Origin of the sequence: Streptomyces sp. NPDC002669, assembly GCF_042889165.1 — a bacterium.
Classification (GTDB): Bacteria; Actinomycetota; Actinomycetes; order Streptomycetales; family Streptomycetaceae; genus Streptomyces.
On sequence record NZ_JBIAQQ010000020.1, the window covers coordinates 115,344 to 170,607 of the forward strand.

Annotated in this window: 46 protein-coding genes and 1 tRNA gene (1 of these 47 running past the window's edge); 18 read left to right on the forward strand and 29 right to left on the reverse strand. The window is 71.3% G+C overall.

Features of this window, described 5'->3' with window-relative positions; all coding sequences use genetic code 11:
- The 5 genes from ACFYW1_RS26785 to miaA all read right to left on the reverse strand — a co-directional run.
- Positions 1 to 1,192, reverse strand: the 5' portion of a protein-coding gene (locus tag ACFYW1_RS26785) for a M1 family metallopeptidase (protein WP_388998270.1). It extends 263 nt beyond the left edge of the window; the window shows 1,192 of its 1,455 coding nt (coding positions 1–1,192); its start codon is at positions 1,190 to 1,192; its stop codon lies off the left edge, out of view.
- Between the two features lie 153 nt (positions 1,193 to 1,345).
- Positions 1,346 to 3,529, reverse strand: a complete 2,184-nt coding sequence (locus ACFYW1_RS26790) for a RelA/SpoT family protein (RefSeq protein WP_388998273.1) — start codon at positions 3,527 to 3,529, stop codon at positions 1,346 to 1,348.
- A 265-nt stretch (positions 3,530 to 3,794) separates the two neighbouring features.
- Positions 3,795 to 4,667, reverse strand: coding sequence for a diaminopimelate epimerase (dapF, locus tag ACFYW1_RS26795; protein ID WP_388998276.1), 873 nt, complete (start codon positions 4,665 to 4,667; stop codon positions 3,795 to 3,797).
- Positions 4,668 to 4,773: 106 nt separating this feature from the next.
- Entirely contained in the window at positions 4,774 to 5,214 is a 441-nt protein-coding gene (locus tag ACFYW1_RS26800) for a hypothetical protein (RefSeq protein ID WP_388998403.1), read from the reverse strand.
- A gap of 106 nt (positions 5,215 to 5,320) precedes the next feature.
- Positions 5,321 to 6,259, reverse strand: a complete 939-nt coding sequence (gene miaA, locus ACFYW1_RS26805; protein WP_388998280.1) for a tRNA (adenosine(37)-N6)-dimethylallyltransferase MiaA — start codon at positions 6,257 to 6,259, stop codon at positions 5,321 to 5,323.
- Positions 6,260 to 6,446: 187 nt separating this feature from the next.
- On the opposite strand from miaA, the gene ACFYW1_RS26810 reads away from it, so the two are divergent.
- Positions 6,447 to 6,683 carry an antitoxin gene (locus ACFYW1_RS26810; protein ID WP_148839779.1) on the forward strand — a complete coding sequence of 79 codons (237 nt, stop codon included), beginning with the start codon at positions 6,447 to 6,449 and terminating at the stop codon, positions 6,681 to 6,683.
- 137 nt (positions 6,684 to 6,820) lie between these two features.
- Here ACFYW1_RS26810 and ACFYW1_RS26815 read toward each other — a convergent pair whose 3' ends face one another.
- From ACFYW1_RS26815 to ACFYW1_RS26830, 4 genes are all read right to left on the reverse strand, one after another.
- Positions 6,821 to 7,534, reverse strand: coding sequence for a class III extradiol dioxygenase subunit B-like domain-containing protein (locus ACFYW1_RS26815; protein WP_388998283.1), 714 nt, complete (start codon positions 7,532 to 7,534; stop codon positions 6,821 to 6,823).
- Positions 7,535 to 7,608: 74 nt separating this feature from the next.
- On the reverse strand, positions 7,609 to 9,138 hold the full coding sequence (gene miaB / locus ACFYW1_RS26820; protein ID WP_388998286.1) for a tRNA (N6-isopentenyl adenosine(37)-C2)-methylthiotransferase MiaB: 1,530 nt from the start codon (positions 9,136 to 9,138) through the stop codon (positions 7,609 to 7,611).
- A 122-nt stretch (positions 9,139 to 9,260) separates the two neighbouring features.
- The gene (locus ACFYW1_RS26825; RefSeq protein ID WP_388998289.1) at positions 9,261 to 9,614 is read right to left on the reverse strand and encodes a hypothetical protein; all 354 of its coding nucleotides are present in this window, start codon (positions 9,612 to 9,614) and stop codon (positions 9,261 to 9,263) included.
- A gap of 147 nt (positions 9,615 to 9,761) precedes the next feature.
- Positions 9,762 to 10,187: a DUF4345 domain-containing protein gene (locus tag ACFYW1_RS26830; protein ID WP_388998292.1), complete on the reverse strand. Its 426-nt coding sequence runs from the start codon at positions 10,185 to 10,187 to the stop codon at positions 9,762 to 9,764.
- 99 nt (positions 10,188 to 10,286) lie between these two features.
- On the opposite strand from ACFYW1_RS26830, the gene ACFYW1_RS26835 reads away from it, so the two are divergent.
- Positions 10,287 to 10,895: a TetR/AcrR family transcriptional regulator gene (locus ACFYW1_RS26835; RefSeq protein WP_388998295.1), complete on the forward strand. Its 609-nt coding sequence runs from the start codon at positions 10,287 to 10,289 to the stop codon at positions 10,893 to 10,895.
- Positions 10,896 to 10,997: 102 nt separating this feature from the next.
- Positions 10,998 to 11,996 carry a TAXI family TRAP transporter solute-binding subunit gene (locus ACFYW1_RS26840; RefSeq protein ID WP_388998298.1) on the forward strand — a complete coding sequence of 333 codons (999 nt, stop codon included), beginning with the start codon at positions 10,998 to 11,000 and terminating at the stop codon, positions 11,994 to 11,996.
- A 152-nt stretch (positions 11,997 to 12,148) separates the two neighbouring features.
- Here the strand turns inward: ACFYW1_RS26840 and ACFYW1_RS26845 are convergent, their stop codons facing one another.
- Both ACFYW1_RS26845 and ACFYW1_RS26850 read right to left on the reverse strand, forming a co-directional pair.
- On the reverse strand, positions 12,149 to 13,543 hold the full coding sequence (locus tag ACFYW1_RS26845) for a sensor histidine kinase (RefSeq protein ID WP_388998301.1): 1,395 nt from the start codon (positions 13,541 to 13,543) through the stop codon (positions 12,149 to 12,151).
- Positions 13,544 to 13,558: 15 nt separating this feature from the next.
- Positions 13,559 to 14,251: a response regulator transcription factor gene (locus tag ACFYW1_RS26850; protein WP_384217358.1), complete on the reverse strand. Its 693-nt coding sequence runs from the start codon at positions 14,249 to 14,251 to the stop codon at positions 13,559 to 13,561.
- Between the two features lie 378 nt (positions 14,252 to 14,629).
- Here ACFYW1_RS26850 and ACFYW1_RS26855 point away from each other — a divergent pair, with 378 nt between their 5' ends.
- The 9 genes from ACFYW1_RS26855 to ACFYW1_RS26895 all read left to right on the forward strand — a co-directional run bounded on the left by ACFYW1_RS26855 (position 14,630) and on the right by ACFYW1_RS26895 (position 22,112).
- On the forward strand, positions 14,630 to 15,415 hold the full coding sequence (locus ACFYW1_RS26855; protein ID WP_388998305.1) for an amino acid ABC transporter ATP-binding protein: 786 nt from the start codon (positions 14,630 to 14,632) through the stop codon (positions 15,413 to 15,415).
- Between the two features lie 97 nt (positions 15,416 to 15,512).
- Positions 15,513 to 16,349, forward strand: a complete 837-nt coding sequence (locus tag ACFYW1_RS26860) for a glutamate ABC transporter substrate-binding protein (protein WP_388998308.1) — start codon at positions 15,513 to 15,515, stop codon at positions 16,347 to 16,349.
- Positions 16,350 to 16,424: 75 nt separating this feature from the next.
- Positions 16,425 to 17,090 carry an amino acid ABC transporter permease gene (locus ACFYW1_RS26865; protein ID WP_388998311.1) on the forward strand — a complete coding sequence of 222 codons (666 nt, stop codon included), beginning with the start codon at positions 16,425 to 16,427 and terminating at the stop codon, positions 17,088 to 17,090.
- Positions 17,087 to 17,986 carry an amino acid ABC transporter permease gene (locus ACFYW1_RS26870; protein ID WP_388998314.1) on the forward strand — a complete coding sequence of 300 codons (900 nt, stop codon included), beginning with the start codon at positions 17,087 to 17,089 and terminating at the stop codon, positions 17,984 to 17,986. The genes ACFYW1_RS26865 and ACFYW1_RS26870 overlap by 4 nt, the downstream gene beginning before the upstream one ends.
- 250 nt (positions 17,987 to 18,236) lie before the next feature.
- Positions 18,237 to 19,856 carry an FAD-dependent monooxygenase gene (locus ACFYW1_RS26875; protein ID WP_388998317.1) on the forward strand — a complete coding sequence of 540 codons (1,620 nt, stop codon included), beginning with the start codon at positions 18,237 to 18,239 and terminating at the stop codon, positions 19,854 to 19,856.
- Positions 19,857 to 19,888: 32 nt separating this feature from the next.
- On the forward strand, positions 19,889 to 19,975 hold the full coding sequence (locus ACFYW1_RS26880; protein ID WP_356936238.1) for a putative leader peptide: 87 nt from the start codon (positions 19,889 to 19,891) through the stop codon (positions 19,973 to 19,975).
- A 73-nt stretch (positions 19,976 to 20,048) separates the two neighbouring features.
- A complete protein-coding gene (locus ACFYW1_RS26885; RefSeq protein ID WP_388998320.1) occupies positions 20,049 to 20,651 on the forward strand; it encodes a cysteine dioxygenase in 603 nt (200 codons plus the stop codon).
- Positions 20,648 to 21,055 (forward strand): rhodanese-like domain-containing protein, encoded by a 408-nt coding sequence (locus ACFYW1_RS26890; RefSeq protein WP_388998323.1) that lies wholly within the window; start codon positions 20,648 to 20,650, stop codon positions 21,053 to 21,055. The genes ACFYW1_RS26885 and ACFYW1_RS26890 overlap by 4 nt, the downstream gene beginning before the upstream one ends.
- 412 nt (positions 21,056 to 21,467) lie before the next feature.
- A complete protein-coding gene (locus ACFYW1_RS26895; RefSeq protein ID WP_388998326.1) occupies positions 21,468 to 22,112 on the forward strand; it encodes a hypothetical protein in 645 nt (214 codons plus the stop codon).
- A gap of 77 nt (positions 22,113 to 22,189) precedes the next feature.
- On the opposite strand, the gene recX is transcribed toward ACFYW1_RS26895, so the two are convergent.
- Both recX and recA read right to left on the reverse strand, forming a co-directional pair.
- Positions 22,190 to 22,921: a recombination regulator RecX gene (gene recX / locus ACFYW1_RS26900; protein WP_388998329.1), complete on the reverse strand. Its 732-nt coding sequence runs from the start codon at positions 22,919 to 22,921 to the stop codon at positions 22,190 to 22,192.
- A gap of 3 nt (positions 22,922 to 22,924) precedes the next feature.
- Positions 22,925 to 24,046, reverse strand: a complete 1,122-nt coding sequence (recA, locus tag ACFYW1_RS26905; RefSeq protein ID WP_388998332.1) for a recombinase RecA — start codon at positions 24,044 to 24,046, stop codon at positions 22,925 to 22,927.
- Between the two features lie 332 nt (positions 24,047 to 24,378).
- Here recA and ACFYW1_RS26910 point away from each other — a divergent pair, with 332 nt between their 5' ends.
- A complete protein-coding gene (locus ACFYW1_RS26910) occupies positions 24,379 to 25,335 on the forward strand; it encodes an ankyrin repeat domain-containing protein (protein ID WP_388998335.1) in 957 nt (318 codons plus the stop codon).
- A 36-nt stretch (positions 25,336 to 25,371) separates the two neighbouring features.
- Here ACFYW1_RS26910 and ACFYW1_RS26915 read toward each other — a convergent pair whose 3' ends face one another.
- Positions 25,372 to 26,541 (reverse strand): AI-2E family transporter, encoded by a 1,170-nt coding sequence (locus tag ACFYW1_RS26915; protein WP_388998338.1) that lies wholly within the window; start codon positions 26,539 to 26,541, stop codon positions 25,372 to 25,374.
- A gap of 260 nt (positions 26,542 to 26,801) precedes the next feature.
- A complete protein-coding gene (locus tag ACFYW1_RS26920) occupies positions 26,802 to 26,996 on the reverse strand; it encodes a DUF3046 domain-containing protein (RefSeq protein ID WP_388998341.1) in 195 nt (64 codons plus the stop codon).
- Positions 26,997 to 27,075: 79 nt separating this feature from the next.
- Between ACFYW1_RS26920 and ACFYW1_RS26925 the strand changes: the two genes are divergently transcribed.
- Positions 27,076 to 27,990 carry a hypothetical protein gene (locus ACFYW1_RS26925; RefSeq protein WP_388998344.1) on the forward strand — a complete coding sequence of 305 codons (915 nt, stop codon included), beginning with the start codon at positions 27,076 to 27,078 and terminating at the stop codon, positions 27,988 to 27,990.
- A gap of 145 nt (positions 27,991 to 28,135) precedes the next feature.
- Here the strand turns inward: ACFYW1_RS26925 and ACFYW1_RS26930 are convergent, their stop codons facing one another.
- The 3 genes from ACFYW1_RS26930 to ACFYW1_RS26940 are packed head-to-tail and all read right to left on the reverse strand — an operon-like array spanning position 28,136 to position 30,157.
- Entirely contained in the window at positions 28,136 to 28,447 is a 312-nt protein-coding gene (locus ACFYW1_RS26930; RefSeq protein WP_388998347.1) for an AzlD domain-containing protein, read from the reverse strand.
- The gene (locus tag ACFYW1_RS26935) at positions 28,444 to 29,277 is read right to left on the reverse strand and encodes an AzlC family ABC transporter permease (protein ID WP_388998350.1); all 834 of its coding nucleotides are present in this window, start codon (positions 29,275 to 29,277) and stop codon (positions 28,444 to 28,446) included. Before ACFYW1_RS26935 ends, ACFYW1_RS26930 begins: the two co-directional genes overlap by 4 nt.
- A 10-nt stretch (positions 29,278 to 29,287) precedes the next feature.
- Positions 29,288 to 30,157: an AraC family transcriptional regulator gene (locus tag ACFYW1_RS26940; RefSeq protein ID WP_388998353.1), complete on the reverse strand. Its 870-nt coding sequence runs from the start codon at positions 30,155 to 30,157 to the stop codon at positions 29,288 to 29,290.
- Positions 30,158 to 30,249: 92 nt separating this feature from the next.
- Here ACFYW1_RS26940 and ACFYW1_RS26945 point away from each other — a divergent pair, with 92 nt between their 5' ends.
- The 3 genes from ACFYW1_RS26945 (at position 30,250) to ACFYW1_RS26955 (ending at position 36,598) form a co-directional block, all read left to right on the forward strand.
- Positions 30,250 to 34,899, forward strand: a complete 4,650-nt coding sequence (locus tag ACFYW1_RS26945; RefSeq protein ID WP_388998356.1) for a DEAD/DEAH box helicase — start codon at positions 30,250 to 30,252, stop codon at positions 34,897 to 34,899.
- A gap of 63 nt (positions 34,900 to 34,962) precedes the next feature.
- Positions 34,963 to 35,769 (forward strand): DNA-formamidopyrimidine glycosylase family protein, encoded by an 807-nt coding sequence (locus tag ACFYW1_RS26950; RefSeq protein ID WP_388998359.1) that lies wholly within the window; start codon positions 34,963 to 34,965, stop codon positions 35,767 to 35,769.
- A 64-nt stretch (positions 35,770 to 35,833) separates the two neighbouring features.
- Positions 35,834 to 36,598, forward strand: coding sequence for an SDR family NAD(P)-dependent oxidoreductase (locus ACFYW1_RS26955; RefSeq protein WP_388998362.1), 765 nt, complete (start codon positions 35,834 to 35,836; stop codon positions 36,596 to 36,598).
- Here the strand turns inward: ACFYW1_RS26955 and ACFYW1_RS26960 are convergent.
- From ACFYW1_RS26960 to ACFYW1_RS27005, 10 genes are all read right to left on the reverse strand, one after another.
- Positions 36,546 to 36,920: a hypothetical protein gene (locus ACFYW1_RS26960; protein WP_388998365.1), complete on the reverse strand. Its 375-nt coding sequence runs from the start codon at positions 36,918 to 36,920 to the stop codon at positions 36,546 to 36,548. The genes ACFYW1_RS26955 and ACFYW1_RS26960 overlap by 53 nt on opposite strands.
- A gap of 458 nt (positions 36,921 to 37,378) precedes the next feature.
- Positions 37,379 to 37,570, reverse strand: a complete 192-nt coding sequence (locus ACFYW1_RS26965; RefSeq protein ID WP_356936211.1) for a CsbD family protein — start codon at positions 37,568 to 37,570, stop codon at positions 37,379 to 37,381.
- Between the two features lie 384 nt (positions 37,571 to 37,954).
- Entirely contained in the window at positions 37,955 to 38,338 is a 384-nt protein-coding gene (locus tag ACFYW1_RS26970) for a helix-turn-helix domain-containing protein (RefSeq protein ID WP_018105285.1), read from the reverse strand.
- Between the two features lie 109 nt (positions 38,339 to 38,447).
- Complete coding sequence (locus tag ACFYW1_RS26975; protein WP_388998370.1) at positions 38,448 to 38,957, reverse strand: CinA family protein; 510 nt, start codon at positions 38,955 to 38,957, stop codon at positions 38,448 to 38,450.
- Entirely contained in the window at positions 38,954 to 39,661 is a 708-nt protein-coding gene (pgsA, locus tag ACFYW1_RS26980; RefSeq protein ID WP_388998373.1) for a CDP-diacylglycerol--glycerol-3-phosphate 3-phosphatidyltransferase, read from the reverse strand. Before pgsA ends, ACFYW1_RS26975 begins: the two co-directional genes overlap by 4 nt.
- On the reverse strand, positions 39,658 to 41,127 hold the full coding sequence (gene rimO / locus ACFYW1_RS26985) for a 30S ribosomal protein S12 methylthiotransferase RimO (RefSeq protein WP_388998376.1): 1,470 nt from the start codon (positions 41,125 to 41,127) through the stop codon (positions 39,658 to 39,660). The genes pgsA and rimO overlap by 4 nt, the downstream gene beginning before the upstream one ends.
- Positions 41,128 to 41,271: 144 nt before the next feature.
- Positions 41,272 to 42,072 carry a helix-turn-helix domain-containing protein gene (locus ACFYW1_RS26990; protein ID WP_388998379.1) on the reverse strand — a complete coding sequence of 267 codons (801 nt, stop codon included), beginning with the start codon at positions 42,070 to 42,072 and terminating at the stop codon, positions 41,272 to 41,274.
- Between the two features lie 206 nt (positions 42,073 to 42,278).
- Entirely contained in the window at positions 42,279 to 45,074 is a 2,796-nt protein-coding gene (locus ACFYW1_RS26995; RefSeq protein ID WP_388998382.1) for a DNA translocase FtsK, read from the reverse strand.
- A gap of 289 nt (positions 45,075 to 45,363) precedes the next feature.
- Positions 45,364 to 46,035 carry a two-component system response regulator gene (locus ACFYW1_RS27000; RefSeq protein ID WP_148839729.1) on the reverse strand — a complete coding sequence of 224 codons (672 nt, stop codon included), beginning with the start codon at positions 46,033 to 46,035 and terminating at the stop codon, positions 45,364 to 45,366.
- 244 nt (positions 46,036 to 46,279) lie between these two features.
- The gene (locus ACFYW1_RS27005; RefSeq protein WP_388998385.1) at positions 46,280 to 51,709 is read right to left on the reverse strand and encodes a HAMP domain-containing protein; all 5,430 of its coding nucleotides are present in this window, start codon (positions 51,707 to 51,709) and stop codon (positions 46,280 to 46,282) included.
- A 413-nt stretch (positions 51,710 to 52,122) separates the two neighbouring features.
- Here ACFYW1_RS27005 and ACFYW1_RS27010 point away from each other — a divergent pair, with 413 nt between their 5' ends.
- Complete coding sequence (locus tag ACFYW1_RS27010) at positions 52,123 to 54,756, forward strand: SpoIIE family protein phosphatase (RefSeq protein ID WP_388998388.1); 2,634 nt, start codon at positions 52,123 to 52,125, stop codon at positions 54,754 to 54,756.
- Positions 54,757 to 54,867: 111 nt separating this feature from the next.
- Here the strand turns inward: ACFYW1_RS27010 and ACFYW1_RS27015 are convergent.
- A tRNA-Thr gene (locus ACFYW1_RS27015) sits at positions 54,868 to 54,940 on the reverse strand.
- Positions 54,941 to 55,264: the final 324 nt, after the last annotated feature.

Below are 55,264 nucleotides of genomic sequence, written 5' to 3' on the forward strand. Positions count from 1 at the left end.
GCCGGAACAGGCTGATCTTCTGTCCGGGTGCCGGGGGGTAGGGACGGGCCGGCGGGCCGCCCGCGGCGCGCCAGCCGTCGGACCTGGTGTACGCCGCGCGCATCCGGTTCTCCAGCGGCCGGTCGGCGTGCTCCTCGGCATAGCGGGCCTCGTACCAGGTGGCGTGTCCCTCGTTGAGCCACAGGTCGGACCACATCTGCGGAGAGACGCTGTCGCCGAACCACTGGTGGGCGAGCTCGTGCACCATCACCGAGTCGACGTACCACTCGGGGTAGCCGGGCCCGGTGAACAGGGAGCGCTCGAAGAGCGAGAGCGTCTGGGTCTCCAGCTCGAAGCCGGTCTCGGTGTCGGCGACCAGCAGCCCGTACGTCTCGAAGGGGTAGCGGCCGACCTGCCGCTCCATCCATTCCAGGTGGGCGGGCGTCTTGCGGAGCCAGGGTTCGAGCCGCTCGCGGTCGGCGCTCGGCACCACGTCGCGCACCGGCAGTCCGTGCGGTCCGGTCCGGTGCAGGACGGTGGAGCGCCCGATCGTGACCTGGGCCAGTTCGGTGGCCATGGGGTGTTCGGTGCGGTAGGTCCAGGTGGTGTCGCCGCCGTGCCGGACCGTGCCGGCGGGCAGTCCGTTGGCCACCGCGGTGAGGTTGTCGGGGGCGGTGATCCGGAAGGTGAAGTACGCCTTGTCGGAGGGGTGGTCGTTGCTCGGGAAGACCCGGTGCCCGGCGTCGGCCTGGTTCGCCATGGCCAGGCCGTCGGCGGTGCGCACCCAGCCCCCGGCACCCTTGTCGTCGTCGGGGGCGCTGGTGTGCCGGACGGTGATGCGCAGCGGCACCCCGGCCGGGATCCGGCCCAGGGGCTGGATGACCAGGTCCTGGTCCTCGACGGCGAAGTCGGCGCGCAGGCCGTTCACTTCGACCGCGTGGACGGTTCCCCTGGCGAAGTCGAGGTTGATCCGGTCCAGTTGTTCGGTGGTCCGCGCGTCGATCCTGGTGACGGCGTCCAACGGCTTCTTGTTGTCGCCGTGGTAGGTCAGTCCGATGTCGTAGGAGAGGACGTCGTACCCGGGGTTGCCCAGGTTGGGGAAGAGCGGGTCCCCGATGCCGAGCGGCCGGGGCGAGGGAAGGGTGGCGGCGACGAGGGCGGCCGATGCGGTGACCAGCAGGGCGGCCCGCAGGCGGCGGGAGATGAACGGCATGGACTACCGCTACCAGCGACTTCCCTCGGCGCCGGGGCGGCGCGCGCCGCGCCACCCGAACGGGGCTCCGGGCCGGTCCCTCGCACTGCCGTCTGCCGCATGGGAGCGGTTCGACCGGCCCGGCCCGGCGGTGAACGGCGCCCCGCCGCGGGGTCAGACGGTGGCCGCGGGCTGCTGGGCGCGGCTCACGTCGTACACGCCCGGGACGTCGCGCATCGCGCGCATCAGGGCCGGCAGCCCGGCGGCGTCGGGGAGTTGCAGGGTGTAGGTGTGCCGGACACGCTGCTCGCTGGGGGGTTCGACGGTGGCCGAGACGATCGCCGCGTCCGCCGTCGCGATCGCCTCGGTGAGGTCGGCGAGCAGCCGGGGGCGGCCGAAGGACTCGGCGACCAGCGTGACCCGGCATTCGGCGGCGTCGCCCCAGCTCACGCCGACCGGTGCCCGGCCGACGGACCGCATCCGGACCGCGGCGGGGCATTCCAGCCGGTGCACGGTGACGGCGCCGCCGCGCACCACGAAGCCGGTGACGGCGTCGGGGGGCACGGGGGTGCAGCAGCCCGCGAGGCGCACGGTGGCGTCCGGCCGGTCCACCACGGCGTTCGCCGTGCGGCCGTCGGCCTCCCGGGGCCGGGGCCCGTGCCCGGGTTCCGCGGCTCCGCCGGGGTGCGCGGCCCGGGGGCGCGGCGCGGGGGCGGGACGTGCGGGCCGGTCGTGGTGCGGGTCCTCGGCGCTCTCGGGGTGGGTGTCGAACCAGCCGGTGATCGCGATGCGGGCGGCGGGGGTCCGGGCGTGGTCGAGCCAGTCGGGCGAGGGGCCGGACGCGGCGTCCTCGGCGAGCAGCAGCTGCACGGTGTCGCCGTCGCTCAGCACGGTGCCCAGGGTGGCCAGTCTGCCGTTGACCCGGGCGCCGATGCAGCCGTGCGCGTCGTCCCCGTACTGCGCGTAGGCGGCGTCGACGCAGCTGGCCCCGGCGGGCAGTCCGAGCGTGCCGCCGTCGGTCCGGAAGACCGTGATCTCCCGGTCCTGGGCCAGGTCGGCGCGGAGCGTGGTCCAGAAGGTGTCGGAGTCCGGGGCGGACTGCTGCCATTCGAGGAGCCGGGAGAGCCAGCCGGGGCGGGTGGGGTCGGCGCGCTCCCCGTCCGCCGGTTCGGCGGCCTGGGGCGCGGTGCCGTTCTCCGCGGCGTACGGATTGCCGAGGGCGACGACCCCGGCCTCGGCGACCTTGTGCATCCGGTGGGTGCGGATGAGGACTTCGGCGACCGCGCCGTCCGGGCCCACGACGGCGGTGTGCAGCGACTGGTACAGGTTGAACTTGGGAGCGGCGATGAAGTCCTTGAACTCGGAGATCACCGGGGTGAAACAGGTGTGCAGCTCGCCGAGGACGGCGTAGCAGTCGGCATCCTCGCCGACGAGCACCAGCAGCCGGCCGAAGTCGGTGCCGCGCAGTTCGCCGCGCTTGATGCCGACCCGGTACACGGAGACGAAGTGCCGCGGCCTGATGAGGACTTCCGCGGTGATGTCCGCTTCCCTCAGCACCGTCGAGACGTTCTCGGCGATGGCCGCGAGCGGGTCCTGGGGGGACGTTCCGTCAATGCCGGCCGCCCGCTCGGAGGCGGCGGCGATCAGTGCGCGGGTGTGCTCGTACTCCTCGGGGTGGAGGATCGCGAAGACGAGGTCCTCCAGCTCGGTCTTGAGCGCCTGCACGCCGAGCCGTTCGGCGAGCGGGATCAGTACGTCGCGGGTGACCCTGGCGGTCCTGGCCTGCTTCTCGGGGCGCATCACGCCGAGGGTGCGCATGTTGTGCAGCCGGTCGGCGAGTTTGATCGACATGACCCGGACGTCGTCGCCGGTGGCTACCAGCATCTTGCGGAAGGTCTCGGGTTCGGCGGCCGCCCCGTAGTCGACCTTCTCGAGTTTGGTGACGCCGTCGACGAGGTAGCAGACCTCCTTGCCGAACTGCTCCCGCACCTGATCGAGGGTCACATCGGTGTCCTCGACGGTGTCGTGGAGCAGCGAGGCGGTGAGGGTCGTGGTCTCGGCGCCGAGCTGGGCGAGGATCAGCGTGACGGCGAGCGGGTGCGTGATGTACGGCTCGCCGCTCTTGCGCGTCTGTCCGCGGTGCGAGGACTCCGCGAGCACGTAGGCCCGGTGCAGGATGGAGAGGTCCGCGTCGGGATGGTGGGCGCGGTGGGCCTCCGCGACGTGACTGATCGCGTCGGGCAGCCGGTCGCGGGACGTGGGGCCGAGCAGCGCGACCCGGCCGAGCCTGCGCAGATCGATCCGGGGGCGGCCCCGTCTGCGGATGGGGGCATCTGGGCTGGTGGCCTCTGCGCTCATGGGGGCACCTCCGGCGACGTCGACCGGCGGTGGGGAGGCGCGGTCGCGCCTCCGGGCCGGTGCTTGATGCTACCGAGCCCACCACGTGGCGGAGACCCGCTCTCGCCCAGCGTGAAACGGATCACCCATTCGAGCGAAGCTCCGAGGGCTTCTGTCGGGGCCATGGAGCGCTTTTGACCGCGTTCGACCAATACTTCGGGCCCTTCGCCCGGAACGGGACGGGCCGGTTCCACGAGAATCCGGCCCGCCCCGGGCGGGGCAACTGCTAGCCGAGCGCCGCTTCGAGCCAGGCGGGGTCGATGAGGCCCTCGGCGACGATCGTGGCCGGTCCGGTCATCTCGACCTCGCCGTCCGGCCGTTCGGTGATCACGAGGGTGCCGCCGGGCAGATCGACCGTGTACGTGACGGGGGTTCCGGTCTCGGCGGGGTCCATGCCGTCCCGGCGGGCGGCGGCGACGGCCACGGCGCAGGCGCCGGTGCCGCAGGAGCGCGTCTCGCCCGAGCCGCGCTCGTGGACCCGCATCGCGACGTGGCGCGGGCCGCGGTCCACGACGAACTCGATGTTGACGCCGTCGGGGTAGACGGCGGCGGGACTGTAGGGCGGCACCGAGGTCAGCGGGCCGGCGTGTGCCAGGTCCTCGACGAAGGCCACCGCATGGGGGTTGCCCATGTTCACGTTGCGGGCGGGCCAGCTGCGGCCGTCCAGGCTGACCGTCACGCCTTCCCCGGGAAGGCGGGCGCGCCCCATGGAGACCGTGACGTCACCGTTCTTGGCGAGGTGCACCCGCTTCACGCCGCCCCTGGTCGCGATGGCGAGGTCGCCCTCCTCGACGTGTCCGGCACGCTGCAGGAAACGGGCGAAGACCCGCACCCCGTTGCCGCACATCTCGGCGACCGAACCGTCGGCGTTGCGGTAGTCCATGAACCACTCGGCCTCGGCCGCCATGGCCCGCGCCTCGGGGTGCGCGGAGGACCGTACGGCGTGCAGCAGGCCGTCGCCGCCGATGCCGGCCCGGCGGTCGCAGAGGCGGGCGACGAGGTCCGGGGGCAGGTCGACGGCGTTGTCCGGGTCGGGCACGATCACGAAGTCGTTCTCGGTGCCGTGACCCTTGAGGAAGGCGATCTGGGAGGTGCTCACGGATCAACTGTACGAAACGGGCCGGACGGCTGCCGGGGTCGTCCGGCCCCCGGACGCGGGGGCCGGTGTCCCGGTGAGGAGCGGGGGCCGGTCCGCGGCCCGGGCCTCAGTGGCGGAGCCTCGCCACACGCCAGACGGCCAGGGCGACCAGCGAGACGCCCACGAGCACGTACAGCGCGATCATCCGCCAGTCGGCCCGCTCGCCCGAGCCCTTCTTGGGCAGGCCGGGCCAGGTGTATCCCACCCGGCGGGCGGCCATCATGCCCCAGCCCGCGGCGCAGCAGCTGATCAGCAGGCCGAGCATGGCCACCACCGCGCCGCCGTCGCCGAACTCGAAGGCCAGCGGGAAGGCGAACATCAGCGATCCCACCGCGGCGAGCATGACGATCGGCGCGAGCTGCCAGATCCGCATTCGGCGCGCGGGGCGCAGCTCGACCTCGACCTCGGGGGTCGCTTCGAGCTCATCGGGCCCGTCGGGGCTCAGTCCCGGTGCCCCGTGCAGGGTGTCCGGTGTGTCCTGTTCAGTGTCGCGAGGGCCGGCCTCCATCGCCACGCGCCCTCCCAACTCGGACCTCACTGTCGATCGATGCTCGATGATGGCACGCTCCGGGGCACCGAAATGACGGGCAGGGCTTCCCGATGCCATCACGTGATCAGGCTGTAACCGCTCGTTCGATCAACGCCAGCGCCAGGTGCGGGAGTTCCCCCCGGTCCCGGGCGGCACCGCTCAGCCACCGGACCCGCGGGTCCCGGCGGAACCACGAGTCCTGACGGCGGGCGAACCGTTTGGTGGCGCGGACGGTCTCGGCGCGCGCCTCGTCCTCGGTGCATTCCCCGGCCAGCGCGGCCAGCACCTGCTGGTAGCCCAGCGCCCGGGCGGCGGTCCGGCCCTCGCGCAGCCCGCGCGCCTCCAGGGCGCGCACCTCGTCCACGAGCCCGGCCTCCCACATCCGGTCGACCCGCCGGGCGATGCGTTCGTCGAGTTCGGGGCGGGCCACGTCGACACCGATCTGGACGGTGTCGTACACCGCGTCGTCGCCGGGGAGATTGGCGGTGAAGGGCTTGCCCGTGATCTCGATGACCTCCAGGGCCCGGACGATCCGGCGGCCGTTGCTCGGCAGGATGGCCCGGCCCGCTTCGGGGTCGGCGGCGGTGAGCCGGGCGTGCAGGACCCCGGAGCCGCGCTCCACCAGCTCCTCCTCCAGCCTGGCCCGCACCTCGGGATCGGTGCCGGGGAACTCCAGGGCGTCGATGGCGCCCTTCACGTAGAGCCCGGAGCCGCCGACCAGGACGGGGGTGCGGCCCGCGGCGAGCAGCCGGTCGATCTCGGCGCGGGCCAGCCGCTGGTACTCGGCCACGCTCGCGGTCTCGGTGACGTCCCAGATGTCCAGCAGGTGGTGCGGAACCGACCCGCGTTCCGGAAGCGTCAGCTTCGCGGTGCCGATGTCCATCCCCCGGTAGAGCTGCATGGAGTCGGCATTGACCACCTCGCCGTCGAGCTGCCGAGCAAGAAATACCCCCAGATCGGACTTTCCGGCCGCAGTGGGGCCGACGACGGTGATGACCCGCAGTGCGGGAGCTGAGCTACTCACCGCCCCAGTCTCGCAAACCCTGGCACCTGATCCCAACGAGTGAGGGAGGAGCGACACTGCGCGACGCCCGAGCCCCTGCCGGACGAAACGCTTCCACTTTCGCCCCAGTAGAATTCGAAGTGAATGTGGGCGTTTTTCCCCTTTGGGGAAGCGCCCGACCCCAGTTCCCCAGCAGGGAAGGTGCCCGATGGGCTTCCTGGACAATCTGAAGGCCAAGCTGAGCCCCGCCAAGGACAAGGTCGGCGAACTCGCGCATCAGCACGGGGACAAGATCGACCAAGGGCTCGACAAGGCCGCACGGGCGGTCGATCAAAAGACCAAGGGCAAGTACAGCGACAAGATCGAGTCCGGTACGCGGAAGGCCAAGGACGCGGTCGAGCGCCTGTCCCACAAGGACGAGGGTGGTACGCCGCCCGCTTCCTGATCATGCACTGAATCAAGCCGGAGGGCGGCCGTACGGCGATACCGTGCGGCCGCCCGCCGCGGTTCGGAGCCGCCGGGCCGGGGCCGCGCCCGTTCGGGGTCGAGGGCCGGGGGCAGCGTCCGTTCGGGGCGGGTGGCTCAGGACCACGCCGCGACGAGGTACCCCACGCCGTACGGGGCGTCGTCGTACAGCAGCCGTCCGCCCAGGCCCGCGCCTTGCGCCGCCCCCGCGAGCACCTGCCAGGGGGCCCGGCCCGCCGCCTTCAGCTCGTACGCCAGCCCCTCGTCCAGCGCGAGCAGCGCGTCGGGGTCCGCCGCGCCCAGTGCACGGGCGGCGGCCGCGTCGAACACCTCGGCCCGTTCGTCCAGGTAGCCCGGGGCCTTGAGCGTGCGGCAGGCGCTGCCGTCGCCCAGCACGAGCAGCGCCACCCGCTCCGTCCGGTCGGCCAGCTTCCGACCGGTCTCCGCACAACGGCCGGTTTCGAGCGGTTCCCCCACGCCCAGCCCCTCGACCGGCGCAGCGGTCCATTCCGTGCGGGCGAGCAGCCAGGCGCCGACGGAGAGGGACGGCGGGAGCGGGTTCGCTCCCGCCGGCGCGAGGTCGCGCCCGAGCCGTACGCCGAGGTCGACGCCGAAGTCCCCGAAGGTGCCGGTGGCTCCCTCGGGGTGCGGCCCGCGGCCCGCACGGTCCGCCGGGCCGATCACGACCAGCAGTTCGGGGCGTGCCGCGGCGAGCACGCCGAGGGCCTCGGCACAGGCGTCCCGCAGGGCGTCGAGCTCGGGGGCGGCCCCGGCGGCGACCTCGGGCACCAGCAGGGGCGGGCAGGGGCAGACAGCGGCGGCGACAAGCATGGTGGGCAGCGTACTGCTTGGGCCCGGCGCACCGGTCGGCCGCCGTCGTCCACCGGACGGCCGTCGGCCCGGGGTCAGTCGCAGCCGCAGCCGGGGGCCGCCGCGGCGGGCAGCGGCGCCGGAGCCCCGATGCCGGGCAGGCCCAGCATCACCCCGGCCGGCTTGGCGGCCTCGGCCGCGTTGCGCTTCTCCCAGGCGTCCCCGGCCCGGGTCCGCCGCACGGCCACCGGGGCGCCCTCGGCAAGGAGGTGGTGCGGTGCCGCGTAGGTGATCTCGACGGTCACCACGTCGCCCGGCCGCACGTCCTCGTCCGGCTTGGTGAAGTGGACCAGGCGGTTGTCGGGGGCGCGGCCGGAGAGGCGGTGGGTCGCACCGTCCTTGCGGCCCTCGCCCTCCGCGACCATGATCTCCAGCGTCCGGCCGACCTGCTTCTTGTTCTCCTCCCAGGAGATCTCCTCCTGGAGGGCGGACAGGCGCATGTACCGCTCCTGGACGACCTCCTTGGGGATCTGGTCCGCCATCTCGGCGGCCGGTGTCCCGGGGCGCTTGGAGTACTGGAAGGTGAAGGCGTTGGCGAAGCGCGCCTCGCGGACCGCGTGCATGGTCTGCTCGAAGTCCTCCTCGGTCTCACCGGGGAAGCCCACGATGATGTCGGTGGAGATCGCGGCGTCCGGCATCGCGGCGCGCACCTTCTCGATGATGCCGAGGAAACGCTCCTGCCGGTACGAGCGCCGCATCGACTTGAGGATCGCGTCCGAGCCCGACTGCATCGGCATGTGGAGCTGGGGCATCACGTTGGGCGTCTCGGCCATGGCCGCGATCACGTCGTCCGTGAAGTCGCGGGGGTGCGGGGAGGTGAAGCGGACCCGCTCCAGTCCCTCGATCTTCCCGCAGGCACGCAGCAGCTTGGAGAACGCCTCGCGGTCGCCGATGTCGGAGCCGTACGCGTTCACGTTCTGGCCGAGCAGGGTGATCTCCGAGACGCCCTCGGCGACCAGTGCCTCGATCTCGGCGAGGATGTCGCCGGTGCGGCGGTCCTTCTCCTTGCCGCGGAGCGCCGGGACGATGCAGAAGGTGCAGGTGTTGTTGCAGCCGACGGAGATGGAGACCCACGCAGCGTAGGCGGACTCGCGGCGGGTGGGGAGGGTGGAGGGGAACGCCTCCAGGGATTCGGCGATCTCGATCTGCGCCTCCTCCTGGACCCGGGCGCGCTCCAGCAGCACCGGCAGCTTGCCGATGTTGTGCGTGCCGAAGACGACGTCGACCCACGGGGCCCGCTCGACGATGGTGTCGCGGTCCTTCTGCGCCAGGCAGCCGCCGACGGCGATCTGCATGCCGGGCCGCTTCGTCTTCATCGGGGCGAGCCGGCCGAGGTTGCCGTAGAGCTTGTTGTCGGCGTTCTCCCGCACCGCGCAGGTGTTGAAGACCACGACGTCGGCGTCGCCGTCGGAACCCTCGTCCGCACGGACGTAACCCGCGCCCTCCAGCAGCCCCGACAGCCGCTCGGAGTCGTGGACGTTCATCTGGCACCCGTAGGTGCGGACTTCGTAGGTCTTGGGTCCCTCGACGCTCACTGCGGGGCTCCGGTCGCTGCTGCTGGTCATGCCCACAAGGGTAGGCGGTCCGGGGAGGGCCCCCGCCGCCTCGGGCCGGGACGCCGTCGGCGCCCGTGCGGCGGGGCACGGGAGAGGAGGAGAGTTGGCGGGCCCCCTCCCCCGGCCCGGTGTCAGCGGAACTCGTGGATCAACTGGATCTCGCCGACGATATGGGTATTGAACTCGTCGAGCTCCTCGGCCGGGACCCAGAGTTCGAGGATCGTCCGCCCGCCCGCCTGCCGGACGGGATAACGGCTCAGGAAGTCCGACTCGACCTCGAACCGGGTGACGAAACCGGCACCGTCGTGCTTCACGTTCCAGTCCCGGGCGATCATGATCGCGTACTCCTCGTCGAGGACCGGGTAGAAGATCGGCTGCTCGGGGAGCCGGGGCGGCCACGCCCGCCAGTTCAGCTCCCGGACCAGCTCCAGCTCCTTGGGGCCGGTGGGGCGCCACAGGGTCGTCGTCGCTTGTCCGCTGGTCATGGTCATCACTTTCGGAATGCGGGAAACCGCTGGTACGGCGGTCCGGGAGCCGGACGATACCGGCCCCGCGAACGCGACGGCCACGAGGTTTCCCCGGCGCGGACCGCCCACCGCCCACGCGAAGCCGCCCCGCCCGGTGCGCGGCCGTCAGGCGTCCGCGTCCCGCACCCGCGCCGCTCTCTGCTCCGCCTCCGCGCGTTCCCCCGCGTCCGCGAGCAGGAGGAGCACCGGCGCCAGCACCAGTTCGACGACCGCCAGCACCACCTGGAACCAGTGCGGCCACCCGTGCACGGCCAGCGACAGCACCCGCCCCACCGCCCCGAGCAGGAACACCCCGGCCAGCCACCGGACCGCCGTCGCGGGAATCGGCGACTGCCGGGCCGCCCAGAGCCAACCGAGGCCGTATCCGGCGAAGACCGCGCCGAAGAACCGCCCGAGGCTGTCGATCGTCGGACCGGCCGAGCCCTCGCCCGGGATCGCGGCGTTCCCGAGCAGTACGTGGAAGAGCCCGATCGCCACACAGGCGTACCCCATCGCCAGCCCGAGCCCCCGGAGCACCTTGTCCCTGGACACGATCCACCATCCCCCTTCTTCTGCCGCCCGACGCCTTACTGGACACACGTCTACTAGGCTACGGCCATCCAGTAGACGCGTGTCAAGTAACATGGGCGAGTGCCTCCCCGTCAGCGACTCGATCCCGCCGAACGACGCGCCCAGCTCCTCGCCGTCGCCGCGGAGCTCTTCGCCGCGCACCCGTACGACGACGTCCTGATGGAAGGGGTCGCCGAGCGGGCCGGCGTCTCCCGCGCGCTGCTCTACCAGCACTTCCCCAGCAAGCGCGATCTCTTCGCCGTCCTCTATCAGCAGGTGGCCGGTGAGCTGCTCGCCAGGAGCCGTTTCGACCCCTCCGACACCCTCGTCGAGCAGCTCGCCGAGGGCCTGGACGCCCACATCGAGTACTTCGTGGAGAACCGCAACACCGTCCTGGCCGCGAACCGGGTGCTGGCGGGCGACCGGCTGATCCAGACGATCATGAACGACGAGCTCGACGCCCTGCGCGAGCGGCTGCTCGGCGTCCTCCCGCTCGCCGACGACGACGCCCGGAAGGCCGTGTCGGGTGTCTTGAAAAGCTGGCTGGTATTCGTCCAGGTGCTGTGCGTGGACTGGCTCACCGAGGAGACCTGCAGCCGTACCGAACTGCGCGACGTGTGCATCGGCGCCGTGCTGGGCGCCATCAGGCCGCTTCTCGACGAGGACCCCGCCCCCGACTGGCCCCGCTGACGGCGGACCCCGGCGGAAACCGTGAGAGCTGATGACGGCACTCGGCGGAAACAGTGAGATCGGCCCTGGTCATCGCCGGGACGGGCTGGCAGGATCGCCGCCATGTTCCAGGCTCTTTCCCGCATCGGCAGGCGCCGCGCCCTCCAGGCGTGCGCCGCCCTCGTCGTCGTGCTCGGGCTGCTGCTGTGGTGGCTGCTCCCGCTCGGGCCGTCGCAGCCGACGGGAACCCTGACCTTCAGCACCGGCGTGCGCAGCGGGGTCTACCAGCGCTACGGCGAACGGCTCAGGGGGGACCTCGCCAAGGACCTGCCCCATGTGTCGATACGGCTGCAGACCAGTGAGGGTTCGCAGCAGAACATCGAGCGGGTGGCCTCCGGGAAGGCCGACTTCACCATCGCCACCACCGACGCCCTCTCCACCTATCTGCACAGCGGCAAGCCCGGCGCCGACCTGCTGCGGGGCTGCGTGCGGCTGTACGACGACTACATCCAGCTGGTCGTGCCCCGGGACTCGGGGGTACGCAAGGTCTCGGACCTGCGCGGCAAGCGCGTCGGGGTGGGGCAGCAGGGTTCGGGGGTGCGCCTGGTCGCCGACCGGGTGCTGGCGGCGGCCGGTCTCGATCCCGAGGACGACGTGACACCGGTTCCCTCCGGTATCGACACCATGCCCGAGGAGCTGGAGGACGAACGGCTCGACGCCTTCTTCTGGTCCGGCGGGCTGCCCACCACCGCCGTGCAGGAACTGGCGGGCCGGTTCCCGGTCCGGCTGGTGCCGCTGGAGGCCCGGCTGGTCGAGAAGCTCCAGGCCGCAGGCGGGTCGGCCCGTTACTACCGCTCGGCCGTGATGCCCGCGGACGCCTACCGCAACGCACAGCAGGGGCAGGCGGTGCCGACGGTCGCGGTCTCCAATGTTCTGGTGACCACAAAGCACTCGGACCCGGCGCTGACGGAGGCGTTCACCCGGACCGTGATCGACAGCCGGGACCGGATCGGGAGCGAAGTGCACGCGGCGCAGCTGGTGGATCTGCGCACGGCGATCTACACCGATCCGCTGCCGCTGCACGAAGGGGCCAGCCGCTACTACCGCTCGGTCAAACCCTGACCCCGTTCCCGCAACAACCCGTCCGAACCCGCACGCCGCCCGTTCCCGCAGCATCCCGCCCGAACCCGCACGCCGCCCGTTTCCCACACCACCCGGACCGGCACATCCCGCCCGGCCTCGCGCGTCACCCGTTCCCGCGCACCGGACCTGGTTCAGCCCTGGGGACCGTTGCGCGGCACCGAGACCGTCACGCGCAGCCCGTGCGGTTCATGGGCCGCGTAGCCGATCGAACCGCCCCCCGCGGCCAGCAGCGCCTGCGAGATGGACAGCCCCAGACCCGATCCCTGGATGTTCTGGTGCTGGGTGCTGCGCCAGAACCGGTCCCCGACGCGCTCCATCTCCTGCGCCGTGAGGCCCGGTCCGCGGTCGGCGACGACGACCGTCACGTCGTCGCGGCCGGAGGCGACCGTGACGAGGACTTCCTCTCCCCCGGGGGTGAACTTCAGCGCGTTGTCGATGATGGCGTCGAGGGCGCTCGACAGCGCGATCGGATCCGCCCAGGCGGTCACCGCGGACGCGCCGTCCGCCCTGAGCCGTACCCCCTTCTCCTCGGCGACCGGCCGCCAGGACGCGACGCGTTCCGCGGTGAGCGCGCCTATGTCCGTGAGCTGCAGATCGGCCGCGGCGTGCTCGGCCAGCGCGAGGTCGAGCAGGTCGTCGAGGACCTGTCCGAGGCGTTTGCCCTCCGTGCGCACGGAGGCGATCTCCTCGTTGTCCTCGGGGAGTTCGAGCGCGAGGAGTTCGATCCGCAGCAGCAGCGCGGCGAGGGGGTTGCGCAGCTGGTGCGAGGCGTCGGCGACGAAGGCGCGCTGCTGCTCCAGCACGGTCTCGACGTTGTCGGCCATCTCGTTGAACGAACGGGCCAGGCGTCTGAGTTCCGGTGGGCCGCCGGAGGACACCACCCTGGACCGCATGCGTCCGCTGGCGATGTCGTGGGTGGCCGCGTCCAGGGTCCGTACCGGCAGCAGGACCCAGCCGGTGAGGCGGATCGCGGCGCCGACGGCCACCAGCATCGCGACCGCCTCGCCGGCCGCGATCAGCAGCCAGCCGCGGAGCGTGCGCGAACGCATCCCGTCGGTGGGCGAGTCGAGGACCACGACGGCGACGACGTCGCCGTCCCGCACGACGGGCGACGCGACGACGATCCGGCCGTCCTGCCACGGCCAGACCTGCGGCGGATCGTGGCTGCGCCGCCCCAGGAGGGCTTCCTTGAACGCCTCGCGGCCCGCGCCGTCGATGGGGAGCTGCCAGGTCGCCGGGGCCTTCGCCATGGCCCGGTCGTCCCGGTAGAGGACGCCGGCGCGGATGCCGTACACCGATGCGTAGGTGTCGAGTTCGTTGCGCAGGGTGCGCCGGCGCTCGTCGTGTCCGGCCGTCGGCTCGGTGATGAACTGGGCGAGCGCGGCGAAGCGCGCCGTGTCGTCGATGCGGTCGATGACGACGCGCTGCTGCTGGGCGGCGGCCACGCTGACGGCAAGCGGGAAACCGAGGGCGAGCAGCACGCCCGCCATGAGGATGATGAGCAGGGGAAGGAGCCGGGTGCGCACCTGGGACGTACGCCCTTACGCGGTCGGGGCGACGAGGCGGTAGCCGACCCCGCGCACCGTCTCGATCAGTGCGGGCAGCCGCAGTTTGGAACGCAGGGACGCGACGTGCACTTCGAGCGTGCGTCCCGTGCCCTCCCAGCTGGTGCGCCACACCTCGCTGATGATCTGCTCCCGGCGGAACACCACTCCGGGGCGCTGGGCGAGCAGTGCGAGCAGGTCGAACTCCTTGCGGGTGAGCTGGACCTCCGCCCCGTCGACGCTGACCCGGCGGGTCGGGAGCTCGATGTGGACGTGTCCGAGGCGCAGCGCGGCGACGGGCGTGGGCACGGTGTCCTCGCCCACCGTGTTGCGCCGGCTGACCGCGTGGATGCGGGCGAGGAGCTCGCCGGTGTCGTACGGCTTGACCACGTAGTCGTCGGCGCCGAGGTTGAGACCGTGGATCCGCGACCGGACGTCGGAGCGCGCGGTCACCATGATCACCGGGGTGGAGGTGCGCTTGCGGATCTTCCCGCACACCTCGTAACCGTCCTGGTCGGGCAGGCCGAGGTCGAGGAGCACGACGCCGAACGGCTCCGTGTCCGCGGGCAGCAGCGCCTGGAGTGCCTCCTCGCCGCTGCGCGCGTGCACGACCCGGAAGCCGTGCCGGGCGAGGATCGCGGAGAGGGCGGCCGCGACATGGTTGTCATCCTCGACGAGCAGCAGTCTCATGGCCTCCCTTTCCGGGGTCGCGAGGGTCCGGGGTCGATGCGTGCCCGCGTGCCGCGGACGGGTGGATGCGTGGTGTCGGTACATGTCGGTGCGTTCTCCCGTACGCTCCCCGTCACTTCCCCGTACCGAGGCGTTTCACGTCATGGCGTACCAAGGCATCCACTCCGATGAGCGGTGTGTCAGTCAAGGGCCCGCCCACCGCATCCGGCCATCCGTTATGCACCCGGTACGCCCCGGGTCGGACGGTCCCCTCCCCGTTCACACGGTGTGTCCGGCCGCCACCGGATCGTTATCCTCAATTTCCGCTCAGATGTAATGACGGTGGTAGCACCGCGTCCCTATGGTCCTTCCAACCGAGGAGGACGGAGCAAGAAGCCGATGAGCGGAGTTTCAGTGACCAAGGGCGCCGAGGACGCCACGCCCGGGGCGAGCGACCTTGTCGTACTGAGCAACGTCAACAAGCACTTCGGCGCGCTGCATGTGCTCCAGGACATCGACCTGACCATCGCCCGTGGCGAGGTCGTGGTCGTCATCGGGCCCTCCGGGTCCGGGAAGTCCACGCTGTGCCGCACGATCAACCGCTTGGAGACGATCGACTCGGGCGCCATCTCGATCGACGGCAAGCCGCTGCCCCAGGAGGGCAAGGAGCTGGCCAGGCTGCGCGCCGATGTCGGCATGGTCTTCCAGTCGTTCAATCTCTTCGCGCACAAGACGGTGCTCGAGAACGTGATGCTGGGCCAGATCAAGGTCCGCAAGACGGACAAGAAGGCGGCCGAGGACAAGGCCCGCGCGCTGCTGGACCGGGTGGGCGTGGCGACCCAGGCCGACAAGTACCCCGCCCAGCTCTCCGGGGGCCAGCAGCAGCGCGTGGCCATCGCCCGGGCGTTGGCGATGGACCCCAAGGTGATCCTCTTCGACGAGCCGACTTCCGCGCTCGACCCGGAGATGATCAACGAGGTGCTGGAGGTCATGCAGCAGCTCGCCCGGGACGGCATGACGATGGTCGTCGTCACGCACGAGATGGGCTTCGCCCGCTCGGCCGCGAACCGCGTCGTCTTCATGGCGGACGGAAAGATCGTCGAAGAGGCCACGCCCGACCAGTTCTTCAGCAACCCGCGCAGTGACCGGGCCAAGGACTTCCTCTCGAAGATCCTTCACCACTGATCGATCCGCACCACCGGCTTCATCACTGATCGATCCGCACCGCCGGTTCCCGGGCCGGCCGATCGCTCGTATCGCGTCAACTCTAGGGAAAATCACCATGCAGCTTCGTAAGGTCACCGCCGCCTCGGCCGCCGTGCTCGCCCTCGCCATCACCGCCACCGCCTGCGGTTCCGACAAGGAGGACGGTGGCTCGGGCGACGGCAAGAAGATCACGATCGGCATCAAGATCGACCAGCCCGGCATCGGTCTGAAGACCCCCGACGGCAAGTACGTCGGCTTCGACGTCGACGTCGCCACGTACGTCGCCAAGGAGCTCGGCTACAAGGCCGAGGACATCGTCTTCAAGGAGACCAAGAGCGCCGACCGCGAGACCGCGATCGACCGCGGCGACGTGAAGTTCATCGCCGCCTCCTACTCGATCAACGACGAGCGTCTGCAGAAGGTCGACTTCGCGGGCCCGTACCTGCTGGCCCACCAGGACATCCTGGTCCGCGCCGACGACGAAACGATCAAGTCGCCGAAGGACCTGAACTCCAAGAAGCTGTGCTCGGTCACCGGCTCGACCTCGGCGCAGAACGTCAAGGACAAGCTGGCCCCCAAGGCCCAGCTCCAGGAGTACGGCGGTTACTCCGAGTGCCTGACCGGCCTGGAGAACAAGGTCATCGACGCGCTGACCACCGACGACAGCATCCTGGCGGGCTACGCCTCGCAGAAGAACTTCCAGGGCAAGTTCAAGCTGGCCGGCTTCAAGATGACCAACGAGAACTACGGCATCGGCCTGAAGAAGGGCGACGCCGACCTCAAGAAGAAGATCAACGACGCGCTCACCAAGATGGTCTCGGACGGTTCCTGGGACAAGGCCGTGAAGGACAACTTCGGTCCGGCGAACTACAAGAACGAGCCCGCCCCGAAGATCGGCAACATCGTCAAGTGATGCAGGGCTGACCTGGCGCGCCGTCCTTGAACGACGGCGCGCCGTGCCCTCCGACACGCGGAAGCGCGGGAGATCGTGTTCGACTTTCTTGAAGGTTATGACCTGCTGGGGGCCTTCTGGGTGACGGTGCAGCTCACCGTCCTCTCCGCCCTCGGCTCCCTGATATGGGGAACGCTACTGGCCGGAATGAAGGTCAGCCCGGTCCCCCTGATGCGCGGCTTCGCCACCGCGTACGTGAACGTGGTCCGGAACATTCCGCTGACCGTGATCATCGTGTTCTCGTCGCTCGGCCTGTACCAGACCCTGGGCGTCGCCCTCGGTGCCGACGACACCGACACCATCAACTTCCGGCTGGCCGTGCTCGCCCTGGTCGCCTACACGGCCGCCTTCGTCTGCGAGGCGCTGCGCTCCGGCATCAACACGGTGCCGGTCGGCCAGGCCGAGGCGGCGCGCGCGCTCGGGCTGAGCTTCACCCAGGTACTGCGGCTGATCATTCTTCCCCAGGCGTTCCGTGCGGTGGTCAATCCCCTGTCCAACGTGCTGATCGCGCTGACGAAGAACACCACGGTCGCCTCCGCGATCGGTGTCGCCGAGGCCTCGTACCTGATGAAGGGCATGATCGAGAACGAGGCCCAGCTGATCCTGATCGCGCTGGTCTTCGCGTTCGGCTTCGTCGTCCTGACCCTCCCGACCGGCCTGATCCTCGGCTGGGTGAGCAAGAAGGTGGCGGTGAAGCGATGAGTTCCGTCCTCTACGACGCCCAGGGACCGCGCGCCAAGCAGCGCAACATCCTCTACACGGTGCTGTTCATCCTGGCCGCCGCAGGCGTGCTGTGGTGGGTCTACACCAGCCTGGACGAGAAGCACCAGCTCGACTGGGTCAAGTGGGAGCCCTTCTTCACCAGCATCCAGCCGTGGGAGACCTACATCTGGCCGGGCCTCCAGAACACGCTCAAGGCAGCGTTCTTCGCCCTGATCATCGCGTTGCCGCTGGGTGCTCTATTCGGTATCGGCAGGCTCTCGGACCACCGCTGGGTGCGGGTTCCGGCCGGAATCGTCGTGGAGCTCTTCCGCGCCATCCCGGTGCTCATCCTGATGATCGTCGCGAACGCGGTGTACGCGGAGTACACCACCATCGACACCGATGTGCGTCCGCTGTACGCCGTGGTGACCGGCTTGGTGCTGTACAACTTCTCGGTACTCGCCGAAATCGTGCGTGCCGGCATCGAGACCCTGCCGAAGGGCCAGGCGGAGGCCGCCAAGGCGCTCGGCATGCGCAAGAGCCAGGTCATGGTCTTCGTGCTGCTGCCGCAGGCGGTGACCGCCATGCTGCCGGCGATCGTCAGCCAGCTCGTCGTCATCATGAAGGACACCGCGCTCGGCGGTGCCATGATGACCTTCAGCGAGCTGCTGGCGTCGGTCCGCCCGATGAGCGCGAACTACGGTGCCAACACCATCGCGTGCTTCACCATCGTCGCTGTGATCTTCGTGCTGCTGAACTTCGCGCTCACCTCCTTCGCGAGGTGGCTGGAGCGGTGGCTCCGGCGCGCGAAGAAGAGCAAGGGCACCGCTCCGGGGGGCGCATCACCGACCGTCGGTGAGCCGTCGCTCATCGCCGATGAGGGACACGCCGCCTGACGGCCCGTCGAAATGCGTCCTGAGGGGCGGTGGCAGACCTGCCACCGCCCCTCAGCGCCGTCCGGTGTCGCTTGACGCAAGCACGGGCAGTAGGTTGCATACGTTCTGTGATCGCGCCCCCAGCACCCGCCGCCACACCCCTTCCGCCGCCCGCCCGCCTGCCGGGCCGTGGGGCACCTTCGCCCATGTCACCGGCGTCTTTCCCGGCCGTGGTGCCGGTGTCGTCCGCACGGATCCGAGGAGCTGTCCCGTGGACCCGGTGATCGTCGTCGGTGCCGGGCCCGTCGGTCTGGCGCTGTCGCTCGCCCTCGCGGCGCAGGGCGTGCCCACCGTCCTGCTCGACGAGGATCCGGACAAGGACGAGACGCGCCCCGCCCGCACCGTGGTGCTGCGCCAGGACACCCTGACCCTGGTCGAACGCCTCGGCTGCAAGGCGCTGCGGCACGAGGGCGTCCGGTGGTCCGGCTGGCGGTCCGTGCGGCGCAAGCAGCTGGTGCGCGAACTGCCGCTCGGGCTCGGCGAGGGCTCCCACGAGGACGGTCCGCCGGCCTCGCCCCTCCATCTGCCGCAGCACGCCCTGACGCGTGCGCTGCGCGAAGCGGTGGCCGGGCAGGAGTTGGTGCAGGTCGCCGCGCACAGCCGGATCGACACCCTGGAGCAGGACCCGAAGGGGGTCACGGTACACACCAGGGAGCCCAACGCGACCTGGTGGCGCGGCAGTTACGTGGTGGGCTGCGACGGCGCCCGGTCCACGGTGCGCAAGCTCCTCGACGTCCGGTTCCCGGGGCGTACGGCGGTGGAGCGGCACGCCGTCGCCGCGCTGCGCACCGAGCTGCCCTGGCCGGGGCAGGCCGTGCTGCACCGGCTGCCGCCGTGGCGCACGGGCGGCGCCGAGGTGACCGCACGCCCGCTGCCGGACGGCGCCTGGCGGCTGGACTGGCTGCTGCCGCCGCAGGGCGAACTCGTCACTCCGGACGCGCTGATCACCCGGGTCCGGGACACCCTGGCGGGCTGGTGCGGCGAGACACCTCCGTACGAACTGCTGGACACCGGCGTGTACACGCTGCACCACCGGCTCGCCCTGCGCTGGCGGGTCGACCGGGCCTTCCTCGCGGGGGACGCCGCGCATCTGCTGGGCGCGCTGGGCACCCAGGGGCTCGACGAGGGGCTGCGGGACGTCGAGAACCTGGCCTGGAAACTGGCCCATGCCTGGCATCACGGCGCCTCCGACGTACTGCTCGACAGCTACCAGGCCGAACGCCGGGCCGCGGTCGCCTCGCGCCTGCGCGCCGCGGACCAGTCACTGCCGATACTGCGCGGCGGCGGAGGGCTGCGGGCCCTGGTACCGGGGAGCGCACGGGGGCACGACTCGCTGCTCACCGACGGGCACCTGGGATGCGGCCCCCTCGGCGCACCCCCCTCGTACTCGCATTCGCCCCTTGCACCCGCGCATGCCGAGGCGCACACCTCCGTGGGTACGCCCCCCGGTGCGCCGGTGGTCGATGTGCGGGTGACCGCGCCCGACGGCACGACCGTGCGGCTGCGCGAACGGCTGGGGCAGGGGCATCTGCTGGTGGTCCTGGTGGCGCCCGGCACCGGTGTGTGGGACCGGCGCCACTGGATGACCGCGGGTGTCATGCCGCGCCTCGCCGCGGCCGTCGACACCCTGCCGATGAAGGGCGAGCTGCTGGTGACCGAGAGTTACCCGGGGGCTTCGGCCCACACCGTGCTGCTGATCAGGCCGGACGGCCATCTCGTGGCGTCGTTCGGCGGGGTGCGGCCCGGGGAACTCTTCGCGGCGGCTGACGCGGTACGGGGCGGCGCGGCGCAGGACACCGCGCGCTCCGACCGGACCGCGGACGTCAATTGACCACTGGGGACGTCCGTGGTGTACTCCGGAACATGACCGACACCGATGTGTGCCTGTGGCGGAGGGTCCATATGGACCTCGTCCGCTACGCGGGCTGCGTGTGTCGACCGTCCTGCTGACTCGCCCTTCCCTGCCCCGCCGTGCGCTTTGCCGTACGGACGGGCTCTCGCGCGAACCCTCAGGACGGTCCCTGTGTCTGCCTCTTCCTCACCCTCTGTACGCACGTCCGCATCCACTCCAGCGTCTGTTGCGCCCGCCGCTCCCGCGCCCGCCGGTTCCGGTGTGCCCGCACTCGTCGGCTCCGGCCCGACGGTTGCGGAGCTGCTCGATTTCGTCCGTCGTACGGCCGCCGACCCCGAGGTCGTCGCCTCGCTCCCCCTCGATCCGGAAGGCCGCACCTGGAGTCGGCTCGACGGCCCCGGCGGCAGCGAGGCGTGGCTGATCGGCTGGCCGCCGGGCACCGGTACGGGCTGGCACGACCATGCCGACTCGATCGGCGCCTTCGCGACCGCGGCCGGCGCCCTCAAGGAGTTGTCGCTCGCCGCCCGTCTGCCCACCGACGGCTGGAAGACCCTCGAACTCACCGAAGGCATCGACCGTTCCAGGGAGTTGACCACTGGTCAGGGCAGGGCCTTCGACCGCCATCACGTCCACGAGGTGCTGAACGAGTCCGCGACGGAGCACGCCGTATCCGTCCACGCGTACTACCCGCCGCTGCCGAGAATCCGGCGTTACAGCCGCACCGGCCATCTGCTCCGCCTGGAGCAGGTCGAGCGGCCGGAGGACTGGCAGTGAGCGACGGCCGTCGGGACGGTGCGGAGCCGGTCGGTATCGATGAGCTGCTGGAACGGGTCAGGGCCGGATTCGTCAGGGTCGGTCCGCGGGAGGCTGCGGCCGCCGCCTCGGACGGTGCGCTCCTCGTGGACATCCGCTACGCGGAACTGCGGGAGCGGGACGGGCTGATCCCGGGAGCACTGGTCGTCGAACGCAACGAACTGGAGTGGCGGCTCGACCCGCTGGGAAGCCACCGGGCCCCGCAGGCCGTGAGTCACGACCTGCGGATCGTGATCGTCTGCAACGAGGGCTACGCGTCGAGCCTCGCCGTCGCGTCCCTGCGGCAGTTGGGACTGCACCGGGCGACGGACCTGATCGGCGGCTTCCAGGCATGGCGCGCCGCGGGCCTCCCGGTCGAACGGTAACGGGCCCACAGGAGAGAGCCGACGGACGAAGAAGTCGGGCGTCGGGAGTCGGGCATCGGAAGGCAGAAGGGCGGAAGGCAGAAGGGCGGGAGGCGGGAAGGGACGGAGGCGGCAAAGGGGGAGCGGAGAGGCGCGGTGCGGCGAAAAGGCGTCGCGCCGACCGCCGGAAGTCGCGACCACTCCCCAGCGGCTCGCCACCCCAACCGCGACACCACGCCATCCTCCTCTTCCCCCCGCCCCCTTCCCCTGCGGCACCCCTGTCTCGCGGGCACCCCCGCTCGCGGTCCGCCCCCTGCGGTTCCCCCGAATCCGCGCCGACACACCCGAACGCCACGCTCCGGTGGAGCGATCCCCGTACACGGCCGACATTCACCTCAACCTCAAGGACCGACGTGACGGAGACTCCGCGCCCATGCCGACCCCCGCCCCCGCCCTCACCCCGGACCAGTTCGATGCCCAGGTCGCCCGCCTCCACGACACCGAGACATGGCAGCGGATCGTCGCCGGCTGGGACCTCACCGCCATCGACCCCGTACGGCCTGCCGGCGCCGATACCGCAGAACAACCGGCGGCCCACGAACCGGCCGACTGGCGTGATCTGCTGTCCGTGCCGGTCGACCAGCTCATCGCCGACTCCGTGCGTTCCCTGCCGGCGCCCCCGCCCCACGAACGCCCCCTGCCCGGCCGTCTGGGCGCGGTCCTCCCCGACCGGCTGCACGCCTGGCGACGCATCGGCCGGGCCGATGTGCGGCCCTCCGTCCATCTCGCCCACGCGAGACGAATCCTGACCGAGTGGGGCTGGCAGAACACCCCCTACCGGCTCCGCAACGCCCGTGGCGCACGGTGCATCTGCGGCGCCCTCCTCACCGCGCACCGTCTGGGTTACGGCTCCCTCGACACCGTGGACCGCGCCGGTGCCTGGCTCGTCGCCGAGCTCCGCTCCCAGGGCTGGACCGGGCTGATCGGCCCCTGGAACCGCTGCCCCGGCCGCACCGCCGCTGACGCGCTCGCCCTGATCGACGCCACCATCGCCCGCGCCGCCCGCGCCGGACAGTGATGCCTCCCCCGCGCACCGGCGTGTCACCGCGAGTCGCCCCCCGACGTCTCGGGTTTCCCCGCACGGTGCCGGTCCGGTCAGAACGGCTCGTCCAGCCCTTCGGTGTCCTCCCCCTCTTCCTCCAGCGCCTGCCGCACCACGCGCAGCGCCATGCCCTCCCCGTAGCCCTTGCGGGCGAGCATGCCCGCGAGCCGGCGCAGCCTCTTGTCCCGGTCGAGGCCACGGGTCGAGCGCAGCTTGCGCGCGACCAGCTCCCGGGCGGTGGCCTCCTCCTGTTCGGGGTCGAGCTGCCCGATGGCCTCGTCGATCACGTCGGAGGAAACCCCTTTGGTCCGCAGCTCCCGGACGAGAGCGCGCCGGGCCAGGCCCCGTCCGTGGTGCCGGGACTCCACCCAGGCATCCGCGAACGCGGCATCGTCGATCAGCCCGACGTCCTCGAAGCGCGAGAGCACTTCCTCGGCCGCCTCATCCGGGATCTCCCGTTTGCGCAGGGCGTCGGCGAGCTGCTTCCGCGTGCGCGGGGTCCCGGTGAGCAGTCGCAGGCAGATGTTGCGCGCCTGCTCGACCGGGTCTCGCGACTCCCCCTTCTCGGCCCTCGACGAGGAGGGGGAGCCGCTGCTCCTGGTGCGGGAGCGGGTACGGCGACCCGCCCCCTCACCGGATCCGGGTCCCGAATCGGTGCCGTGACCATGATCGGTCTCCGGCCCGTACGTGTCCCCGGACCCGGCCGTGTGTCCCGCGGCGAATTCGTGGCCGGGGTCGACGCCGTGGTCAGTGACGCTGACCGGCCACTCCGTACGACGCGTCACGGTCTAGCTCTTGGCCGCCGCGGTCTTGGCCGACTTGGCCTTGCTCGCCGGAGCCGGCACCGCCTTCGCGCTCTCGGCCGGAGCCGCGGCGCCGCCCGCCGCATCCGCGCCGGCCGCGTTGTCCTCCGGCTTGACCCCGACACCCAGCTTCGTGAGGATCTTCTTCTCGATCTCGTTGGCGAGATCGGGGTTGTCCTTGAGGAAGTTGCGGGCGTTCTCCTTGCCCTGGCCGAGCTGGTCGCCCTCGTAGGTGTACCAGGCTCCCGCCTTGCGGACGAAGCCGTGCTCCACGCCCATGTCGATCAGGCCGCCCTCGCGGCTGATGCCCTGGCCGTAGAGGATGTCGAACTCGGCCTGCTTGAAGGGCGGCGCGACCTTGTTCTTGACGACCTTGACACGGGTGCGGTTGCCGACCGCGTCGGTGCCGTCCTTCAGCGTCTCGATCCGGCGGATGTCGAGGCGCACCGAGGCGTAGAACTTGAGCGCCCGGCCACCCGTCGTGGTCTCCGGCGAGCCGAACATCACGCCGATCTTCTCGCGGAGCTGGTTGATGAAGATCGCGGTGGTCTTGGACTGGTTGAGCGCACTGGTGATCTTGCGGAGCGCCTGGCTCATCAGACGGGCCTGCAGACCCACGTGCGAGTCACCCATTTCGCCCTCGATCTCGGCCTTCGGCACGAGCGCCGCGACGGAGTCGATGACGATCAGGTCGAGCGCGCCGGAGCGGACCAGCATGTCCACGATTTCGAGGGCCTGCTCGCCGTTGTCCGGCTGGGACAGGATGAGGCTGTCGATGTCGACGCCGAGCTTCTTCGCGTACTCGGGGTCGAGGGCGTGCTCCGCGTCGATGAAGGCGACCGAGCCGCCGAGCCTCTGCGCGTTCGCCACCGCGTGCAGCGTCAGCGTCGTCTTGCCGGAGGACTCCGGCCCGTACACCTCCACCACGCGACCGCGCGGCAGGCCGCCGACCCCGAGGGCCACGTCGAGGGCGGTCGACCCGGTGGGGATCACTTCCACGGGCTCGTTCGGCCGCTCACCGAGGCGCATCACCGCGCCCTTGCCGAATTGCCGTTCAATCTGTGCGAGTGCGGCGTCCAGCGCCTTCTCGCGGTCGGTTCCTGCCATGGGTTCCACCCGATTTGCTTGAGTCGATCGCTTCACGTCAAAGACGCTAACCCCTGCCACTGACAATGGGCCTCGACGTCCTCCCGGCCTGTGGACAACTCCACGGTCGGGCCCGGGAAAACCCGGCCGGAATCCCATGAGAATGGATGTTCGATTTTAGTGTCAAGCGCACCACGCCGCCCCCGCCGACGCCCGGACCGCCCGCCCGGCACCGCCGGGCACCGCTCGCCCCCCGCACCCGCGCAGCGAAGGCGGGAGCGGCCGGATGTCAGACCCGTGTGCGAGCTTGTGGGAGCGGAGAAGCCGTACTGATCGATGGCGGAGGGGGACCTGTGGCGGCAGGGGGCAACGGCTGGACCGGCATGGGCTGGGACTGGACGGACCACGACCGCGTTCGTCGGTGTCTCGACGAAGGCGCCGATCCGGAGGCGTGGAGCGGGGGCAGACCGCTGCATCGTGCGGCGGTGTTCGGCTCTCCGGAGGTCGTCGCCGAGCTGGCCGGACGGGTCGCGGACGTGGACGCGCCGGAGAACGGGGTGACGGCGCTGTGGGAGGCCGTCGTGGCCGGGAAGCCGGAGAACGCGCGGGGCCTCGCCGCCGCCGGGGCCGATCCCTGGCGGCTGTCGCTCGGCGGCTGGTCACCGGGGCGGCTGAGTCTCGCGGGACCGACGCCGGACCTGTTCCCGGTACCGGCCGGGGTGCGGCTGACCGGCCCGGAGCGTGCGGCGGCGCGGGAGGCCCGCCGGCTCCTCGCGGCCCTGGGCGAGTTCCACCACGACGGCTTCGGGCTCGCCTGTGTGACCGGGATCGACGCGGCCGAGGCGATCCGCCGCCTGGAGGCGGCGCCGGTGCGGGACGGCGCCACCGGCGAGACACTCGACGACCCGTACGCGTACGACATGGACGAGAACCTGCGGATCATCGGTGTGACGTCCGTGCCGGGCGGCTGCGTCGTGACCCAGCCGTGGGGATACGCACCGCAGATGCCGGGCGTGCTGACCCGGTTGTCCGCCGGAACCGTCTGTTACGGCCTGTACGCCAATCCCAAGAGCGGCAACCAGGGCAGCATCGCCCGCCACGGTGTCGTCGAGGGCTGGGACCTGCACCCCGGTGGCGGCCCGTACGAGGACGACACCTCCGAGGAGGTCCTGAGCGCCTATCTCTACCGGCACAGCGCCGTGGCCTACTGCTGCGCCTTCGCGGGGCTGCGTCCGACCGGCCCCCGTTCCGTGGCCGGACCTCCCGATCTGTGGGTCGAACTGCCGGACCGCGATCACTGGCGTCACTGACCCGGACGGAACGCCCGCGTCCGCGCCGCGGGGCGATCAGGCCCGCTCCGGGTCCTCCCGGTCCCCGGCGTCGGCGCTCCGGCCGCTCCCGTCCCCCTCGGGCACGCGCCGGATCCGGCGCAGCCGGGAGAGCAACGGCTCGCCGCGCCGCCGGCTCTGCCCGTGTACCCGCGGGTCGTCCGTCACGTCGTACCGCTTCACGTACGCACCGAGGAACGCCTGGAGCGTGGCGACGGCCGGGATCGCGATCAGCGCGCCCACGGCGCCCATCAGTGCCGTGCCCGCGATGACCGACCCGAAGGCGACCGCCGGGTGGATGTCGACGGTCTTGGAGGTGAGCTTGGGCTGGAGCGCGTAGTTCTCGAACTGCTGGTAGATCACGACGAAGCCGAGCACCCACACCGCGTACCACGGGTCGACGGTGAACGCGATCAGCATCGGCAGCGCACCTGCCAGATACGTGCCGATCGTGGGGATGAACTGGGAGACCAGCCCGACCCAGACGGCGAGCGCGGGCGCGTACGGAACCCCGAGGATCACCAGCAGGACGTAGTGCGCGATCCCGGAGATGAGTGCCATCAGACCGCGCGAGTAGAGGTAGCCGCCGGTCTTGTCCACCGCGATCTCCCAGGCCCGCAGGACCTCGGCCTGCCTGGCGGGCGGCAGCACGGAGCACAGGGCGCGCCGCAGCCTGGGCCCGTCGGCCGCGAAGTAGAACGAGAACAGGAAGATCGTCAGGAGCCGGAACAGCCCGCCGAGGACGGTGGTGGAGATGTCGAGCACTCCGGTCGCGCTGTTCTGCACGTACTTCTGCAGCCAGTCGGAATGGAGCACGCTGTCCTGGATCTCGACCCGGGAGAGGTCGGTGCGGAAGGTCTGGTTGACCCAGTTGATCACCGAGTCCAGGTACTTCGGGAACTCCTCGACCATGTCGGCGATCTGACCCGCGAGCATGGAGCCGAGCAGAACGACGAAGCCCACCCCGGCGATCAGTACGGCGAGGAAGACCAGGAAGGTGGCGAAGCCCCGGCGTATGCCGCGCGCCGACATCCTGCTCACCGCCGGTTCGATGGCGAGCGCCAGGAAGAAAGCGATCAGCACATTGATCAACAGCCCGATGAGCTGGTCGAACGCCCAACTGCCGAGCCGGAAACAGGCGTAGAGCGCCAGGGCGAGCACCATGGCACGCGGCAGCCACGAGGGCATGCGGGCCGATCCGGTGCTGCCGGAGGGCGGGGTCCGTGGAGGGACGGGCGGGGTGGAAAGCGGCTGGTTCTGTGCTGTCTCGTCTGTCGGTGCCACGGCTCCAGTCTCGCCTACGACGGTGACGAGACGCTGTCCGCCCCGGGCAACGGGGCTGGTCCGGCGACCGGCAGGACGGGAAAGACCTCTTGTCGATCATGGCCGGAAGCCGCTGCCCCGCCGACGGCGGAGCGGGAACCGGCCGACATACGGCGGGCCGGGGGTCAGCGCTTCTCCTCGGGAATGCCGACCGCAGCGCAGACCCCGCGCCAGACGTCCTTCGTCTCCCAGCCCGAGGCCAGCGCCTGGTGCACCGTCTGCCCGCCGAGCTCGGCCATCACGTGATCGCGCGCGAAGGAGTCGGCGTACGCCGCGCCGAAGTGGTCCGCCATCCGTTCCCAGAAAATCGTCAACCGCATGACCTCAGTATCCCGCTCCTGAGAGTGCAGCCCGGCCGCTACGTCTTGCCGAGAGCGCTTACCGCCCTACGGTCGGTCCATGGCTGGAACCGGAACAAGTCCCCTCAAGCGCGCCGAGCAGTTCATCTGGCTCACGGCCCGCGTCCTGGAACAACGGCGGTTCGCCCATCACTTCCTGAAAGGAAGTGCGGACGCCGTGGAGACCGCGCTCGCCGCCTACCTGAACGAGGACGGCGGCTACGGGCACGCGCTCGAACCCGATCTGCGCGGCCCCGTGAGTCAGCCGCTGCACACCGCGCACGCGCTCAGCGTGCTCGACTCCATCGACCGCTGCGACGGTCCCCGGGTGGAGCGGATCTGCCGCTTCCTCACCGAGGTGTCGACCAGGGAGGGCGCGCTGCCCGCCCTCCTGCCGACGCAGCGCGGCTATCCCGTCGCGCCGTTCATCCCGGTCGTCGACGACCCGCCCCCGGAGCTGCTGACGACCGGTCCCGTCGTCGGGCTCCTGCACCGCAACGCGGTGTGGCACGCCTGGCTCTTCCGGGCGACCGACTTCTGCTGGGCGGCGGTCGAAGCCCTGGACCGGTCGCATCCGTACGAGATCGAGGCGGCGCTCGCCTTTCTGGACGGCGCCCCGGACCGGGCCAGGGCGGAGGCGGCCGCCGACCGGCTGGGGCGGCTGGTGCGCGACCAGCGGCTCGCCGTGCTCGACCCGGAGCGGCGCGACGAGTACCCCGTGGCGGCCGGGTACGCACCGGGTGAGCAGCACTTCCCGTACGACTACGCCCGTACGCCCGGGTCGCTCGCCCGTCGCTGGTTCACCGACGAGGAGCTGTCCCGCTCGTTGGACCATCTCGCGGCCCAGCAGCAGGCGGACGGCGGCTGGCCGGTCAACTGGCGGCAGTGGGCCCCGGGCACCGCCCTGGAGGGGCGGCCCATCGTGACCCTCAAGGCGCTTCTGACGCTGCGTGCCCACGGGCGCAGCCTCGACTGAGGCCGGTGACCGGTGGCCGGGACGGATGCCGGTCGGCACACCCGATCGCTGCCCGGCGATCGGTCGCTGCCGGATGATCGCCGGGTGATGGCGGTCCTCCGCCCGGCCGCGGAGCCCGGCCGAAGGCCCGGCCACGGAGCCCGGATCAGGCCCAGCCGAGGGCACGCACCCCTGCCGTGACGGCCACGGCGGAGCCCACGACCACGAGGAAGGGCGCGCGCAGGGCCAGGGCGAGCGCCGCCGCGGCGAGCCCCACGCCCCTGGCGTCCAGGGTCAGGTGCCGGCCGTCCCCGAACGTCTGCTGCGCGGTGAGGGCCGCCAGGAGCGCCACGGGCAGCAGCGCCGCGAGGCGCCGGGTGAGCGGGCGTTCCAGCACTCCTGCGGGCACCAGCAGCCCCAGCAGTTTGGCGAGGTAGCAGCCGACCGCGGTCAGCGCGATGGCGATCCAGACGTTCATCGGTTCTCCTCCGTTCCGGCCGCGGACCGGTCCTGCTCCCGGCGTCCCTCCGCCGCGCGCGCCGTGCCGTTGCGGCGCCCGCTCAGGAAGAGGACGGCGGGTGCGGCGAGCGCGGACAGCAGGACGGGGACGCCCGCGGGCAGCACCGGCAGCAGGCCGAGCGCGAGCAGGACCGCCACGGCGGCGGTGACGCGTTCGGTGGCGGTCTTCAGCATCGGTGCCAGCAGGGCGAGGAAGACCGCGGGCGATGCCGCGTCCAGTCCCCAGACCTCGGTGTCGCCGAGTGCCTCCGCCCCGAGTGCGCCCAGCAGCGTGGTCAGGTTCCACAGCACGTAGAGGGTGAGTCCGGTGACGGCGAAGCCGATCCGGGCCGCCCGCCGGGTCGGCTGCGGCAGGGTCACCGCGGTCGTCTCGTCGATGACCCACTGGGCGGCGAAGGGGCGGAGCGCTCGCGGAAGCGCCAGCAGCTGCGACAGCCGCAGTCCGTAGAACGAGTTGCGCACGCCGAGGAAGAAGGCCCCGGCGGCCGCGGTGTACGGGTTGCCGCCCGCGGCGAGGGCGCCGACCAGGGCGAACTGCGAGGCGCCGGTGAAGACGGCGAGGCTGAGCACGCAGGTCTGCAGGAGACTCAGCCCCGAGCCGGCCGAGGTCACGCCGAAGGCGAAGCCGGAGAGTCCGACGGCTATGCCGACGCCCAGCGCGTCGCGCACGACGGCCGCGTCCGGTTTCGTACCGGGCGTCTTCGGCCGCTCGCCGGGGTCGGTCGTGCCACCGTCCGGCGTGTTCGTCGGCTCGCCGACGCTCTCGGGAAGGGTTGTCTGTTCTGCCACGGCCGGAACGCTACGTGGGTCGTTCGGGACCGGTCTTGTACGTTCTTGCACGTTCGCGCTGGTACGCGCCGGGTGGCACTCCCACGATCCGGGTGAAATGACGGTTGAGATGCGGCTGGTCGGTGAAACCGACCCGGACGGCCGCCTCCGCGGGGGCCGTGCCCGCGTCGAGCATCCGGCGCGCGGCGCGCACCCGGGCGTCGGTGAGCCAGGCGTGCGGCGGCATCCCGTATTCCTTCTTGAAGGCCCTCAGCAGCGCGAAGGGACTGGTCCCCAGCTCCGCGGCCAGCGCGTCGAGCCCGGGCGGCTTCGCCATCCGGCCCTCCAGCACCGCACGGGCCCGGGCGGCGTCGCGCGCGCCCGCCGAGCGGGGGGTGCGGATCGGCAGCACGCTGCCGTGCCGGCCGAGCAGCCGGGTGACCATGACCCGCAGCACGGTGTCGGCGGCCAGCGCGTTGCCCTCCTCGGCGGCCCGGTGGACCGCGCGGATCAGCCGGGCCGCGTACGGGTCCACGACGCTGGTCTCGGTGAAGCCGACCGTGCCGCGCAGGCTCGTCGTGTCGGCGGCGATGTCGTTGACCACCTGCGCCGACGGGTAGAGCGTGGCATACACCCAGCCCTCGGGAACGCCCGCGCGGGCGGTGTGCGGGACCTCCGGGTTGATCATGACCACGGTGCCGGGTCCGGCGTGGACGGTGCCGTCCGGCAGCCCGACGTCCTCCACGCCGTGGGTGATGGTGCCGAAGACGTAGCCCTCGTGGCTGTGGCGCGGGAAGGCGTGGCGCACGTACCGGGCCCGCAGCAGGTCGAGGTCGGGCAGTTCCGCGTACTGCCAGTACCTCGCCCACTCCCCCGATCCGGGCTCCGGTGTGATCGCCATGGGGGAAATTCTCGCAGGTCCCGGGCCTGCACCCCGGGGCGGCGGGCAGGGCGCCCCGGCCGTTGTCAGTGCCGGGGTGCACGATGGGGGGCATGGCCGGCTCCGTGCTCGACTCGTTCTCCCCCGCGACCCGCGGCTGGTTCTCGGGTGCCTTCAGCGCGCCCACGGCGGCGCAGGAGGGTGCTTGGCGCGCGATCGGCGAGGGTGCGGACGTGCTGGTCGTCGCCCCGACCGGCTCCGGCAAGACCCTCGCCGCGTTCCTCGCCGCGCTGGACGGGCTGGCGTCCGTCCCACCGCCCGCGGAGGCGAAGAAGCGCTGCCGGGTGCTGTACGTGTCGCCGCTCAAGGCGCTCGCGGTCGATGTCGAGCGCAATCTCCGCTCGCCGCTGACCGGGATCCGCCAGGAGTCGGTGCGGCTGGGGCTGCCGGAGCCCGAGGTACGGGTGGGCATCCGCTCCGGCGACACCCCGGCCGCCGAGCGCCGTTCGATGGCGACCCGGCCGCCGGACATCCTGATCACCACGCCCGAGTCGCTGTTCCTGATACTGACCTCGTCCGCCCGGGAGGCACTGTCCGGCGTCGAAACGGTGATCCTCGACGAGGTGCACGCCGTGGCGGGTACGAAGCGGGGCGCCCATCTCGCGGTGTCGCTGGAGCGGCTGGACGAGCTGCTGGCACGGCCCGCGCGGAGGATCGGCCTGTCGGCGACGGTCCGTCCCGTCGACGAGGTGGCGCGCTATCTGTCGCCCCGGCGCAAGGTGGAGATCGTCCAGCCGCCGTCCACCAAGCGGTTCGACCTGTCGGTGGTCGTGCCGGTCGAGGACCTCGGGGAGCTCGGCGGCTCCCCTGCCGCCGACGGGCCCGACCGGGCGGACAAGCCCTCGATCTGGCCCCATGTCGAGGAACGGATCGTCGACCTCGTCCAGCAGCACCGCTCCACCATCGTCTTCGCCAATTCCCGCCGCCTCGCGGAGCGGCTGTGCAACCGGCTCAACGAGATCGCGTACGAGCGGCTCACCGGTGAGACGCTCTCCGAGTCCCACTCCCCCGCCGAGATCATGGCCGAGTCCGGTGCGGCGAAGGGCGCCCCCGCGCTGCTCGCCCGTGCCCACCACGGTTCGGTGTCCAAGGAGCAGCGGGCCCAGGTCGAGGAGGATCTCAAGGCGGGCCGGCTGCCCGCCGTGGTCGCCACCTCCAGCCTCGAACTGGGCATCGACATGGGGGCGGTCGACCTCGTGATCCAGGTGGAGTCGCCGCCCTCGGTCGCCTCCGGCCTGCAACGGGTCGGCCGGGCCGGGCACCAGGTGGGCGCGGTCTCCACCGGTGTGGTCTTCCCGAAGTACCGGGGCGATCTGGTGCAGGCGGCCGTGGTCACCGAGCGGATGCGCGAGGGCGCCATCGAGTCCCTCCGGGTCCCGGCCAACCCGCTGGACGTACTGGCCCAGCAGCTGGTCGCCATGGTCTCCCTGGACACCCGGCAGGTGGACGACCTGCTGGCCGTCTTCCGCCGCGCCGCCCCCTTCGCCGCCCTGCCCGAGTCGGCGTTCACCGCCGTGCTGGACATGCTCGCCGGCCGCTACCCGTCCGACGCCTTCGCCGAGCTGCGTCCGCGCGTGGTCTGGGACCGGGTGGCGGGGACGGTCACGGGCCGCCCCGGTGCCCAGCGGCTCGCCGTCACCTCCGGCGGGACCATTCCCGACCGCGGGCTCTTCGGGGTCTTCCTCGCGGGCGCCGATCCCAAGAAGGGCGGCGGCCGGGTCGGTGAGCTCGACGAGGAGATGGTGTACGAGTCGCGGGTCGGCGACGTCTTCACGCTGGGCACCACGTCCTGGCGGATCGAGGACATCACCCGTGACCGGGTCCTGGTGTCGCCCGCCCCGGGCGTTCCCGGCCGGCTGCCGTTCTGGAAGGGCGACCAGCTGGGCCGTCCGCTGGAGCTGGGGCGCGCACTGGGGGCGTTCCTCCGCGAGCTCGGGGGGCTCTCCCAGGAGGACGCCCGCGCACGGCTGCTGGCCGCCGGTCTCGACGCCTGGGCCGCCGACAACACCCTGGCGTACCTCGACGAGCAGCGCCGTGCCTGTGGTCACGTACCGGACGACCGGACCGTCCTCGTGGAGCGGTTCCGCGACGAGCTGGGCGACTGGCGGGTGGTCGTCCACTCCCCGTTCGGCGCGCAGGTGCACGCCCCGTGGGCGCTGGCGCTGGGCGCCCGTCTCGCCGAGCGGTACGGCATGGACGCCCAGGTGATGCACGCCGACGACGGCATCGTGCTGCGGCTGCCCGACGCCGACCTGATGGGCCTGGACCTGCTGGATTTCGATCCCGTGCAGGACTCCGTCCAGGACCCGGTACCGCCCCCCGCTCTCTCGTACGACAGCGAGCAGCCGCCCGTCGGCGCGGCGGACGTGACGTTCGACCGGGGCGAGATCGAGCAGATCGTCACCGATCAGGTCGGCGGTTCGGCGTTGTTCGCCTCCCGGTTCCGCGAGTGCGCGGCCCGCGCCCTGCTGCTGCCGCGCCGCAGCCCCGGCAAACGGACCCCGCTCTGGCAGCAGCGGCAGCGCGCCGCGCAGCTCCTCCAGGTCGCTTCCGAGTTCGGCTCCTTCCCGATCGTCCTGGAAGCGGTCCGCGAATGCCTCCAGGACGTCTTCGACGTCCCCGGGCTCACGGAACTCATGGGCGATCTCGAAGCACGCCGTGTCCGGCTGGTCGAGGTGACCACCCCGGAGCCCTCGCCCTTCGCCCGCTCCCTCCTGTTCGGCTACGTCGCCCAGTTCCTGTACGAGGGCGACTCGCCCCTGGCCGAACGGCGGGCCGCCGCCCTCTCCCTCGACTCCCATCTGCTGGCGGAGCTCCTCGGCCGGGCGGAGCTGCGCGAACTGCTCGACGCGGACGTCCTGACCGAGCTGGAGCAGGAGCTCCAGTGGCTGGCGGAGGACCGCAGGGTCAAGGACGCCGAGGGCGTCGCCGACCTGCTCCGGGTCCTCGGTCCGCTCACCGACGCGGAGCTGGCCGCGCGGGGCGCCCACCCGGCCTGGGCACCGGAGCTGGCCGCCGCCCGCCGGGCCATCCGAGTCCGGATCGCCGGGACGGACCACTGGGCCGCGATCGAGGACGCGGGACGCCTGCGGGACGCGCTGGGCACCGCCCTCCCGGTCGGCGTCCCCGAAGCGTTCACCGAACCGGTGAAGGACCCCCTGGGCGACCTCCTCTCCCGGTACGCCCGTACGCACGGCCCGTTCACCTCCACCGGGGCCGCCGCCCGGTTCGGTCTGGGCACGGCCGTCACGGACGGGGCGCTGCAACGGCTCTCGGCGTCCGGCAGACTCGTCCAGGGCGAGTTCCACCCGGCCGGCATCGGCCAGGAGTGGTGCGACGCCACGGTGCTGCGCCGGTTGCGCCGCCGCTCGCTCGCCGCCCTCCGGCACGAGCTGGAACCGGTCCCGTCCGCCGCCCTCGCCGGCTTCCTTCCCCAGTGGCAGCACCTGGGCAGCAACAGTCTGCGCGGAATCGACGGACTGGCCCGCGCCGTCGAGCAGTTGCAGGGGGCGCCCGTCCCGGCGTCGGCGCTGGAGAAGCTGATCCTGCCGGGCCGGGTGACGGACTACACCCCGGCGCTGCTCGACGAGCTGACCACCACCGGCGAGATCGTCTGGGCCGGGGCCGGCGCCCTGCCGGGCAAGGACGGCTGGCTGTCCCTCTACCCCGCCGACAGCGCGCCGTTGCTGCTCCCGCCCCCGCACCCGCTCGAACTCGGCGCGTTGCACGAATCCGTCCTGACCGCCCTGGCCGGCGGATACGGGCTGTTCTTCCGGCAGATCGCCGACCAGGTCCGCGCCACCACCCACCCGGACTGCACCGATCCGCAACTGGCCGACGCCATCTGGGACCTGGCCTGGTCGGGCCGGCTCACCAACGACACGCTGGCGCCGCTGCGTTCGCTCCTGGGTTCCGGCCGCACCGCCGGGTCGACGGCCCACCGCGCCAGACGGAACGTCCCGCGCGGACGCTACGGATCGCTCACCACCGCCACCCGGCCCGCTTCCCGGACGGGACCGCCGACCGTCTCGGGCCGCTGGTCCCTGCTGCCCTCGACCGAGCCCGATCCCACGCACCGCGCGCACGCCCTGGCCCGTACGCTCCTGGACCGCCACGGGGTGGTCACCCGCGGCGCGGTCCAGGCCGAAGGGGTCGAGGGCGGCTTCTCCGCGGCGTACCGCGTCCTCTCCGCCTTCGAGGACAACGGGCAGGCCCGGCGCGGCTACGTCGTCGAGGGGCTGGGGGCGGCCCAGTTCGCGATGGACGGCGCGGTCGACCGGCTGCGCGCCGCGTCCACCGCCCTCGACCGTGCGGAGCCCGGTGCCGTGCCCCGCGCCCTGGTCCTCGCGGCGGCGGATCCGGCCAATGCCTACGGCGCGGCGCTGCCCTGGCCCGAGCCGCCGGAGGGCGCCGGGCACAAACCGGGCCGCAAGGCCGGAGCCCTGGTGGTTCTGGTCGGCGGCGAGCTGACGCTGTACATGGAGCGCGGCGGCAAGACGCTGCTGGCCTGGCCCACCGATCCGGAGGACCCCGCCCTCCTCGCGGCGGCCGGGGCGCTGGCAGCGGCGGCCCGTGCGGGAGCCCTCGGCACGGTCACGGTGGAGCGCACCAACGGCGCCTCGGCCCTGACCTCCCCGCTCGGCCGCACGCTGGAGGCGGCAGGCTTCCTCGCGACCCCGAGAGGACTGCGTCTGCGCGCCTGAGCCATCGGCGGCCGGGCCCCGCGCCCCGGCCGGCCGCGGAAGTGCGCCCCGCATCATGGAGGCATGCCCGAAGGAGACACCGTCCTGCAGACCGCCGAGCGTCTGCGCGCCGCGCTCGCCGGCCGGCCCCTGACCCGTTTCGACCTGCGTGTGCCCCGGTTCGCCACCGCCGACCTCACCGGGCGGACGGTGCTGGACGCCGTTTCGCGCGGCAAGCACATCCTCATCCGCTTCGAGGGCGGGCTCACCCTGCACAGCCATCTCCGGATGGACGGGGCCTGGCGCGTCCACGCCGCGGGCGAACGTTGGCGCGGCGGCCCCGCCCACCAGATCCGCGCCGTCCTCGCCAACGCGCGGCACACCGCGGTCGGTTACCGGCTGCCCGTGCTCGAACTCCTCCGCACCCGGGACGAGGAGAAGGCCGTCGGCCATCTCGGTCCCGATCTGCTGGGGCCCGACTGGGACCCCGAGAAGGCACTGCGCAATCTGCTCGCCGACCCCGGCCGGCCCCTCGGGGAAGCCCTGCTGGACCAGCGCAATCTGGCCGGAATCGGCAACATCTACAAGGCCGAGCTGTGCTTTCTCGCCCGCGTCACCCCCTGGCTCCCGGCCGGAGAGCTGCCCGCCCCCGTCGCCGCCCGTCTGGTCACCACGGCCAAACAGCTCCTCGAAGCCAACCGCACCCGCCCCGTGCGTACCACCACGACCACCCGGACCGCGCCACGCGGGCAGGGCCCGAGGGAACGGCTCTGGGTCTACGGCAGGGCCGACCGCCCCTGTCTGCGCTGCGGCACCCCCGTCCGCGTCGCGGATCAGGGCACCCGCCCCACCTACTGGTGTCCGCGCTGCCAGTCGGGCCCCACGGGTTGAGGAGCGCCCGGGAACCCCGTACCACTAATTGACGGATCGTCAGATCTGGTCGTACGGTCCGGACATGCCTCGCATCGCGTACGACCTCACGGACCGCACCGCGTTCGTCACCGGCGCCGCGAGCGGCATCGGCCGCGCCTGCGCCCTCCTGCTCGCCGCTGCGGGCGCCACCGTGCACTGCGCCGACCTCGACGAGAAGGGCCTGGCGGAGACCCGGGACCTGATCACCACGGCGGACGGCACGTCCCGCACCCATGTCCTCGACGTCACCGACAGCGACCGGGTCCGCGCGGCGGTGGCCACCTCGGGCGACCTGGACATCCTGGTCGCCGTCGCCGGGGTCATGCACACGAGCAGTGTCCTCGACACCTCGGACGAGGACCTCGATCGCGTGCTCGCGGTCAACTTCAAGGGCGTTCTGTACGCCTGCCGGGAAGCGGCGCGCGGCATGATCGCACGCGGCGCGCCGGGCTCCCTGGTCACCATGGCCTCGGGGGCGGTCGACGCCGCCGCTCCGGGGCTGCTCTGCTACAGCGCGGCCAAGGCGGCGGTCGTCCAGCTGACCAGGACCCTCGCGACCGAGCTGGGGCCGCACGGCATCCGGGTCAACGCCGTCGCCCCGGGCTGGATCCGCACCCCCATGACGGCCCGCCACGACGCGGAGCAACAGCACCGGACGGAGGCCGCGATGGCACGGATCTCACCGCTCGGAAGAGTCGGCGAACCCGAGGACGTCGCCCACACCGTGCTTCATCTCGTCTCCGACGCGTCGGCCTTCATGACCGGCCAGATCCTCCGCCCGAACGGCGGCGTAGCCATGCCCTGGTGACACGGCGGCCGCGCACCGCGTACCGCACCCCCACGGCGTGCCAGTGCCGCGCCCACCGCACCGCGGCGGCCGGCCACCGCCCCAGGCCCTCGCCCACGTCCTCGGCGCCGGGGGCGCCCGGGACCACGCGTCCACCGGCCCTGCGCATCCCCGCCGACCGGGCGGCCGCGGCCACGTGCACGGGCAGCAGGCTCAGACCCCACCCGCCCGCCGCCACCGCGCCCTCGACGAGCCCCGCATGGGCCGGTTCCAGCAAGAGCCGCAGCACGGCCCACCACCACACCCCGCCGAGAACGAGCGCCGGCACCCATCGCCGTACCATGGCTGCCTCCTCCGGCCGAACCTAGTGCGGCGCGTTCATCGACGGGAGGGCGCATCGGGGCGCACCACCGGCGCCCCGTTCGCGGCCGCGGACCGTTGCGCGCTCTCGTCCGGGAGCCCGGGAGCCGAAGCGCCGGAGCCGAAGCCCCGGAGAGTCCCGGAACCCGAGGTCCCGAAGGGTCCCGGAAAAACCGAAGCACGCCGCGCCCGGTCACGGCCGAGCGTCTTCGATCCGGGACCGGAGCGAACGTCTCCACAGCGACCCCGGCCCGTACGGCCCGTTTCCGTCCCGTTCTCCGCAGTCTCACCCGACGCCGCCCGCACCGCATCCGCTCCGGGACGGGCCGCGCCGCCTCGCCCGCGCAGAACAAGCCCGGCCACCCGCCCCGGGACCGTGCGGGAGCCGCCCCCGGCACCACCGAGCCCCCACCGCGTCGGGTGGGGGCTCGGCAGATGTGGTCAGCGCTCGTCGTCGCGAAGGGAGCCCTTCATGTCCTTCGCCCGCTTCTCGGCGTCGCTCATGGCGCTCTTGGCCTGACCCTTGGCCTGGTCCATCTTGCCCTCGGCTTGCTTGCGCTGGTCGCCGGTCATCTTGCCCATGGCTTCCTTGGCCTTGCCCTTGATCTTGTCCTTGGCGCCTTCGTCGACCATTACGACTCCTTCTGGAGATAGCGGCAGCGCTCCACGCCGTTCCGGACGGAGCGGGGCGCAGCGGGACGGGTGCAGGATCCTGCACCCGGACGGGGCGGAGCCGGTGCAGACTCCTGCACGCGAGCGGGCGGCACGGGCCGTCCCCGGCTCAGCGGGCTCCCTCGTCCCGAACATTCACCCACGAGGGAACGAGTGCCACAAATCGGTCACGCGGAAATCTCCCCGCCCCCGCCCCGGAAAGAACCCGCCCCGTCGGCCGCCGAAACCGCCCGCGTCCCGGCGAGCACACGGAGAATGCCCGGCAGGAGTGCGGAGAAATGCAGAAGCCCCGGCCGTCCCTCCAGGGGACGGCCGGGGCTTCGACGCCAGGCCCGACCGGGTGGATCAGGCGGCGACGACATCCACCGCTTCTGCGGGCGCCTTGATGGTCACCCGACCCGTCGGCACACCTGCCACCGACGTCACGGAGACGGAATTGAGCATTGGCCGCACCGGTACGGGGACCGGATCACTGGCTGCTGCCGACTCGGCCAGTTCGGCCAGCGACAGTTCATCGCTCACTTCACGCATGAGCTCGGACATCCGTACATCAAGCGCGTCGCAAATGGCGGAGAGCAGTTCGGAGGATGCCTCCTTCTGCCCCCGCTCCACCTCGGAGAGATAGCCGAGCGAGACTCGGGCGGACGAGGAGACTTCGCGCAGAGTACGGCCTTGGCGCTGGCGCTGCCGACGCAGCACGTCACCAAGCAGGCGACGGAGCAGAATCATCGGTGGCTCCCTCCTCGGACCGCGTAGCCGCATCCTTCACGCCCCACCGTACCGCCTTGCGCCGCGGCCGTGCGGGGAGCGATGTCGTGTTCACTCAGGGCTGCAAACATCAATTCCCCCCGTTCTGTTCCGTATCCTGTGCCATTGCATTCTTGCCGAGTTCGGCGGACAGCAATACGAGCACGCTGCGCACGCTCTCTTTACGGATGTCCGCCCGCCCGCCGTTCAATCGCAGCGCGGCCGTTTTCTCCGCGCCGTCCGGCCCGGCCACCGCCACGTAGACCGTGCCGACGGGCTTGCCGTCCTGCGGATCGGGGCCCGCGACCCCGGTGGTCGCCATTCCCCAGTCCGCCCCCAGAACACGGCGCACACCGATCGCCATCTGCCGTGCCACCTCCGGGTCGACCGCCCCGCGCTCCGCCAGCAGGGCGCCGTCGACGCCCAGCACGTCCCGCTTCAGGGGCGTCGCGTACGCCGTCACGGACCCGCGGAAGGAACGCGAGGCTCCGGGCACGGACGTCAGCTCCGCCGCCACCAGACCGCCGGTCAGCGACTCGGCGACGGCAAGCGTCTCGCCCCGCCCCGTGAGCAGCTCCAGCACCCGGGCCGCGGCAGTCACCGCTCGGCCTCCGCCGAGTCCCGGCCGCTCCGGGCCCCGGCGGCCCGCGCGGCTTCCGCCCGCTCGGCCGCGAGTCCCCGACGGCGCAGCACGACGGCCTGACGCACGTAGTCGAGTCCGGTGACGACCGTCAGCACGACGGCCACCGCCATCACCCAGAAGCGCAGGGTGGCGAGCGGACCGGTCAGCGCCAGAACATACATCCCGACGGCCGTTCCCTGCGCCAGGGTCTTCATCTTCCCGCCGCGACTGGCCGGAATCACCGCATGCCGTATCACCCAGAAACGCATCAGCGTGATGCCGAGCTCGCGGAAGAGGATGACGCCCGTGACCCACCAGGGCAGGTCCCCGAGGTACGACAGGCAGATCAGCGCCGCGCCCATGATCGCCTTGTCCGCGATCGGGTCGGCGATCTTCCCGAAGTCGGTAACCAGGTTGTACGTACGTGCCAGGTGGCCGTCGAACAGGTCGGTGATCATGGCGATGGCGAAGGCCGCCCAGGCGAAGGACCGCCAGGCCGGGTCGTACCCGCCGTTGTGCAGCAGCAGCATGACGAAGCCGGGCACCAGGACCAGCCGCAGCATGGTGAGCAGATTGGCGATGTTCCACAGGCTGGCCTGATTCACGGCCGCCGCGCCCAGCTTGCCGCCGCGGACCGGCTTCGCGCCGGCTCCGCCTGCCGCGGATGCCGGGGCTCCCGTCATCTGGCCGCCTCCACGAGTTCGGAACACTCGGCCACCAGGTCCACTCCTTCGGTGCCCACGACCTTTGCCTCGACCATAAGGCCGGGGACGAGGCCCTCGCGTGTGGTGAAGAGCACCTGCCCGTCCGTCTCGGGAGCCTGGTGCGCCGCGCGCCCCACCGCTCCGTCCTCGTCGTCCACGGACTCGACCAGCACCTGGAGCGACTCCCCGAGGCGCTCCTCGGCGCGCTGCGAGGTGAGCTCCTCGGCCAGCTGCGAGATGTGCGCGAGCCGCTCCGCGATGACGTCGGCGTCCAGCTTGTTGTCGTAGCCGACCGCCTCGGTGCCCTCCTCGTCGGAGTAGCCGAAGACGCCGATGGCATCGAGCCTGGCGCCGGTGAGGAAGCGTTCCAGCTCCGCGAGGTCGGCCTCGGTCTCGCCGGGGAAGCCCACGATGAAGTTGGAGCGGGCACCGGCCTGGGGGGCCTTGCTCCGGATGGTGTCCAGGAGCTCCAGGAACCGGTCGGTGTCCCCGAAGCGCCGCATCGCCCGCAGCACGCCGGGAGCCGAGTGCTGGAACGACAGGTCGAAGTAGGGCGCGACCTTGGGCGTCGAGGTCAGTACGTCGATGAGGCCGGGCCGCATCTCGGCCGGCTGCAGGTAGCTGACCCGGATCCGCTCGATGCCCTCGACGTCGGCGAGCTCCGGCAGCAGCGTCTCCAGCAGCCGGATGTCGCCGAGGTCCTTGCCGTAGGAGGTGTTGTTCTCGGAGACCAGCATCACCTCCTTGACGCCCTGCTCGGCCAGCCAGCGGGTCTCCTGGAGCACGTCCGAGGGGCGTCGCGAGATGAAGGACCCGCGGAAGGACGGAATCGCGCAGAAGGAGCAGCGGCGGTCGCAGCCGGACGCGAGCTTCACGGAGGCGACGGGGCTGGTGCCCAGCCGTCGGCGCAGGGGCGCCCGGGGGCCGGAGACGGGGGCCACGCCCTCGGGGAGGTCCTCGGGGGCCGGAGCGGCCTCCTGGGAGTGCCCCGGCAGCGCCACGGCCGCGTCCTGCCGCTCGGCCGGACTGATCGGCAGCAGCTTGCGGCGGTCGCGCGGGGTGTGCGAGGCGTGGACGCCGCCGCTGAGGATGGTCTGGAGGCGGTCCGAGATGTCGGCGTAGTCGTCGAAGCCGAGCACTCCGTCCGCTTCGGGCAGTGCCTCGGCGAGGTCCTTGCCGTAGCGCTCGGCCATACAGCCGACGGCGACCACGGCCTGGGTTCTGCCGTGGTCCTTCAGATCGTTCGCTTCGAGCAGGGCGTCGACGGAGTCCTTCTTGGCGGCTTCGACGAATCCGCATGTGTTGACGACGGCGACATCCGCGTCGGAGGCATCCTGGACGAGCTCCCAGCCGTCCGCTGCCAAGCGGCCTGCAAGCTCCTCCGAGTCCACCTCGTTACGGGCGCAGCCAAGGGTGACAAGGGCGACGGTACGGCGTTCGGGCATGGACTCAAGACTACTTTGTCCCGGCACTGGCCCTGCCGCGCAGGGTTGCACCGTCGCTCCGGGTGACGAAAGCGGCGGGCACCCGGCCATCGGCCGGGTGCCCGCCGGATACGGACGGCGCCCGAAAGTACGGTCGTATACGTGTCAGCCGACCGCGGGGTCGCCCTTCGTGTACGAGAGCCGTTCGACCTGGCCGGGCTGGAACTCGTCCTCGACCTTCTTGCCGTTCACGAAGAGCTCGATCGAACCGGCGTTCCCGAGAACGAGGTCGACCCGCTCCTGGTCCTGGAAGGTCTTGGACTGGCCCTGGAGCAGCAGACCGTCGAAGAGGAGCCGGCCGTTGTGGTCCTTGGCCGAGATCCAGCTCTTGCCCTGGTTGGCGCTGAGCCGCACGGTCACCTTGTCCCTGGGGGCCGCGGCGATGGCACTGTCGGACGGTTCCGGCTTGGGATCGACGGGCTTGCCGGTCTTCGGGGCGGGGGTCTTCTTGTCGGGCGTCGAGCCCTCGGCGACCTGGGTGGCCGAGGTGTCGTCGTCGCCGCCCTTGAAGGCGGTGAAGCCGACGAAACCGACGACGGCGACGATCGCCGCGACCATGGCCGCCGTCCAATTGGGCCGACGGGGTTCGGAACGGATGCGTTCGGCTTCGAACAGCGGTGCCGCGGGCGTGGGCGCGGGACGGCCGCCGTGCTCGGCGTCGTACTGCGAAACCAACGGTTCCGGATCGAGCCGGACGGCGCGGGCCAGCGTACGGATATGGCCGCGGGCGTAGACGTCGCCGCCGCAGCGGGAGAAGTCGTCCGCTTCGATCGCGTGCACGATGGGGATGCGCACCCGGGTGGACGTGCTGATCTCTTCGACCGTGAGACCTGCGGCGATACGAGCCTGTTGAAGCACTCGACCGATCGAAGGCCGGTCGTCTTCGGGGGAGTTGCCGATGGACACGGGGGCGCCTTTCGAGCGTGAGCCACCTGCTGGGTGTTCAGTCTAGGGGGGGTACGAAAGGGTGGGGCAACCGGGAGGAAGGACTTTGTCCTCCATCGGAATCGAACATCGCCCCGAATCTGCCGGACCACCCTGGGAAGGACAATTCTGCCGCCCTTCCCCTCAAGTTGACGTACGACCCGGCGAAACGGTTGCCCGTACTTCCACTACTGGGCGGTTTCCCCGCGAATCAGCGCCAACACCCCGTCCAGCTCGTCCGGTTTCACCATGACGTCGCGGGCCTTGGATCCCTCGCTCGGTCCGACGATGTTCCGCGACTCCATCAGGTCCATCAGCCGGCCCGCCTTGGCGAAGCCGACCCGCAGCTTGCGCTGGAGCATCGAGGTGGAGCCGAACTGGGTGGAGACGACCAGTTCGGCGGCCTGGCAGAGCAGGTCGAGGTCGTCGCCGATGTCCTCGTCGATCTCCTTCTTCTGCTTCGTGCCCACCACGACGTCGTCGCGGAAGACCGGGGCCATCTGGTCCTTGCAGTGCTGGACGATGGCCGCGACCTCGTCCTCGGTGACGAAGGCGCCCTGCATGCGGGTGGGCTTGTTGGCCCCCATGGGCAGGAACAGGCCGTCGCCCTTGCCGATGAGCTTCTCCGCGCCGGGCTGGTCCAGGATGACCCGACTGTCGGCCAGCGAGGAGGTGGCGAAGGCGAGCCGGGAGGGCACGTTCGCCTTGATCAGCCCGGTGACGACGTCGACCGAGGGCCGCTGGGTGGCCAGCACCAGGTGGATGCCGGCGGCGCGGGCCAGCTGGGTGATGCGGACGATGGCGTCCTCCACGTCGCGCGGCGCGACCATCATCAGGTCGGCGAGTTCGTCGACGATCACCAGCAGGTACGGGTAGGGCGAGAGCTCGCGCTCGCTGCCCTCCGGCGGCTTGACCTTGCCGTTGCGGACGGCCTGGTTGAAGTCGTCGATGTGCCGGTACCCGAACGCGGCGAGGTCGTCGTACCGCAGGTCCATCTCCCGCACGACCCACTGGAGCGCCTCGGCGGCGCGCTTCGGGTTGGTGATGATCGGCGTGATCAGGTGCGGGATGCCCTCGTACGCGGTCAGCTCGACGCGCTTGGGGTCGACCAGGACCATGCGGACGTCGTCCGGGGTCGCCCGCACCATGATCGAGGTGATCAGGCAGTTGATGCAGGACGACTTGCCGGAACCGGTCGCACCGGCCACCAGCACGTGCGGCATCTTCGCCAGGTTGGCCATCACGTAGCCGCCCTCGACGTCCTTGCCGAGCGCGACGAGCATCGGGTGGTCGTCCTCGGCGGCGTCCGCCAGGCGCAGCACGTCGCCGAGGTTGACCATCTCCCGGTCGGTGTTGGGGATCTCGATGCCGACCGCGGACTTGCCCGGGATCGGGGAGATGATCCGGACGTCGGGGCTGGCGACCGCGTACGCGATGTTCTTGGCGAGCGCGGTGATCCGCTCGACCTTCACCGCGGGGCCGAGCTCCACCTCGTACCGCGTGACCGTCGGGCCGCGGGTGAAGCCGGTGACGGCGGCGTCGACCTTGAACTCGGTGAAGACGTTCGTCAGCGCGGCGACGATCGCGTCGTTGGCGGCGCTGCGGGTCTTGCCGGGGCCACCGCGTTCCAGCAGGTCGAGCGAGGGCAGCGAGTAGGTGATGTCGCCGGAGAGCTGGAGTTGCTCGGCGCGGGCCGGCAGTGGCTGGGACTGCGAGTCGGGGACGGACTTCGTCAGGTCGGGCACGCCGCCCGGGGGCGTCGGCCGCTTCTCCTGCTTCCCCCCTCCGAAGGAGGGGTCGCCCTCCCTGGCGCCGGGCACCGGTGTCCCCTGGCGTTCGCGCTCGACGGAGACGCCCTGCGTGAGATCGGCGACCAGCGGCGACGGCGGCATTCCGTTGAGCACGGCCCCGTCGAGCGCGGCGGCCGCGGCGGCGGCCACGTCCACCGCGTCCATGGTGCGGTTCGTCGCGGGCCGGTCGACGGCCTTGCGCGGCTTGCGGCGCCTGGAGAGCGCCTCGGCCTCGGCCTGGTCGGGGTCGTACTCGGCGGACGCCTCGGAGCGGCGTGCCGTGGAACGGCGGGAGCGGGCGGGCAGTGCCTCGCGCCACTGCTCGTCGTAGCGCTCGTCGTCGTTCTCCTCGTCCTCCTCGGGCTCGTGCACCGGGTGGATGAGGCCCAGCCTGGTGCCGAGCAGCCGGAGGCGCTGCGGGATGGCGTTCACCGGGGTGGCGGTGACGACCAGCAGCCCGAAGACGGTGAGCAGGAGCAGCAGGGGAACGGCGAGGACTTCGCCCATCGTGTGGATCAGCGGTTTGGAGGCCGCCCAGCCGATGAGTCCGCCGGCGTCCTGCATCGCGGTGGTGCCGTCGTCCCGACCGGGCGCGCCGCAGGCGATGTGTACCTGTCCGAGCACCCCGACGACCAGGGCGGACAGCCCGATGACGATGCGGCCGTTGGCCTCGGGTTTCTGCGGGTAGAGGATCAGCCGTACGGCGATGGCGCCGAGCAGTATCGGCACGAGCAGGTCGAGCCTGCCGAAGGCGCCGGTGACGAGCATCTCGACGAGGTCGCCGACGGGGCCGCGCAGGTTCGACCAGGTGCCCGCGGCGACGACGAGGGCGAGGCCGAGCAGCAGCAGCGCGACACCGTCCTTGCGGTGCGCGGGGTCGAGCCCCTTGGCTCCGCGTCCTATGCCGCGGAACATCGCTCCGACGGCGTGGGCCGCGCCGAGCCAGAGGGCGCGCGCCACGCGGTACACACCGGCGGTGGGCGACGGCGCGGGTTTGGGAGCGGCGGCTTTCTTGGCCGCCGCCTTCTTGGCGGGTGCCTTCTTCGCGGGCGCGGTCTTCTTCGCGGCGGCTTTCTTCGCGGGCGCGGCTTTCTTCGCCGGGGCGGCTTTCCTGGCCGGCCCCGGGGTACGGCCGGCGCGCTTCGCGGTGCCCGCCGTGCCCTGGGAACCCTTGCCGGACGTACGTGAGGCCATGGTGCCGAGGTTACCTGTGTCGACAGCCGTGAACACGTGTGCCTGCCGCTTCACCCGTCCGTGTCGCTCCCTGGAGGACGCGAACTGACGCGGCCTCACTGCCGGAGGATCGAGTTCCGCATTTTTTCCGCGCGGGGGAACGGCCGACCAGGAAGGCGAGTTGGGCCGGAGTCCCGGCAACCACCCTTCCCCGGCCGGAAGTCGTGCCGCACGAGCCGCCCGTACGCCGCCGCACGACGCGCTCGGGCCGCTCACCGACGATTACGGCCGCGGCCCCGCGCGTACGGCGTCAGGAGGGAAGCGGGCTGCCGCTCCCCGTGCCGGGCTCCAGGGCGTCGAGCGCCCGGCGCAGCCCGGTCAGCTTGCGCTCCAGATGAGCGGCGGTGGCCACCGCCGCGGCGTCCGCGGACTCGTCGTCCAGCTGCTTGGAGAGCGCCTCGGCCTGCTCCTCGACGGCCGCGAGCCGCGCCGAGAGCTCGGCCAGCAGTCCGGCGGGCTCCCTGTCCTGGTCGTCCGCGCCGGTGTCGCCCTCCAGCTGGAGCCGCAGCAGCGCCGCCTGTTCACGCAGCTTGCAGTTCTTCGTGTACAGCTCGACGAAGACCGAGACCTTGGCCCGCAGCACCCACGGGTCGAACGGCTTCGAGATGTAGTCCACCGCACCCGCCGCGTAACCCCGGAAGGTGTGGTGCGGACCGTGGTTGATCGCGGTGAGAAAAATGATCGGGATGTCCCGGGTCCGCTCCCGCCGCTTGATGTGCGCGGCGGTCTCGAAACCGTCCATGCCCGGCATCTGGACGTCCAGCAGAATGACCGCGAAGTCGTCCGTGAGCAGCGCTTTGAGCGCTTCCTCCCCTGACGATGCCCGTACCAGTGTCTGATCGAGCGCAGAGAGGATGGCCTCCAGCGCCAGCAGATTCTCCGGCCGGTCATCGACCAGGAGGATCTTGGCCTTCTGCACCATGGCCCGTCCTCCTCGCCCCGGAATCGCACCGGGCGCCGCCCCAGGGGACGACTCCCTTGCGCCGTCCGTCCTTGTGCCGGTCATGGTAGCCGCACCCCGACCGTCGCCACACCCTGTCACCGCGATGTCACTGTGCACGCAGAAGAAACGCGGCGGGAGACCAGAAGGTTCCCCGTATGCCGCGCCCTCACACCCCTACGAGCACAACCGATCAGCGACTCATCACATTTCTCGCCACCAACGATCACTCTCCTCGCATCCACTGCTCCATGACGGAGAGAAGGTGATCAGGATCGACAGGCTTGGTGACGTAGTCGGAAGCGCCGGATTCGATCGCCTTCTCCCGATCCCCCTTCATCGCCTTCGCGGTCAGCGCGACGATCGGCAGCCCGGCGAACTGCGGCATCCGACGGATCGCCGCAGTCGTGGCGTAGCCGTCCATCTCCGGCATCATGATGTCCATCAGTACGACCGTCACATCGTCGTGCTGCTCCAGGACTTCGATGCCCACCCGGCCGTTCTCCGCGTAGAGCACCGTGAGGCCGTGCTGCTCCAGGACGCTGGTGAGCGCGAAGACGTTGCGGATGTCGTCGTCGACGATCAGCACCTTCTCGCCGCGGAACCGGAACGTCCTGCGGACCTCCGGCTCCTCCTGCCCGGCGAGCGCCCACGGCTCCGGCTCGGTCGCCGGCGCGGCGGTCCGCGGCGGCAGGGCGGGGCGGCGCTCCACCGCGCCCGCGCTCCTGCGGCGGTACGGCGCCACCCCGGCCGCACCGGACGGCTCCGGCGCGGTGGTCGTCCGGTCCGGCCCGGAGCCGATCGCCGGGAGCGCGCCCTCCGCGGCCCCGGCACCGGACTCCCCGGCCTCTCCGGGGCCGATCTGCGGGTACCCCTGCGGCGACGGCCCGACCGGGTGCAGCGGCAGGTAGAGCGTGAACGTCGAACCGCGGCCCGGCTCGCTCGCCGCGTGGATCTCACCGCCCAGCAGCCGGGCGATCTCCCGGCTGATGGACAGCCCGAGCCCCGTACCGCCGTACTTGCGGCTGGTCGTGCCGTCCGCCTGCTTGAACGCCTCGAAGATCACCAGCATCTTGCTGGAGGCGATCCCGATGCCCGTGTCGGTGACCGAGAAGGCGATCAGCCCGGCGTCCGCCTCGGTCAGCGAGCCGGCTTCCAGGAGCTGTTCCCGGATCGCGTTCGGGACGTCCTTGTCGGCGCGCCGGATGACCAGCTCGACCGCCCCGCTGTCGGTGAACTTCACCGCGTTGGACAGCAGGTTGCGCAGCACCTGCAACAGCCGCTGCTCGTCCGTGTTCAGCGTCGCGGGGAGCTCCGGCGAGACCCGTACGGAGAAGTCGAGCCCCTTCTCCGCGGTGAGCGGCCGGAAGGTCGCCTCCACGTAGTCGACCAGCTGGACCAGCGCGATCCGGGTCGGGCTGACGTCCATCTTGCCCGCCTCGACCTTCGTCAGGTCGAGGATGTCGTTGATCAGCTGGAGCAGGTCGGAACCGGCCCCGTGGATCGTCTCGGCGAACTCCACCTGCTTCGGGGAGAGGTTCCCCTCGGCGTTGTCCGCGAGCAGCTTGGCCAGGATGAGCAGCGAGTTGAGCGGCGTACGCAGTTCGTGCGACATGTTCGCAAGGAACTCGGACTTGTAGCGCATCGAGACGGCGAGCTGCTCCGCGCGCTCCTCCAGGACCTGCCGGGCCTCTTCGATCTCGGTGTTCTTGACCTCGATGTCGCGGTTCTGCCGGGCCAGCAGTTCGGCCTTCTCCTCCAGCTCGGCATTGGACTCCTGGAGCGCCTTCTGCCGGTTCTCCAGCTCCTTGGACCGGTCGCGGAGCTGCTCGGCCAGCTTCTGCGACTGTTCGAGGAGCTTCTCGGTCTTCGTGTTGACGCTGATGGTGTTGACGCTCGTCGCGATCATCTCGGCGAGCTGGTTGAGGAAGTCCCGCTGGATGTGGGTGAACGGCTGGAACGACGCCAGCTCGATCACACCGAGGACCTTCCCCTCGAAGAGCACCGGAAGCACGATCACATGCGCGGGCGGCGCCTCGCCGAGACCGGAGGAGATCTTCAGGTACCCCGGCGGGACGTTGTCCACCTGGATGGTCCGCTTCTCCTCCGCGGCCGTGCCGATGAGCGTCTCGCCGGGCCGGAAGGACGTCGGCATCGAGCCCGCCGAGTACCCGTAACTGCCCCTCATCCGCAGCTCGTACGCGTTGTCCTCGTCGCTGTCGACGCCCACCGCCTCGGTGTCGCCGGTGGGCATCGCCAGGAAGAACGCGCCGTGCTGCGCGGAGACCACCGGGGTCAGCTCGCTCATGATCAGCGAGGCCACGTCGTCGAGGTCGCGGCGCCCCTGCATCAGGCCGGAGATCCGGGCCAGGTTGCCCTTGAGCCAGTCCTGTTCCTTGTTGGTCGCCGTGGTGTCGCGCAGGTTGGCGATCATCGTGTTGATGTTGTCCTGCAGGGCCTGGATCTCGCCCGCCGAGTCCACGTCGATCTTCAGGTTGAGATCGCCCCGGGTCACCGCCGTGGCGACGGCCGCGATGGCCCGCACCTGACGGGTGAGGTTGCCGGCCATCTCGTTCACCGACTCGGTCAGGTCGCGCCAGGTGCCGTCGACGTCCCGGACCCGGGCCTGGCCGCCCAACTGCCCCTCCGTGCCCACCTCTCGGGCCACCCGGGTCACCTGCTCGGCGAACGAGGACAGCTGGTCGACCATCGTGTTGATGGTGTTCTTCAGTTCCAGGATCTCGCCGCGCGCGTCGATGTCGATCTTCTTGGTGAGGTCGCCCTTGGCGATCGCCGTGGTCACCGCGGCGATCTGGCGCACCTGACCGGTCAGGTTGGACGCCATCGAGTTCACCGACTCGGTGAGGTCCTTCCAGGTGCCGAAGACGCCCGACACCTGCGCCTGGCCGCCCAGCTCGCCCTCCGTGCCCACCTCGCGGGCGACCCGGGTCACCTCGTCGGCGAACGAGGACAGCGTCTTCACCATCGTGTTGACGGTCTCGGCCAGTTCGGCGACCTCGCCGCGCGCCTCGACGGTGACCTTCTTCGTCAGGTCGCCGTTGGCGACGGCGGACGAGACCCGGGAGATGTTGCGCACCTGACTGGTCAGGTTGTTGGCCATCAGGTTGACGTTGTCGCTGAGGTCCTTCCAGATGCCGGTCGCGCCGCGCACCCGGGCCTGACCGCCGAGGATGCCCTCCGTGCCCACCTCACGGGCCACCCTGGTCACCTCGTCGGCGAAGTTCAGCAGCTGGTCGACCATCGTGTTGACGGTCGTGACCAGTTCGAGGATCTCGCCCTTGGCATCGACGGTGATCTTCTTGGAGAGGTCGCCGTTGGCGACCGCGGTGGTGACCTCGGCGATGTTGCGGACCTGAAGGGTCAGGTTGTTCGCCATGCCGTTGACGGACTGGGTGAGGTCCTTCCACGTACCGGACACGCCCTGCACCTCGGCCTGGCCGCCGAGGATGCCCTCGGTGCCCACCTCGCGGGCCACCCTGGTGACCTGCTCGGCGAAGTTCGAGAGCTGGTCCACCATCGTGTTGAGGACGTTCTTGAGCTCCAGGATCTCGCCCCGGGCGTCCACGTCGATCTTCTGCGACAGATCGCCCCGCGCCACCGCCGTGGCGACCTGCGCGATGTTGCGGACCTGGGCGGTGAGGTTGCCGGCCATCCCGTTCACGGAGTCGGTGAGATCGCGCCACACACCGGCCACGCCGGGCACCTGCGCCTGACCGCCGAGCCGCCCGTCGGTGCCCACCTCGCGGGCCACCCGGGTCACCTGCTCGGCGAAGGCGGACAGCTGGTCGACCATGGTGTTGATGGTGTTCTTGAGCTCCAGGATCTCGCCGCGCGCGTCCACGTCGATCTTCTGCGACAGGTCGCCCTGCGCCACCGCCGTGGTCACCTGGGCGATCTGGCGCACCTGGGAGGTCAGGTTCCCCGCCATGAAGTTGACGGAGTCGGTGAGGTCCTTCCACGTGCCGGAGACGCCGTCCACCTCGGCCTGGCCGCCGAGGCGTCCCTCCGTGCCCACGTCGCGCGCCATCCGCGTCACCTGGTCGGCGAACGAGGAGAGCTGCGCCACCATCGTGTTGACGGTGTTCTTCAGCTCCAGCATCTCGCCCGCGACATCGACGGTGACCTTCCGCGTCAGATCGCCGTTGGCCACCGCGGTCGTCACCTGCGCGATGTCGCGCACCTGCCCGGTGAGGTTGCGGAACGCCGCGTTCACCGAGTCGGTGAGGTCCTTCCACGTCCCCGCCGCGCCCGGCACCTCCGCCTGGCCGCCGAGCCGCCCCTCGATGCCGACCTCACGGGCCACCCGGGTCACTTCAGAACCGAAGGCCTGGAGCTGGTCGACCATCGTGTTGACGGTGTTCTTCAGCCGGAGCATCTCGCCGGCCACGTCCACCGTGACCTTCCGCGACAGGTCGCCGTTGGCCACCGCCGTGGTCACCTGCGCGATGTCGCGCACCTGGGTCGTCAGGTTCCGGAAGACCGTGTTCACCGAGTCGGTGAGGTCCTTCCAGGTGCCCGCCGCGCCCGGCACCTTCGCCTGGCCGCCGAGCAGGCCCTCGCCGCCGACCTCGCTGGCCACCCGGGTCACCTCGTCGGCGAAGATCCGCAGCGTGTCGGTCATCTGGTTGATGGTCTCGGCCAGCTGCGCGACCTCGCCGCGGGCGCTCACCGTGACCTTCTGGGTCAGGTCGCCGTTGGCCACGGCCGTGGTGACCTCGGCGATCCCGCGCACCTGGGAGGTGAGGTTCCCGGCCATCGTGTTGACGGAGTCGGTGAGGTCCTTCCACACCCCGGCCACCCCGGGCACGGTCGCCTGCCCGCCCAGTTCGCCCTCCGTGCCCACCTCGCGGGCGACCCTCGTCACCTCGGAGGAGAACGAGGAGAGCTGGTCGACCATCGTGTTGACGGTGTTCTTCAGCTGGAGCATCTCACCGGCCACATGGACGGTGACCTTCCGTGACAGATCGCCCTTGGCGACCGCCGTCGTCACGAGGGCGATGTCCCGCACCTGCGCGGTCAGCCGGTACGCCATGGTGTTCACGGAGTCCGTGAGGTCCTTCCACGACCCGGACATCCCGCGCACCTGGGCCTGCCCGCCCAGCTTGCCCTCGGTGCCGACCTCGACCGCGACCCGCGTCACCTGCTCGGTGAACGCCGACAGCTGGTCGACCAGGCTGTTGACCGTACGGGCGACCTTGAGGAACTCGCCCCGCAACGGCCGCACCGTCTCGTCGGCCGTGTGCGTCCGCAGCTCCATCCGCTGTTCGAGATCACCGTCGGCCACCGCCGACAGCACCCGCCCGACCTCCGAGACCGGGCGGGCCAGATCATCGACCAGGGCGTTGGAGGCGTCGATCGCGGCGGCCCAGGAGCCCTCGCAGGCGCCGGTCTCCAGCCGCTCGGTGAGCTTCCCCTCGCGCCCCACCACCCGCCGCACCCGGGCCAGCTCGTTGGTGAGGTGAAGATTGCGGTCGGCGACCTCGTTGAAGACCGCCGCGATCTCCGCCATCGGGCCGTCGCCCGAGACGGTCAGTCGCCTGCGGAAATTGCCGTCGCGCATCGCCACCAGGCCCGCCAACAGCCTGTTGAGTGCCGCCGCATCGACGTCGATGGTTCCATTGCGCTGCTTCTTCACGGACTGTCCGCCTTTTGTGCGCGTACTCGTTCCCCGCGCCGCCACGCCAGACTCCACCGTGTCCCTCCCGCAGGGGTTGACCGTATAGCTCGGGTCTTGTCTGGGAACTTGCCCAGTTCTTCTTCGGCTCATCGCCACTGCCCACCGTCGACGGGTGACCATGCGGACGTCAAATCGTTGAAACGTACCAGGCGCGATACGGGTGGGGGGCAACCTCCGGGGGCTGTCCCCCGTCCCCCTGGCCAAAAGCCCACACTTGTTCGGTCACCTGTCCGTTCCTGCCCGGTCCTGCCCGAAGTCGGCCCTCGTGTACCCGTCACCGAGGCCGAGCGTCTAGCCTGGCAGGCGAATCGAAGCGGCGAGAAACGGGCACAGGACTCGGGGAAGCGACGAGACACCATATGGGGAGTGCTGTGATCACCGCGCGTGCGGCCGCCACCTTCGACCCGGTCGGGCGCTCCGTCGCGACCGCCCGTGCCTTCGTCCGGGACACCCTCCAGGGGTGGGGCTACGCGGATGTCGTCGACGACGCGGTCGTCCTCACCAGCGAGCTGGTGACCAACGCCGTGATCCACGCGGGCACCGCTGCGGACGTGCTGTGCCTGCGTACCGAGGACGGCGTCCGGATCGAGGTCTCCGACCACTATCCGGAACGCGAGATCCCGCTCCAGAGCACGGGGCCCGACTTCGCCGGGCCGGACCGGGAGAACGGCCGCGGTCTGCTGCTCTGCGCGGCGCTCGCCACCCGGTGGGGCGTGGAGTACTCGCCCGCCCGCAAGCACGTCTGGTTCCAGCTCGACCTTCCCGAACGCCCGGTGGGCATCCGCTCCGCCGGCCCCCTGCTGCCCGTGGGCCTGCTCCCGGTCGCCGACGAGCGCGTCCGGGTCGCCGTCATCCAGATCGACAGTTCCGGCTCCATCGCGGCGTGGAACGAGGACGCCACGTTCCTCTTCGGCCACGCCGCGGACCAGGTCACCGGGAAGCAGCTCACCGACTTCACGGCCTGGCCCCAGACACCCGGCACCAACACGGGCATCGTCGACGCCCTCCAGCTCTCGCGCTGGGAGGGCAGCTACGGGATCCGGGGCGCCGACGGACGTGTCGTCCCCGTCTACGCCTCGCACCTGCGGGTCCGTGACACCCATGGCGAGCCCTCCACCGTCTGTCTCCTGGTCCGCGACTACGAACGCGCCGTGCTCCAGTCCCCGGCCCGCACGCCGGTGTCCGACGTGAACGTGGAGAGCGGCAAGACCGACCCGTTCGAGATCTTCATCGGCTCCCCCGCCCCGGACGACCTCGACGGCCTGCTCCAGCGCACGGTCGAGCGGGCACGCGACATGCTGGACGCCGATTCGGCCTTCCTGCTGCTGGCCACGGACGACGAGACGGAGCTGGAGGTACGGGCCACCACGGGCCTGCCCTCGGCCCGCCAGCGTTTCGCCCGGGTGCCGGTGGAGGCCGGAACGGGCCGGTACGGTTCCGCCCGGATGCCCGCCGTCCATGAGGACCTCGACAACGTCCCGGGCGCGGTCCCTCTGCTCAACGGCACCGGAATGCGTTCCGTCGTCACCGTGCCGCTGAAGGTCGAGGGCCGGCTCACGGGCTCCCTGGGGGTCGCCGCCGAGGCCGCCGGACGTTACTCGAACGAGGAGGCGCTGCGTCTCCAGTTCGCCGCCGACCGCATCGCGCTGGCCGTCGAGTCGGCCCGCCTGGGCGAGCTGGAACGCCTCCGCCGGGGTTCCCTGTCCTTCCTCGTCGAGGCGTCCGATCTACTCGCCGGCACCCTCGACCGGGACCAGACCCTGGCGCTGATGGCCCAGATGACGGTCCCCACACTGGCCACCTGGTGCGCCGTCTACACGATCGCCGACCAGGCGTCGGAGCCCTACCTCTCCTATGTGCTGCACGAGGACGAGGAGCGCATCGACGGCCTCAAGGCCCTTCTCTCCAGGATCGCTCCCCCGGACCCCGTGCCGACTCCCGGCGCCCGTGTCTGGACGGCCCCTTCCGAGGCCGCCCACCAGGCCGCCATGCGCACTTCGATGCGCACGCTCGGGCTCGGTGAGACCGGCAGGCTCGGCGAGCCGGGCAGCCTCGGCTCCGGCATCCGCATGACGCTCGCCACCGCGGCCGCGGTGGGCGGGGAGACGGTGGTCCTGCCGCTCGTCGCCCGCAACCGCGTCATCGGCATGCTCACGCTCGGGAAGCCCTCCGACGACCACTTCCGCCAGGAGATCCTGGAACTGGCCGAGGACCTGTCCCGGCGGGCCGCCCTCGCCCTCGACAACGCCCGCCTGTACTCGGAGCGCATGGCGATCAGCCAGTCCCTGCAGCGCAGCCTGCTGCCGCCGGGCCTGCCCGAGGTCCCCAATGTCGAGATCGAGGTCATCTACCGCGCGGCGGGCGAGGGCAACGAGGTCGGCGGCGACTTCTACGACGTCTTCCCGATCCGTGACGGCGCCTACGGCTTCGCCATCGGCGACGTCTGCGGTACGGGCCCGGAGGCCGCTGCCGTGACGGGCCTCGCCCGCCATGCCCTGCGTCTCCTGGCCCGCGAGGGCTTCGGCGGCCCCGCCGTCCTGGAGCGGCTGAACGCCGCCATCCTGGACGAGGGTGCCCGCAGCCGCTTCCTCACCCTTCTGTACGGCGAGCTGTGGCCCCAGGAGGACGGCAGCGCCCTCCTGAAGGTGGTCTGCGCGGGACACCCGCTGCCGCTGCGCCTGCGCCAGGACGGCTCGGTCGAGTCGGCCGCCGAGCCGCAGCCCCTGCTGGGCGTCATCGAGGATCTCGAACTGTACGAACAGACGGTCACCCTCGCTCCGGGCGATGTCCTGCTGTGCGTGACGGACGGCATCACGGAACGCCGCGAGGGCTCCCGCATGCTGGGCGACGACGGCCTGGCGGACGTCCTGGCCACGTGCACCGGTCTGACGGCGGGCGCGGTGGCGGCACGCGTCCTGCGGGCCGTCGAGCGCTTCGCCGCCGAGCCGGCCTCGGACGACATGGCCATCCTCGCCATGCGCGTCCCCGAACCGCCTACCGCCTGACCCTTGGCGGTTCTGGTGCTGCGCGAGGAGACCGTGGTCTCCCCGGAGTTCTTCTGAGCCGTTCAACGCGAAAGGCCCCCGCCTGATGGCGGGGGCCTTTCGTTTTGCCAGAGCCCCAATGCGGAATCGAACCGCAGACCTTCTCCTTACCATGGAGACGCTCTACCGACTGAGCTATTGGGGCCTGCTGCGCTGTGCAACGAGATAAAGCATACCCTGAACTCGGGGATGCTCAAAACCACTGATCGCAGTCGCCCCTGACGGGCTCTCAACGGGCGTCGGCACGCCCCGCGTCATCCCCCGCACCACCCTTCGTACGGCACGAACCGCAGGCCGGGCAGCGCAGTGGCCGGCCCCGAACAGAGCCCGGCCACAAGGGTGATGACACCAGGTCAGCCCTGAATCTGGGTGCAAACGCAGAAAAGCCCCGCACCTATGGTGCGGGGCTTTCCCGGAATGATTGTTCGGCGGCGTCCTACTCTCCCACAGGGTCCCCCCTGCAGTACCA

Excerpts from the sequence above, each read along its gene's own strand:
- ACFYW1_RS26930 (WP_388998347.1), bottom strand. The coding sequence starts at position 28,447 with ATGAACGTCTGGATCGCCATCGCGCTGACCGCGGTCGGCTGCTACCTC.
- ACFYW1_RS26860 (WP_388998308.1), top strand. The coding sequence starts at position 15,513 with ATGCAGCTTCGTAAGGTCACCGCCGCCTCGGCCGCCGTGCTCGCCCTC.
- ACFYW1_RS26970 (WP_018105285.1), bottom strand. The coding sequence starts at position 38,338 with ATGATTCTGCTCCGTCGCCTGCTTGGTGACGTGCTGCGTCGGCAGCGC.
- ACFYW1_RS26790 (WP_388998273.1), bottom strand. The coding sequence starts at position 3,529 with ATGAGCGCAGAGGCCACCAGCCCAGATGCCCCCATCCGCAGACGGGGC.
- ACFYW1_RS26840 (WP_388998298.1), top strand. The coding sequence starts at position 10,998 with ATGTTCCAGGCTCTTTCCCGCATCGGCAGGCGCCGCGCCCTCCAGGCG.
- ACFYW1_RS26800 (WP_388998403.1), bottom strand. The coding sequence starts at position 5,214 with ATGGAGGCCGGCCCTCGCGACACTGAACAGGACACACCGGACACCCTG.
- ACFYW1_RS26915 (WP_388998338.1), bottom strand. The coding sequence starts at position 26,541 with ATGCCCTCGTGGCTGCCGCGTGCCATGGTGCTCGCCCTGGCGCTCTAC.
- miaB (WP_388998286.1), bottom strand. The coding sequence starts at position 9,138 with ATGACCAGCAGCAGCGACCGGAGCCCCGCAGTGAGCGTCGAGGGACCC.
- ACFYW1_RS26810 (WP_148839779.1), top strand. The coding sequence starts at position 6,447 with ATGGGCTTCCTGGACAATCTGAAGGCCAAGCTGAGCCCCGCCAAGGAC.
- ACFYW1_RS27000 (WP_148839729.1), bottom strand. The coding sequence starts at position 46,035 with ATGGTGCAGAAGGCCAAGATCCTCCTGGTCGATGACCGGCCGGAGAAT.
- ACFYW1_RS26825 (WP_388998289.1), bottom strand. The coding sequence starts at position 9,614 with ATGACCAGCGGACAAGCGACGACGACCCTGTGGCGCCCCACCGGCCCC.
- ACFYW1_RS26940 (WP_388998353.1), bottom strand. The coding sequence starts at position 30,157 with ATGGCGATCACACCGGAGCCCGGATCGGGGGAGTGGGCGAGGTACTGG.
- ACFYW1_RS26850 (WP_384217358.1), bottom strand. The coding sequence starts at position 14,251 with ATGAGACTGCTGCTCGTCGAGGATGACAACCATGTCGCGGCCGCCCTC.
- ACFYW1_RS26945 (WP_388998356.1), top strand. The coding sequence starts at position 30,250 with ATGGCCGGCTCCGTGCTCGACTCGTTCTCCCCCGCGACCCGCGGCTGG.
- recA (WP_388998332.1), bottom strand. The coding sequence starts at position 24,046 with ATGGCAGGAACCGACCGCGAGAAGGCGCTGGACGCCGCACTCGCACAG.
- ACFYW1_RS26960 (WP_388998365.1), bottom strand. The coding sequence starts at position 36,920 with ATGGTACGGCGATGGGTGCCGGCGCTCGTTCTCGGCGGGGTGTGGTGG.
- ACFYW1_RS26895 (WP_388998326.1), top strand. The coding sequence starts at position 21,468 with ATGCCGACCCCCGCCCCCGCCCTCACCCCGGACCAGTTCGATGCCCAG.
- ACFYW1_RS26965 (WP_356936211.1), bottom strand. The coding sequence starts at position 37,570 with ATGGTCGACGAAGGCGCCAAGGACAAGATCAAGGGCAAGGCCAAGGAA.
- ACFYW1_RS26955 (WP_388998362.1), top strand. The coding sequence starts at position 35,834 with ATGCCTCGCATCGCGTACGACCTCACGGACCGCACCGCGTTCGTCACC.
- ACFYW1_RS26995 (WP_388998382.1), bottom strand. The coding sequence starts at position 45,074 with ATGGCCTCACGTACGTCCGGCAAGGGTTCCCAGGGCACGGCGGGCACC.
- ACFYW1_RS26925 (WP_388998344.1), top strand. The coding sequence starts at position 27,076 with ATGGCTGGAACCGGAACAAGTCCCCTCAAGCGCGCCGAGCAGTTCATC.
- ACFYW1_RS26815 (WP_388998283.1), bottom strand. The coding sequence starts at position 7,534 with ATGCTTGTCGCCGCCGCTGTCTGCCCCTGCCCGCCCCTGCTGGTGCCC.
- pgsA (WP_388998373.1), bottom strand. The coding sequence starts at position 39,661 with ATGACGGGAGCCCCGGCATCCGCGGCAGGCGGAGCCGGCGCGAAGCCG.
- ACFYW1_RS26880 (WP_356936238.1), top strand. The coding sequence starts at position 19,889 with ATGACCGACACCGATGTGTGCCTGTGGCGGAGGGTCCATATGGACCTC.
- ACFYW1_RS26870 (WP_388998314.1), top strand. The coding sequence starts at position 17,087 with ATGAGTTCCGTCCTCTACGACGCCCAGGGACCGCGCGCCAAGCAGCGC.
- ACFYW1_RS26855 (WP_388998305.1), top strand. The coding sequence starts at position 14,630 with ATGAGCGGAGTTTCAGTGACCAAGGGCGCCGAGGACGCCACGCCCGGG.
- rimO (WP_388998376.1), bottom strand. The coding sequence starts at position 41,127 with ATGCCCGAACGCCGTACCGTCGCCCTTGTCACCCTTGGCTGCGCCCGT.
- ACFYW1_RS26920 (WP_388998341.1), bottom strand. The coding sequence starts at position 26,996 with ATGCGGTTGACGATTTTCTGGGAACGGATGGCGGACCACTTCGGCGCG.
- ACFYW1_RS26950 (WP_388998359.1), top strand. The coding sequence starts at position 34,963 with ATGCCCGAAGGAGACACCGTCCTGCAGACCGCCGAGCGTCTGCGCGCC.